The organism is Thalassotalea sp. 273M-4, assembly GCF_041410465.1.
GTDB classification, from domain to species: domain Bacteria; phylum Pseudomonadota; class Gammaproteobacteria; order Enterobacterales; family Alteromonadaceae; genus Thalassotalea_A; species Thalassotalea_A aquiviva.
The window spans coordinates 2,825,904-2,881,024 of the sequence record NZ_CP166961.1 but is presented as its reverse complement, the minus strand read 5'-3'; the positions used below and the strand labels follow the sequence as shown (position 1 = coordinate 2,881,024).

Sequence of the window (55,121 nt, the reverse complement as noted above, 5' to 3'; positions counted from 1 at the left end):
AGCTCGTGCTGCTGGTACATATGCACAACTAGTTGCTAAAGACGGCGCTTACGTAACTGTACGTCTTCGTTCAGGCGAAATGCGTAAAATCGAAGCGGATTGTCGTGCAACTTTAGGTGAAATCGGCAATGCTGAACACATGCTTCGCTCTTTGGGTAAAGCAGGTGCTACACGCTGGCGTGGTGTTCGTCCGACAGTTCGTGGTGTTGCCATGAACCCGGTAGATCACCCACACGGTGGTGGTGAAGGTAAAACTTCAGGCGGTCGTCACCCGGTATCACCTTGGGGTGTACCAACTAAGGGTTATAAGACTCGTAAAAACAAGCGCACTGACAAGTTTATTGTCCGTCGTCGTACTAAGTAATTATTAAGAGGAATCACCATGCCACGTTCTCTCAAGAAAGGTCCATTTATCGACCTACACTTGTTGACGAAGGTAGAGAAAGCTTTGGAAAGCGGGAACAAGAAACCAATCAAAACTTGGTCTCGTCGCTCAATGATCATCCCTAACATGATCGGATTGACCATCGCTGTCCATAATGGCCGTCAACACGTTCCAGTATTTGTTACCGATGAAATGATCGGTCACAAACTGGGTGAATTTGCACCTACTCGTACTTATCGCGGTCACGCTGCTGATAAGAAAGCGAAGAAAAGATAAGGGGAAATTAAATGGAAGCTATCGCTAAACATAAATTTGCCCGTGGTTCAGCTCAAAAAGCTCGTTTGGTTGTTGACCAAATCCGCGGTTTGCAAGTTGAGAAAGCACTTGAAATCTTAACTTACAGCAACAAATCAGCTGCTGTTTTAGTTAAGAAAGTTCTTAACTCAGCAATTGCTAACGCTGAACATAATGAAGGTGCAGACATTGATGAATTATTCGTTAAAACCATTATGGTTGACGATGGTCCAACAATGAAACGTATTAAACCTCGTGCGAAAGGTCGCGCGGATCGTATCCTTAAGCGCACTAGTCACATTACTGTGATTGTAGCTGATTCCTAGGAGATATTAGTATGGGTCAGAAAGTACATCCTATCGGTATTCGTCTAGGTATCACTAAGCCTTTTGCGTCTACTTGGTATGCAAGCAGCAAAGAGTATGCAGCTAACATCAAAGGTGATCACGAAGTTCGTGCTTACCTAACTGAAGAGTTAAAGCGTGCTTCTTTATCTAAAATCGTTATCGAACGTCCAGCGAAGTCAATTCGCGTGACTATCCACACTGCACGTCCTGGTGTTGTGATTGGTAAGAAAGGCGAAGACGTTGAGAAATTACGTAAGAAAGTTTCTCAAATCGCAGGTGTTCCAGCGCAAATTAACATTGCAGAAGTTCGTAAGCCAGAGATGGATGCGCAACTTGTTGCTGACGGTATCGCGAGCCAATTAGAGCGTCGTGTTATGTTCCGTCGCGCTATGAAGCGTGCAGTACAAAACGCAATGCGTTTAGGTGCTAAGGGTATCAAAGTTGAAGTAAGTGGTCGTTTAGGCGGCGCTGACATCGCACGTTCTGAGTGGTACCGTGAAGGTCGTGTACCTCTTCACACTCTTCGTGCTGACATTGATTACGCAACAGCTCGTGCTGACACTACTTACGGTGTTATTGGTGTTAAAGTCTGGATCTTTAAAGGTGAAGTAATTGGTAACATGCCTCTACAGGCAGAAGCACCAGCTCCTAAGCCTAAAAGAAAAGGCAAAGGCAAGAGCTCTAAGTAAGGAAATAAGTAATGTTACAACCAAAACGTACTAAATTCCGTAAGCAATTTAAACTGCGTAACCGTGGCCTAGCGCACACTGGTAGCACAGTTAGCTTCGGTACTTATGGCTTAAAAGCTGTGGCACGTGGCCGTATGACTGCTCGTCAAATCGAAGCAGCTCGTCGTGCAATGACACGTCACATTAAGCGTCAAGGTAAAATCTGGATTCGTGTATTCCCAGACAAGCCAATTACCAAGAAACCTCTTGAGGTTCGTATGGGTAAAGGTAAAGGTTCTGTAGAATACTGGGTATGCCAAATTCAACCAGGACGTATCTTGTATGAAATGGAAGGTGTTAACGAAGCATTAGCTCGTGAAGCATTTGAACTAGCAGCTGCTAAACTTCCATTTAAGACAACTTTCGTAACTCGGACGGTAATGTAATGAAAGCTAGCGAACTTAAAGACAAAAGCATTGAAGAGCTTAATGCTGAATTACTAAGCTTATTGCGCGAACAGTTTAACTATCGCATGCAAGCAAGCACTGGTCAGCTAGCTCAAACTCATTTGCTACGTAACGTACGTCGCGATATCGCACGTGTTAAGACTATCCTAACTGAGAAGGCAGCATCATAATGACTGAGACTATTCGTACTCTACAAGGTCGCGTTGTTAGTAACAAGATGGATAAATCTATCACTGTTCTTATCGAGCGTCGTGTAAAGCACCCTATCTACGGTAAATTCATGATCCGTTCAACTAAGTTGAAAGCGCATGATGAAGCTAACGTATGTAACGAAGGTGATGTAGTAACAATTCGTGAATGTGCACCAATTTCTAAGACTAAGTCTTGGACTTTAGTGGACGTAGTAACTAAAGCTTAATATAAGCTGATTGTTCTCTAAGAAGGCTCCAAGCTGTATGGCTTGGGGCCTTTTTTTATGGTTAAACTTTATAAGTCCTGGCTTTATATAAAGCATTCAGCGATGGTCTGCTTAAAAGTGCACATTCACGAATGTGACCATACCAATTCGGTTTCTAAGCCTTAGTCTTGCACTTTAGTAGACCTAGTAACTAAAGCTTAGCTAAAGCTTAGCTAAAACTAAGTATAAGCTGATTGTTCTCTAAGAAGGCTCCAAGCTGTATCGCTTGGGGCCTTTTTTTATGGTTAAACTTTATAAGTCCTGGCTTTATATACAGCATTCAGCGATGGGCTACTTAGAAATGCACATTCAAGAATGTGACCATACCTAATCGGTTTCTAAGACTAAGTCTTGCACTTTAGTGGACCTAAGTAGACCTAGTAACTAAAGCTTAGCTAAAACTAAGTATAAGCTGATTGTTCTTTAAGAAGGCTCCAAGCTGTATGGCTTGGGGCCTTTTTTTATCGCTGAATTTTATAAGTCCTGGCTTTATATAAAGCATTCAGCGATGGGCTACTTAGAAATGCACATTAAAGAATGTGACCATACCAAATCGGTTTCTAAGCCTTAGTCTTGCACTTTAGTTGACCTAAGTAGGCCTAAGTAGACCTAGTAACTAAAGCTTAGCTAAAACTAACTATAAGCTGATTGTTCTTTAAGAAGGCTCCAAGCTGTATGGCTTGGGGCCTTTTTTTATGGTTAAACTTTATAAGTCTAGGCTTTATATACAGCATTCAGCGATGGGCTACTTAGAAATGCACATTCACGAATGTGACCATACCAATTCTGTTTCTAAGACTAAGTCTTGGAATTTTTAGTGGACCTAAGTAGACCTAGTAACTAAAGCTTAGCTAAAACTAAGTATAAGCTGATTGTTCTTTAAGAAGGCTCCAAGCTGTATGGCTTGGGGCTTTTTTATCGCTGAATTTTATAAGTCTAGGCTTTATATACAGCATTCAGCGATGGGCTGCTTAAAAATGCACATTCACGAATGTGACTATACCAATTCTGTTTCTAAGACTAAGTCTTGCACTTTAGTGGACCTAAGTAGACCTAGTAACTAAAGCTTAGCTAAAACTAAGTATAAGCTGATTGTTCTCTAAGAAGGCTCCAAGCTGTATGTTTTGGGGCCTTTTTTTATCGCTGAATTTTATAAGTCTTGGCTTTATATACAGCATTCAGCGATGGTCTGCTTAAAAGTGCACATTCAAGAATGTGACCATACCAATTCGGTTTCTAAGCCTAAGTCTTGGACTTTAGTGGTCCTAAGTAGAGCTAGTAACTAAAGCCGATTGCGGTTGGCAAATATTTACACCTGTTGCGAGCTTAAAACTAAAATAAAGATTCTTTCTATTTTGAGCTAACTTATTGATTAATAGTACACATTATTATCGGGTTAATTAGCTGATAAACAGTTGTTAAATAATTGCTACAATTTATTACGACTTTTCGTCGAATGTTGTTTTATTATACTCAGGCAAACAAGATAAAGCCTTGTAACGGCGATTGAGTCTGTCCTGCGAGATAGAGACGTTGTTTTGCGACCAATCATCAAATACTTAAATATTTTTTGTTTGGCGTTTATTTTAAACAGAAATTCTATATTTCAAGCACTTGTAACCGGTATTTCCGAGGTTATTAAGCAGGAAATAAGAAGATTTATATTTTCTGCTTAAATAAAGTACCACTTTTTTTTAAGTGGTGTTATAATCTCGCGCCCACCGACTGTAGAGGTTGGTGGATAAAGGCAGTGACGGGTCAAATTTTTGGCCTTGAATTTAATAACAGCGGAGCACATAAACATGATCCAAATGCAATCACAGCTAGACGTTGCTGACAACAGCGGCGCTCGACGCGTGCAATGTATAAAGGTTCTAGGTGGCTCGCACCGTCGCTATGCAGGTATTGGCGACATCATCAAAGTTTCTGTTAAAGAAGCAATTCCTCGCGGTAAAGTGAAGAAAGGTGATGTTCTTAATGCGGTAGTGGTGCGCACTAGAAAAGGCGTTCGTCGTCCGGATGGCTCAGCCATTCGTTTTGATGGAAACGCGGCAGTAATGCTAAATGCAAACTTACAGCCAATTGGTACACGTATTTTCGGGCCAGTGACACGTGAATTAAGAACTGAAAAGTTCATGAAGATCGTTTCTCTAGCTCCTGAAGTACTATAAGGAGTCTGATATGGCCTCTAAAATTCGTCAAAATGACGAAGTAGTAATCTTAGCTGGTAAAGATAAGGGCAAAAGTGGCAAAGTCACTAAAGTTCTTACAGCTGAAGGTAAAGTTTTCGTTGAAGGCATCAACTTAGTCAAGAAACACCAAAAGCCTGTACCTCAGTTACAGCAAGCTGGTGGCATTGTTGAGAAAGAAGCTGCAATCGACGTATCAAACGTTGCGATCAAAAACCCTGCTACTGGCAAGGCTGATCGTGTAGGTTTTAGAATTGAAGACGGCAAAAAAGTTCGTTTCTTCAAGTCTAATAACGAATTAGTTTAATTTGGAGTAAAAACGATGGCGAAACTGCATGATTTTTACAAAGATACAGTTGTTGCTGAACTGGCCAAAGAGTTCGGGTACAAAAGTGTCATGCAAGTCCCTCGGATTGAAAAGATCACCCTTAACATGGGTGTTGGTGAAGCGATTGCTGATAAGAAAGTATTAGACAACGCAACCAATGATCTTACTGCAATCTCTGGTCAAAAGCCTATGATCACTAAAGCACGCAAGTCTGTTGCTGGCTTTAAGATTCGTGAAGGCTACCCTATTGGTGCAAAAGTAACTTTACGCGGTGAGCGCATGTGGGACTTTTTAGAGCGTTTAATCGCGATCTCAGTTCCTCGTATCCGTGATTTTCGTGGCTTGAACCCTAAGTCGTTCGATGGCCGTGGTAATTACAGCATGGGCGTGCGTGAGCAAATTATTTTCCCTGAAATCGATTACGATAAAATCGATAAAATTCGTGGTATGGATATTACTATCACTACTACTGCGAACACAGATGCGGAAGGTCGTGCTTTGCTGACTGCCTTTAACTTCCCATTTAAGAAATAAGGTGTAGAGTTATGGCTAAATCATCAATGAAAGCACGTGAAGCAAAACGTGCAAAATTAGTAGCTCAATACGCTGAAAAGCGTGCAGCACTAAAAGAGATCATCTCTAGCGTTAATTCTTCTGAAGAAGAGCGTTGGGATGCAGTACTAAAACTACAATCTTTACCACGTGATTCAAGCAGCAGCCGCCAACGTAACCGTTGTGTTGTTACTGGTCGTCCACACGGTTACTTACGTAAGTTCGGTTTAAGCCGAATCAAATTACGTGAAGCTACCATGCGTGGTGAAGTACCTGGTCTTAAGAAAGCAAGTTGGTAAGGGAGTAAGCGATTATGATGACTGATCCTATCGCGGATATGTTTACACGCATCCGTAACGGTCAAGCTGCTAAAAAAGTTGCAGTGACTATGCCATCTTCCAAGCTAAAAGTAGCAATTGCTAACTTGCTTAAAGAAGAAGGTTACATTAACGGTTTTGAAGTAACTACTGATGCCAAGCCTCAGTTAGAAGTAACTTTAAAATATTTTGAAGGTAAAGAAGTAATCGATACGATCCAACGTGTTTCACGTCCAGGTCTTCGCGTGTACAAGGGTGCTACTGAGCTTCCTCAAGTACTAGCTGGTCTAGGTATCGTTATTGTTTCAACTTCTAAAGGTCTTATGACTGACCGCGCTGCACGTAATGCAGGTTTAGGCGGTGAGATCATCGGTACCGTAGCTTAAGGAGCAGAATTATGTCTCGTGTTGCAAAAGCACCTGTCGCGATCCCTGCTGGCGTTGAAGTTACGTTATCTGGTCAAGACATTAAAGTAAAAGGTCCTAAGGGCGAATTAACTCGTACGATCCACAGTGACGTAGTTGTATCTCAAGAAGACAACAACATCATCACTAACATCGTAGCTGACGTTAAAGGCGCTTGGGCACAAGCTGGTACAGCTCGCGCATTAATCAATAACATGATTGTTGGTGTGAGCCAAGGCTTTGAAAAACGCTTAATTTTAAACGGTGTTGGTTACCGTGCTAAAGCTGCTGGTCAGAGCTTAAACCTTGCATTAGGTTTCTCTCACCCAGTTGACCACGAAATTCCAGCTGGTGTTAAAGTTGAAACTCCTAGTCAAACTGAAATCGTACTTACGGGTGCTGATAAGCAGGTGATTGGTCAAGTAGCTGCGAACATTCGTGCGTACCGTAAGCCAGAGCCTTACAAAGGTAAAGGTATTCGTTACTCAGACGAAAACGTTCGTCGTAAAGAAGCTAAGAAGAAGTAGGGTAATACTATGGATAAGAAAACATCTCGTTTACGCCGTGCAAAACGCACGCGCGCTAAAATCAGCGAGTTGGGTGCGAATCGCCTAGTCGTTCACCGTACTCCTCGTCACATTTACGCACAGCTTATCAATGCTAACTCTGAAGTGCTTGCATCAGCATCTACTTTAGACAAGGAATTGCGTGAGCAAGTTAAAGCTACTGGCAACAAAGAAGCCGCTGCTGCTGTAGGTAAAGCTATTGCAGAACGCGCAGCTGCCAAAGGCGTAGAATCAGTTGCTTTCGATCGTTCAGGTTTCTTATACCACGGTCGTATTCAAGCTCTTGCTGAAGCAGCTCGTGAAGCTGGCCTTAAATTCTAGGAGTAGATAATGGCTAATGTAGAAAACACACAACAAAGTGAATTCGCTGAAAAGTTAATCGCCGTTAACCGCGTATCAAAAGTGGTTAAAGGTGGTCGTATCTTCAGCTTCACTGCACTAACTGTAGTTGGTGACGGCAACGGTCGTGTTGGTTTTGGTTACGGTAAGGCACGTGAAGTTCCTGCTGCAATTCAAAAAGCAATGGAAAAGGCTCGCCGTAATATCGTAAACGTTGACCTTAAAGGTACTACTTTACAGCACGCTGTTAAAGGTAAGCATTCAGGTTCTAAAGTTTACATGCAACCTGCTTCTGAAGGTACAGGTATCATCGCCGGTGGTGCGATGCGTGCAGTACTTGAAGTTGCTGGCGTACAGAACGTATTGTCAAAAGCATACGGTTCTACTAACCCAATTAACGTAGTACGCGCTACTATCGGCGCTCTAGCGAACATGAAATCGCCTGAGTCTGTTGCAGCTAAGCGTGGCCTAAACGTTACTGACATCATGGGGTAATGAACAATGGCAAAGACAGTTAAAGTAACACAAGTTAAAAGTTCTATCGGTCGTTTACCGGCTCATAGAGCAACTTTGAAAGGACTGGGTTTACGTCGCATCAATCATACTGTAGAGTTAGAAGATACTCCATCAGTACGTGGTATGATTAACGCAGTTAATTACATGGTTAAGGTGGAGGACTAAACAATGCATTTAAACACATTATCCCCTGCACCTGGCTCAAAATCAGCCAAGAAGCGTGTTGGTCGTGGTATTGGTTCTGGCCTAGGTAAAACTGGTGGTCGTGGTCATAAAGGTCAGAAGTCTCGTTCTGGCGGTGGCGTACGTCCTGGTTTCGAAGGCGGTCAGATGCCACTTAAGCAACGTTTGCCTAAGTTTGGTTTCACTTCTCGCAAAGCGTTATCGCATGCAGAAGTTCGTTTACACGAATTAAACCAAATTACTGCAGATGTTGTTGATATCCATGCGCTTAAAGACGCGGGCATCGTCACTCGTAACATCGTATCTGCAAAGATCATGTTATCTGGCGAAATCAGCCGTAAGATTACGGTTCGTGGCCTAGCAGTAACAAAAGGTGCGCGTGCAGCAATTGAAGCTGCCGGTGGTACAGTAGAGGAATAGTACACAATGGCTACACCAGGAATGGAAAATAAGACTCAAGGCGGGTTGTCTGAGTTGAAACAAAGATTATTGTTCGTATTCGGCGCACTTATCGTGTTCCGTTTAGGTTCTTTTGTACCAATCCCTGGTATTGACGCCGCTGTACTAGCTCAGTTGATTGAACAACAAAAGGGCACCATCATTGAAATGTTTAACATGTTCTCTGGTGGTTCTCTTGAGCGAGCCTCTGTATTGGCACTTGGTATTATGCCGTACATTTCAGCTTCGATTATCATGCAAATTAGTACACACATTGTACCGAGTATGCAGGAATTGAAAAAAGAAGGTGAAGCTGGACGTCGTAAGATCAGCCAATACACACGCTACGGCACTTTAGCTCTGGCAACAGTACAATCATTTGCGATTGCAAATGGCTTACCGGGAATGATGCCTGGTCTGGTAATTAACCCAGGTCCTGGTTTTATTTTCACTGCAATGGTTTCTCTAGTAACCGGTACCATGTTCTTAATGTGGTTAGGTGAACAAATTACTGAGCGCGGTATCGGTAACGGTATTTCAATCATTATTTTTGCAGGTATTGTTGCTGGCATGCCTTCAGCTGTAGGAGCTACAGCTGAAATGGCGCGTCAAGGCGAATTGCACTTATTAGCATTACTTCTTATTGGTGTGTTGGTATTTGCCGTAACTTATTTTGTAGTATTTGTAGAGCGCGGCCAACGTCGCATTGTGGTAAACTATGCTAAACGTCAACAAGGACGTAAAGTATTTGCCGCTCAAAGCACTCACTTACCACTTAAAGTGAATATGGCAGGTGTTATTCCACCAATTTTTGCATCAAGTATCATCTTGTTCCCAGGTACCATCGCAAGTTGGTTTGGTCAAGGTGACGGTGTTGTAGCCGATACATTGCAAGAGGTTTCTCTAGCTCTGTCTCCGGGTCAACCGTTGTATGTAATGCTGTATGCAGCAGCAATAATCTTTTTCTGCTTTTTCTACACGGCGCTTGTATTCAACCCGCGTGAAACAGCAGATAATTTGAAGAAATCTGGTGCGTTTATTCCAGGCATTCGCCCGGGTGAGCAAACATCCAGATATATCGACAAAGTAATGACACGCCTCACATTAGCTGGCGCGTTATACATTACTTTTATTTGTTTGGTTCCTGAATTCATGATGGTATTTTGGAATGTACAGTTTTATTTTGGCGGTACTTCCCTACTAATTATGGTAGTTGTTATCATGGACTTCATGGCACAAGTACAGACTCATTTGATGTCTCATCAATATGACAATGTGCTGAAAAAAGCCAATCTTAAAGGCTACGGCCGATAGGCTAAGGCTACGGAGTATAAAATGAAAGTTCGTGCATCCGTGAAAAAGATTTGTCGTAACTGTAAAGTAGTAAAGCGCGCTGGCGTTGTACGCGTAATTTGCAGTGAGCCAAAGCACAAGCAAAGGCAAGGCTAATCTTTACTAAAGCGTCATTTTATGAAAAAATGGCGCTTTAGTTTGCAAAAACATCGCTGGTTGAGTATCCTAACGGGCTTTTCAACCGGTTTCTTTTAACCTAAGTATAGGAGATGTGTTAGTGGCCCGTATCGCTGGCATTAACATCCCTGATCGTAAGCATGCTGTAATTGCCATTACAGCTATCTACGGTATCGGCGCAACGCGTGCAAAAGAAATTTGTGCGAACGCCGGTATTGCTGAAGATATCAAGATCAGTGAATTAGACGAAGCTCAAATCGATTTGCTTCGTGCAGAAGTGGCGAAATTTTCCGTAGAAGGTGATTTACGTCGTGAAGTATCAATGAACATCAAGCGTCTGATGGACCTTGGCTGTTATCGTGGTTTACGCCATCGTCGCAGTCTTCCTCTACGTGGTCAACGCACTAAGACTAATGCGCGCACCCGTAAAGGTCCTCGTAAGCCGATTAAAAAGTAGATCGAGGTAATTAGACATGGCTAAAACACCAACTCGCGCAAAGCGTCGCGTAAAAAAACAAGTTGCTGATGGTATGGCGCACATCCATGCGTCTTTCAACAACACAATCGTAACTCTTACAGATCGTCAAGGTAACGCTTTATCTTGGGCAACTGCAGGTGGTTCTGGTTTCCGTGGTTCACGTAAATCAACTCCATTCGCTGCACAGGTTGCTGCTGATCGTGCTGGTAAAGTAGCACAAGAGTTTGGCTTGAAGAATATTGAAGTGTTCGTTAAAGGTCCAGGTCCAGGTCGTGAATCTGCTATCCGTGCCTTAAATGCTGCTGGTTTCAAAATCACCAACATTACTGACGTTACACCTATTCCTCATAATGGTTGTCGTCCACCTAAGAAACGTCGCGTTTAATAGGTTTGTTGGAGAAATAACATGGCAAGATATTTAGGTCCTAAGCTAAAACTTAGCCGCCGCGAAGGAACAGACTTGTTCCTTAAAAGTGGTGTTAGGGCAATTGACACTAAATGTAAGATCGAAACTATCCCGGGTCAGCACGGCGCTCGTCGCGGTCGTTTATCTGACTACGGTGTACAACTTCGTGAGAAGCAAAAAGTACGTCGTATTTACGGTGTTCTAGAAAAACAATTCCGTAACTACTACAAAGAAGCCGCTCGTCTTAAAGGCAACACTGGTGAAAACTTGTTGCAACTTTTAGAAAAGCGTCTAGACAACGTTGTTTACCGTATGGGTTATGCATCTACTCGTGCAGAAGCTCGTCAGCTAGTTAGCCACAAAGCTATCGTAGTAAACGGTAAAGTTGTTAACATTCCATCTTTCGCTGTTAAAGCAGACGATGTGGTATCAATTCGTGAGAAAGCTAAAACTCAAGCGCGTATCATCGCTGCTTTAGAACTAGCTGAACAACGTGAGAAGCCAGTCTGGGTTGAAGTTGATAATAAGAAAATGGAAGGTACGTTCAAGCGTATTCCAGATCGTTCTGACCTATCAGCCGAAATCAACGAACAGTTGATTGTCGAGCTTTACTCGAAATAAAGCTGAACTTTAAGAGAGGACAATAATGCAGGGTTCTGTAACCGAATTCCTTAAGCCAAAACTTGTTGGGATCGAAAACGTTTCTAACACTCGTGCTAAGGTAACTTTAGAACCACTTGAACGTGGTTTTGGTCATACTTTAGGTAATGCGCTACGTCGTATTCTTCTTTCATCAATGCCAGGTTGTGCAGTGACTGAAGTTGAAATTGATGGTGTATTGCATGAATACAGTTCTAAAGAAGGTGTTCAAGAAGACATCATCGAAATTCTGTTAAACCTAAAAGGACTGGCAGTTGGTTTAGAAGGCAAAACTGAAGCAGTTTTAACTTTAACTAAGTCAGGAGAAGGCCCTGTAACGGCCGCTGATATCCAGCATGATGGTGATGTAACAATCGCTAATCCTGCACACGTTATCTGTAATTTAACAGGTGATGGCTCTATCAGCATGCGCATTAAAGTAGAAATGGGTCGTGGTTACGTTCCTGCTTCTGCTCGTCGTAACGCCGAAGAGGAAGATCGTGCAATTGGTCGTTTACTAGTTGACGCGTCTTTCAGTCCTGTTGAAAGAATTGCTTATGATGTTGACTCTGCTCGTGTTGAGCAGCGTACTGATTTAGACAAGCTTGTTATCGACATGGAAACTAACGGTACGTTAGATCCAGAAGAAGCTATCCGTCGTGCTTCAACCATCTTAGCTGAACAGCTAGATGCGTTTGTTGACTTACGCGACGTGAAAGAAGTTGAGCCGGAAGAAGTTAAACCTGCTTTCGACCCAATCCTTCTTCGCCCTGTTGATGACCTAGAGCTTACAGTTCGTTCAGCCAACTGTTTAAAAGCAGAAGCGATTCAATATATTGGTGACTTAGTACAGCGTGCAGAAGTTGAGCTTCTTAAAACACCTAACTTAGGTAAGAAGTCTTTAACTGAAATCAAAGACGTTTTAGCGTCTCGTGGTCTTTCTCTGGGTATGCGCCTAGAAAACTGGCCGCCTGAAAGCATTGCTGATAACGACTAAGTCGACATCGTTTTAATAGTTTAAGAGATAAGGATTAACTTATGCGCCATCGTAAAAGCGGTCGCCAGTTAAACCGTAATAGCAGTCATCGCCAGGCGATGTTCCGCAATATGGCAAGTTCTCTAGTTAAGCACGGCGTTATCAAAACTACCGTTGCTAAAGCTAAAGAATTACGTCGCGTTGTTGAGCCACTAATCACATTGGCTAAAACAGATAGCGTTGCTAACCGTCGTTTAGCTTTCGCTCGTACTCGCGATCAAGAAGTAGTAGGTATTTTATTCAACGAACTTGGTCCTCGTTACCAAGAACGTCCAGGTGGTTACACTCGCATCTTAAAATGCGGTTACCGTACTGGTGATAAAGCACCAATGGCTTACATTGAATTAGTAGACCGTCCAGCAGTTGAAGAAACTGTTGAACAAACGGAAGAAGTTTCAACTGAAGCATAATCAGTTTAAATATTGATTTATAAAAGGAGCCTTTAGGGCTCCTTTTTTTTTGACTTTTACTTACCTCAATTGACGCCCCTTTGTTGGGTTAATACTCGTTCTAACTTCCTCTAGATTCAACCTCATTAATCGTACTCAGGTCTTAATGGTTTTAAATTTCAACTGCTTAAGTTACTGTTTAATTTGGTTTTCCTTTGTTCATTAACCCATCAGCTAACTTGACCTCACTCGCACAAACCCGTATAAAAGTAATAGTCTATTTATTCAAAGTGATCTTATGACAGCAAAAAATCCAATAATCGCCGTAACGGGCTCTTCCGGTGCAGGAACATCAACAACCTCTGAGGCTTTCGCTCATATGTTCCGCTCACTAGGTATTAGTCCCGCGTTGGTTGAAGGCGATAGCTTTCATCGCTTTACTCGCCCTGAAATGGATTTAGAACGGCGTAAAGCACAAGCTGAAGGTGGCCAAGTAAGCTACTTTGGTGATGTTGCTAACGATTTTGATGCTTTAGAAAAGCTGTTTAAAGATTTTGGTGAAACTGGTCAAGGTGTTATGCGCCGATATTTGCATACTTTTGATGAAGCTGTGCCGTATAATCAAATGCCAGGTACTTTTACCCCCTGGGAGCCCCTACCAAGTAACTCAGACCTTTTATTCTATGAAGGCCTTCATGGTGGGGTAGTGACTGAAAAAAATGACGTAGCGCAGCATGTAGACTTGCTCATTGGAATGGTGCCCATTGTTAATCTTGAATGGATTCAAAAAATTGTTCGCGACACCAATCAACGAGGTCATTCTCGTGAAGCCGTAAATGAAGGAATCGTGCGAAGTATGGATGATTATTTCCATTACATTACCCCTCAATTTTCACGGACACACATCAACTTTCAACGGGTCCCTACGGTAGACACTTCAAACCCTTTTAGCGCCAAAACTATTCCTAGTCAGGATGAAAGTTTTGTTGTTATCCGTTTTCGTGAAATTACCAACGTAGATTTTCCTTATTATCTTCGGATGATCGATGGATCGTTTATGTCACGGGTGAATACCTTGGTTGTTCCGGGCGGTAAAATGGGCTTTGCCATGGAATTAATCCTGCGACCATTAGTTGTCGAGTTAATGGCGCGCAAAAAAGAAGCCCAATTAAAGATGAGCTGGATGAAAAAAGACAGCTTAAAACGAAGCTAAATTTATATATTCTATACCGGCAGGGTTTCTTAACGCCTTGTTCCGTTAATATTCCTATAAAAAAAAGCGGCTTATGCCGCTTTTCTGCTCTCAAAATCTGAGTTTAATCTGCTTCAACTATTTCAAAATCGTGGCTGATTTTGACGCTTTTATTGAGCATAAGAGCAACGGAACAGTATTTGTCTGCCGACAATTGAACAGCGCGCTCAACGTGTTTTTCACTCACTTTGTTGCCAGTGATAACAAAATGCAAATGAATATCAGAAAATACTCGAGGGACACTATCAACTCGATTGCCTGAAAGTTCCACTTTACAGCCACTAACTTGTTGTCTGGCTTTGTCTAATATACTCACGACATCAACTGATGAACAGCCACCTAATGAAATTAGTACGTTTTCCATTGGACTTGGTGCTAGCGCACCAGCATTAGCATCCATAACCACACAATGGCCTGTTTCTGATGTTCCCATGAATAATTGGTTTTCAACCCATGTCACTGTTGCTTTCATTTTTTTAATCCATTTTAATCTTCAACATAATGTCGTTAGTGTAATGTTTTTATCTATAAAGTTCATTAGTTATCACAACTAGAACCCATTGCGGTTGTTATTAACCGTTTGGTTACAAGCGCCATTACCATAAGGTAAGCACTATAGATTTTGCTATAGCGCTATTAACAACGTTTACCTGTTTTGATTAACGATTGGTACTTTCGAAAATTTTATCGGCCGAAGCTGCAACAAAGCCGGTATACAGTTTTCCGTTTGCTAGTGGGTAGCGTTTGGCAAATTCATAGAAACAGCTAGGAATGGTTAATTTGATATCGCTAAACTCTACTTCTGCATGGTCAGCCATAGTTGAAGATTGTTCCAGTTTAACGTGTTCATTGCCCTTAATTTCACCGCCCGAGGTGTTAAGCTCAAAGCCACCTTGTTTAATGGTTTCATTTACTTGTTCTATGCTGTCATAGTCATTTAAATGATTAATGCTGACCGTAAAATGGTTCGCTCGATAACCCCAAGCTGCTAGCCAAGCTGCATACTCACTTTCATTTAATAATGTCTGATATTCATCACTGCTGATTTGCCAGTGTGTACCAGAATATAAAAAAGCTTCCTCGCTGACTTTGTCGGCATCAACTTGCTCTACGATGCGATGAATGATCTTTTGTACGGGGTCTGAGAATTCTTCAACTAATAACTCACTAATGAATACTTTAGGTTGGCTTTCATCTGGGTGTTCAAAATGTTTAGCATTAAGCTTTTTCGCGACAAATGTATATTGCCCACATTCTTTGTAGCCCAACTTTATCAAGCTTTGAGCTAATGTATCTAAATTTACTTTGGCTAAATTAAAGGTGCGATAAGCGACGTGATCATTTATTAAATCATCGCCGTTACCAAGTAACTGATGCACCTTTTTAGCCGATGGCGTCACGGTTAAATATTGTGCCCAAATTTTATCGAATAAGGCTTTTACTTTTTTTGACATAACTAACATCCTTTATAATTGTTATTTACGGAGGCTAGCCAACAATGTGGAAGGCACAGGTGTTAGATAGCCAAAATGACCTGCACTTTGGTGCAGGTCATGGACTGAATACCTGGGTTATAGGTTATCGATACAGCTAAAAAACGGTGGTGTTAAACCACAACATTTTGTGATGCTCGACATGGCGTTCATCTTAAATACTCAAGCCTGGGCTTAGTTGTTCTGGTAACTGTACTTTTTCAGCTTCAACAGAAGCCACAGGATAAGCACAGTAGTCAGCAGCGTAGTAAGCGCTTGCTCGATGGTTTCCTGAATCACCAATGCCACCAAAAGGTGCCGCACCACTCGCCCCAGTAATGGGTTTGTTCCAGTTTACAATACCCGCACGAATACGTGTAAAGAAGTGATTGTATAGCTCTTCGCTGTCACTTAATAAACCGGCGGATAAACCAAAGCTGGTATTATTTGCCATGGTAATAGCGACATCAAAATCGTCGTAACGTTGAATCTTTAACAATGGCCCAAAATGCTCTTCATCGGGTAAATCGTCAATGTCAGTAACATCGACAATCCCAGGTGTAACAAAACCTGTTTCGGGATCTTTTTGAGTTAATTCAACAAGTGATTTCCCGCCCATTGATAATAGACTTTGATAAGCATTAACCAAAGATGAGGCAGCTTTAGCAGAAATCATTGAGCCGATAAAGGGTTGCTCTTGATCGTCATAATAACCAATTTTTATGGCTTTAGTGACCGCGATAAGTTTTTCAATAATGGCATCACCTTGCTCACCTTTTTCAATGAACAAGCGGCGTGAACAAGTACAACGTTGCCCTGTGGTGATAAAAGCCGACTGCACGATATCATGAACAACGGCATTGATATCACTTACGTCTTTTACGATTAATGGGTTATTTCCACCCATTTCTAACGCTAAAATCTTGCCAGGCTGTCCAGCAAACTGTTGATGCAATAACTTACCCGTGGTTGAGCTACCAGTGAAGAATAATCCATCAATGCCTGGGTGATTTGCTAATGCTTTGCCAGTTTCAATCTCACCTTGAATTAGGTTAATAACGCCAGCAGGTAAACCAGCCTTTTGCCATAATTGCAAAGTGAACTCTGCTACTTTTGGGGTTAGCTCAGACGGTTTGAAAACCACTGTATTCCCTGCAATAAGGGCCGGAACAATGTGACCATTAGGTAAATGGCCTGGGAAGTTATATGGCCCAAACACGGCAACCACGCCATGTGGTTTATGGCGAATGAAAGCTTTGGCACCCGGCATTGGATTTTCCGTTACCCCCGTGCGCTCATTATAGGCTTTTATGGATAGGTTGATTTTTCCAATCATTGCACCCGCTTCAGTACGAGCTTCCCATAACGGTTTACCCGTTTCTTGTGCAATGGTTATGGCCATTTGCTCTTTATTGTCATTAAGCTCAGCACCATAGGCCTCAATGACCTTGATTCGCTCATCAACCGATAACAAAGCCCAATCGTAAAAGGCGATTCTCGCACTGTTTATGGCTTCGTTAACTTGGGGGGCACTCGCGCTGTTACCGGACCAAATAACTTCGTTTCTGGCTGGGTTTAACGATTCGAAGTTGTGCCCTAAACCCGGCACCCACTGGCCATTAATAAAATGTACTGAATTTGTCATTTATTTCCTCTCATTATTTTTTTAATTGGCACTAACCGATGCGAACCAAGTCACCCGAATTAACCTGTAAGGCCTTAGCTGTAGCTTGGTCTAATATCGCCAAATTATGTTCTTCGTCTACTTCGATAGCAACTTGAGCTGCTCTAAAATCGGCTAATTTGGTATTACATACCATGTGTTTAACGGGTGTGTGAATATCATCAATACGAACTTGTAATTTACGCGAATGACGGACAGTTTTTATCGATTTAAGTTGTGCTTCAACGGTTGGCCCCGCGTCAAAAATATCGACGTAGTTACGATACACAAAGCCTTCGTTTTCCAACAAACGTAAAGCGGGTACCGTATTTTGGTGAACTTTGCCGATAACCGCTTGGGCTTCAGGGCTTAACAGGTTGGCATAAATAGGATATTTAGGCATTAACTCTGCAATAAATTCTTTCTTGCCGATACCAGATAGGTAATCTGCGGTAGGAAAATCCATTGAAAAGAAATGCTCCTCTAACCATTGCCAAAATGGTGAGTTGCCATTTTCATCTGACACACCACGCATTTCTGCGATGACAGTATCATTAAAGCGCTCTGGATGTTCGGCCATAAAAAGAAAGCGAACTTTAGATAAGAATCTTCCGTTGTTATTTTTACGGTACTGATCTTTTAAAAATAAGGTACATAACTCGCTAGCACCGGTATAGTCATTACATAAGCTTAAAATGTCGATATTGTTGTAAATTTTGAGCTCTCTTGAAGAGTGAACAACTTTACCTACATGGTAATGGTAAAAGGCATCGCTTAAACCAACGGCCGCTTCAATGGCCGTGGTACCAACAACTTCACCTGTCTCGGAGTCTTCCATGACAAACAAGTAACCTTCATCACCGTCTACTTGTTGCTTGTGAAATGAGTAACCAGCGCGATTGATCCGACTTACTAATAAGTCTTCATTAACGGGTAAAGACGTGAATCCATGACCAGATTCAATCGCAATTTGATGCAGGCTTTCATAATCGCTACTGCGAATTGGGCGTATGATAATCATAAGATAATCTCTGTAATACTGGGTTATCTATTCTTGTACCAGCTTGAAACTGGTACAAGAACATCAACGCCGATAGTTACTTAGCCGCAACCATTTTGGCAACAGCGCGTTCAAATCGAGCTAGACCTTCAATGATCTCTTGCTCAGGGATGATAAGTGATGGGGCAAAGCGAATGATACTAGCACCCGCGACTAGGGTCATTAAACCTTCATCCATCGCTGCATTTAAAAATGCTTTGGCTTGACCTTGATATTCGTCAGTTAGTACCGAGCCAATTAATAAACCCTTACCTCGAATTTCTTTAAACACACCGTATTTTTCGTTGATCGTATTTAAGCCATCCTTGAACATTTGCTCTTTAACTTTGACTTGTTCTAATAACTCTTTGTTATTTACTGTATCAAATGCCGCTTCTGCTACAGCACAAGCAAGAGGGTTACCACCATAGGTACTGCCGTGGGTACCTATTTTAAGGTGTTTAGCGATGTTGTCTGTGGTGATCATTGCACCGATTGGGAATCCACCACCTAAAGCTTTTGCTGTTGTTAGAATGTCAGGGGTAACGTTTAAACCCATGTAAGCGTATAACTCACCGGTTCGGCCAACGCCTGTTTGTACTTCATCGAAGATTAATAATGCATTGTGTTGGTTACATAATTCACGAACGCCTTCAACAAACTCTTGAGTTGGCGATACAATGCCACCTTCCCCTTGCAGGGGCTCCATCACAACGGCACACGTTTTATCTGAAATTAATGCTTTTAGCGATTCTAAGTTGTTGTATTCAGCATGAACAACATCACCTGGCTTTGGACCAAAACCATCTGAGTATGCTGCTTGACCACCTACAGTTACAGTAAAGAAAGTACGGCCATGGAAGCCTTGCTTAAACGCGATGATTTGAGTTTTATCTTCTCCGTGAACATCTAAGGCCCAACGACGCGCGAGCTTAAGAGCCGCTTCGTTTGATTCAGCCCCAGAGTTGGCAAAGTAAACTTTATCGGCAAAGGTGGCATCAACCATCTTTTTCGCTAAGCGTAATGCCGGCTCGTTGGTCATTACATTGGAAAGGTGCCAAATTTTTTCACCTTGCTCTTTTAATGCTGCAACCAAGGCAGGGTGGCAATGGCCAAGACAGTTCACTGCAATACCACCGGCAAAGTCGATATATTCTTTTTCGTTTTGATCCCATACTTTAGAACCAAGTCCTCTAACCGGGATCACAGCAGAAGGTGAATAGTTAGGCACCATTACTTGATCAAAAAGTTCACGGTTTATGGGGAATTGTACAGTCATTTCTAAAATCCTTATAAATCTATGGGGATGAACAAGCGCCTATTTGTAAAAAAATCTTTGTAATTGTCGGGCCTTGTTCGATTTTGTTGCAACATTATGTCAGAAATGTTGCAACTTGTCTTCATTGAGAATGGCTATAAGCCAATAAAAATAAGGGGTTAGCGCATTTATTCAAAAATAATGCATAACTATTTTTGTCAAATAAACTCTGTTTTTATTGCCATTTAAGCCAATAAAATACACTGTTTACAGCCACTTATAGGGCATTTTTATTGAAATTGTTATTCTGATGTAAACGGGGTTGTTAACAGCATAAAATGAGCTCTCTTGATAGATCCTAAGGTGTTGGTATTACCTTAAAGAACACACATTGGCTTATTAGCTTGGTGTAAGGCGGAAGATAAAATCAAATCTAATGAAGAGGTAGAATAGGCTATTTGAATAGAGCCACGAAGAAATCGGGCAATGTGAAAAATAAGTAGGGTACTTTTATTGCGTTTATTTGAGCTCGTCGTTCATCAACGAGTGACCATATTGGCCGTTAAAGATAAAAAGTTTGCCAATAACTCATGTCCCTGTTCGGTGAGAACAGATTCTGGGTGAAATTGAACGCCCATAATCGGCAGTTGTGTATGCTCAATCGCCATTATTTCTTTTTCGCCTAATTCGTTTTCAATCCACGCTGTGACCTTTAGGCATGAGGGTAAGGTATTAGGCTCAATGAGCAGGGAATGGTATCGAGTTACTTGCAGTGGGTTGTTAAGATCTTGAAATAGGCCCGTCTGATTGTGATTAATGAGGCTGGTTTTGCCATGCATGACTTTGCTTGCCCTAACCACTTTGCCACCAAAATGTTGCGCAATACATTGATGTCCCAGACAAACGCCTAAAATAGGAAAGCGATCAGACAATTTCGCTAATACTTCAAGCGATATACCGGCGCGATTAGGATCGCAAGGACCTGGAGAAATCACGATATGGGATGGTGATAATTGAATAATTTGCTCAATGGTTAATTCATCGTTTCGAATCACTTTAACCTCATGTTCCAAATGCATAAAATAATGCACTAGGTTAAAAGTAAACGAGTCATAATTATCAATCATCAATATCATAGGAAGAATACCATTACATTTTGGCCATGGATTATTCCACTAAAAGCCACAGAAATAAAGGCTTTGTGGTGGTTAGGGGCTATTAAAATAAGTTGTTAGTATTGGTTTATCCATTTAATTTGAGCGGTTTCTGATTTGAAAGAATTCTAACTTCATCGCCAACATTCAGTTCTCCCTTGGTCAATGGGATCATATTTTGACCAAAATAAATCTGACCGTCTTCTGCTTGGCGATATTTCATTAGTGTAGTTAACGGTTCTCGCAAAGGATTACGCTCGCCTGTTAAAGCATCTACGGTAGTAAAAATGCATCGACTACAAGGTTTCGCGACTAAGAACTGACATTCCCCGATGGCAATTTGGAGCCAACCATCTTCAGCAAATGGTAAGGTACCTGAAAATATTAAATTAGGGCGAAATTGCGCCATTGTCACAGGCTCGGCTAACTTTTGGTTTAAATCATCTAATGAGGCTTTAGAAATCCCAAGTAACGGGAAACCATCGGCAAAACTGAGTTGGTGTTCACTATTAACCACCTGACGTGCACTTTTATGACCGTAGTAAAATAAACGACATGGCGTATTTAGGTATTGGCTAAACCAGTCGTCAGCTTCTTTATTGCATGTTTGACCGTCAATCTTGTCTTGCCAAACTTGCACTTGTTGGTATTCATTTGCAAAGTTTAGCGGGTTTAATTCAAGATCAGGCATGCCTGGAGCACGGACAGATAAAGCTTGCCCCTGCATTTTGGTTTTTACATGAACCAACTGGGCTTTGGTTCTGCCAGTAATAAATTTCCCATTAAGATCGGTAATAACAAAATGACGATCTAAAGGCAAACCAGTGTCACCAATATGTGCCTTGTTTAGGGCGATTCCCGCAGTCGATTTTATTGGGTAGATCATAATATCCGTTAACGTGATCATCAAAATATCCAGTGTGTGTAAGTGGCAAGTTATTTATTTGTCTAATATAGCAATTTATGACTTGGTTAAGGTAGTAAATGATCTGCTTTAGGGGGATGGGATGTTTGTTCAAGTCATCGTTGTTCACCAATTAAAAACCTCAGTTAAAGACAAACAAAGATAAATTTTTAGCAAGAAAAAAGCCCTTCAAATGAAGGGCAAACGTTCTGGAAAAAATTGCGAGCATTTAATGTAGTTTGGACTTCAAACTAGTAGCAGTACTTAAAGAGCAAAAAAGGAGCCAACTTGCAAAGAAACAATAAAGCCCTTTAAATTCAACGACATCAAAAGTGCATCTCCGATTGCCTGGCTAAAAAGCAAACTAAATGTAAAATTTGCCGACATCTATTAAGCACTCAAACAGGCTAAACTTTTTTGCGTACAGCCCCCAGACCAATCAAACCTAAAGCCAAAATGAAAAGTGTTGCAGGCTCAGGTAGGCTTCTATCATCAGGGCGTCTGGTGCTCACTAAGGCAAATTCTTTGGCACTGCCATCACCATCTACTGCTTGTCCCCTTAGGCCGACTATTCCCCAACTTGCAAGTGTAAAGCCATTTTTATTAATCGCAAACTGACCACTGGTATCAGGAGGTGTTAAATCATTCGTTTTCCAAGCTAAACCGACATCGAATAAGAAGCCCTGATAATCCACCCCATTAATCCAAAAATCACCGATATTAAAAGTAGAACTACAACCACCAGAACTCACACTATTTACATCGCCAAAGGCTTTGGCACAAACTAAAGAATTACTGGGATTTGATTCATTACTTAACCCGAGTGCGGTTTCATCAGCGTATGGATCGCTAGTATCTGGATCCCAAACAGGGCTATTAGCAGGAGTTCGATCTTCAGTTATCGGACCAAAATCAAAGAAGAACCCAGTAAGCTTTCCAACAACATTAGAGGTCACTTCATAAGTAACTAAAAATTTTCCTGAAATAGCGACGTCGTCCACGGTTACTTTATAATTTACGTGTTCCGTGCCAGCATGAAAAAAGCTTGAATAGGTAATGACGGCACTGTTTGCCATGAAAGATAAGGTTAAAAGCAAAAATAAGATAAAAATTTTAATACCATGCATTGTTTTTGTCCCCTATGCGTGATTATACAAGGGTTTCATGCATATTTTATTCCGCGAAAAAGAACCTAAAAGTTATCAGTTGCTTACTTTGGCATGTCAAGGACTGCGTTGATTAAAAAATTAAATATGTAAAAAAAGCTGACAATTTTTAGTCGTATTCGTGTTAGCTCAGAGGGGCAGGTGGAGTCGTTGGCGGGTGAAAGGGCAAAGCAAGACGTTAATCTTGCTCTTGCTGTTCTTTTAATTTACTTTGTTCAATGCGCCATTGTTGTAGTTCAGCATAATAACTGTCCCATACGCATGGGTTACATGAACCACTTTCACAACATTCACCATCTGCTGGCGGGACAGGCTTTTCAAGTTGCTCTATTTTGTCAGACATTTCGTTCTCAATTATTGTCACATTCTAATCTTTTTATACTATCTAAGTTTAAGCCAATAAAAAACCCTGCCAAAGCAGGGTTTTTAGCTGTCAAAGATAAGAAAACTTATTTATGCTCGGCTAATTTTTTTTCAAGATAATGAATGTTGGCACCACCTTTAGCAAAGCCAGGATCGTTCATAATGTCTTCTTGTAAAGCTATGTTGGTTTTAATACCGTCAATCACTAATTCATCAAGAGCATTTTTCATTCTTGCAATTGCCACATCTCGGGTTTCACCGTAAGTGATCAACTTTCCGATCATGGAATCGTAATGCGGCGGTACCGAGTAGTCGGTGTAAATATGCGAATCCCAACGCACACCCATACCACCTGGTGGGTGAAAGCGAGAAATTTTACCCGGTGAAGGAATAAACGTGCGTGGATCTTCTGCGTTAATACGACACTCAATAGCATGACCGTTTACTTTGATATCATCTTGGGTCACGGTTAAGCCTAAACCTGCTGCCACACGAAGTTGCTCTTTAATTAAGTCAACACCGGTGATCATCTCGGTAACGGGGTGCTCTACTTGAATACGGGTGTTCATTTCAATGAAATAAAACTCGCCATTTTCATATAAGAATTCAAAAGTACCCGCTCCACGATAGTTAATTTCGATACAGGCATTACAACATTGGGCACCGATTTTAGCGCGAAGCTCAGGGCTAATACCTGGAGCTGGTGCTTCTTCAACAACCTTTTGGTGGCGACGCTGCATTGAACAGTCACGTTCAGCCAAGTGAATTGCATTGCCTTTGCCGTCCGCTAAAACCTGAATTTCAACGTGACGTGGGTTCTCAAGGAATTTCTCCATGTAAACCATATCGTTATTAAACGCGCTTCGAGCTTCTGACTTGGTAAGTTGAATGGCTTCAAGTAATTCATCTGCGCTTCGTACCACTCGCATACCACGACCGCCACCACCACCAGATGCTTTGATAATAACAGGGTAGCCAATGCGCTCACCATGGGCTAGGTTCGCCGCATCGTCATCTGTTAATGGACCATCAGAGCCTGGTACACAAGGTACACCCGCCTTTTTCATGGCAGCAATAGCAGACACCTTGTCACCCATCAATCTGATGCTATCGGCTAGAGGGCCGATAAAGGCAAAACCTGAGTCTTCAACTTGCTCGGCAAAGTCGGCATTTTCGGCAAGAAAGCCGTAGCCAGGGTGAATCGCATCGGCATTGGTAACTTCCGCTGCTGTGATCAAGCGAGGGATATTTAGATAACTATCTAGTGCCGATGCCTTACCAATACAAATGGTTTCATCCGCTAATAGCACGTGCTTTAAATTTTTATCGGCTGTGGAATGAACGGCAACCGTTTTAATTCCAAGCTCTTTACATGCACGTAAAATACGTAATGCAATTTCGCCTCTGTTGGCGATAACTACTTTATTTAACATGAAACTAACCTTAAATTGGGTTTATTCAATTACGAATAGAGGTTGGTCAAATTCGATTGTGTCTTCATTTTGTGCAAGGATTTGCTTGATAACACCTGATTTGTCGGCTTCGATTTGGTTCATCATTTTCATCGCTTCGATGATACATAATGTGTCACCCGCATTAACGTGTTGACCAACTTCAACAAACGCTGGCGAACCAGGTGCGGCCGCTGAGTAAAAGGTACCAACCATAGGTGAACGTACAATGTGACCTGTTAATTCAACAGGGGCATCGGTAGCAGGTGCTGGCGTTGCTGCAGGCGCTGGTGCTGGAGCCGCAGCTTGTTGAAATACAGGAGCTGGCGCACTCGATACAATTTGTCCGCCTCGGCTGATGCGTACAGATTCTTCGCCTTCTGAAATTTCTAACTCATTAATACCTGATTCTTCAACAAGTTCGATTAATTTTTTAATTTTACGAATATCCATTAGTTTACCTTGTAATGATTATATTAATTATTTTTTTTCAATGTGTTATAGGCATAGTCCAAAGCATAGTTGTAACCTTGGGCCCCCAAACCACACACCACCCCTTCGGCGATATCCGAAAGGTATGAATGATGTCGAAAAGATTCACGTTTGTGTACGTTAGACAAATGTACCTCGACAAATGGAATATTAACCGTTAATAGAGCATCCCTAAGCGCTACGCTAGTATGAGTAAATGCTGCTGGGTTAACGATAATAAAATCTGTATTTTGATACGCATCATGAATCTTATTGATTAGTTCAGATTCGGCATTACTTTGCAGATGGTCGAGCGATATCCCCAGTTCATTTGCGCGTTCTGTTAACGCAGAAATGATCTGTTCTAATGTCTGTGCGCCATACACATCAGGCTCTCTTACGCCCAACATGTTCAAGTTAGGGCCGTTTAACACTAAAATTTTAAACTTTGTTGCCATCTGCTGCTAAATCCATTGAATTTGTTTTTATTTTACCATTCCCTACATATTTGCATAAATATCATGTAAATGACCAGTGAAAATATGTAAAAATTAGGATGCGGGCACATTATAGTGATTTTCGCAGACATTAGCACCAAATTACTGGTCTAATCAGCGCAGATGCAAAAAAGGCAAAAGCGTTTTCATGCTTTTGCCTTTTTTACATTTTGATTGCCAAGAGGTCTATCTATGCAGGTTAACTGAACAGCTTTTCAATATGAGCAGCGAATTCGGGGGCCGACATAAAGCCGGTGATACGTTGTGAGTCGAGTTCGTTTCCTTGCTGATCAAAAAACAAAATAGACGGCAATCCAAATACATTGAAGTGTGACATGATTTCAACATTAGCGTCGGTGCCAGTATCGGTTAAGTCAATTTGCACCAGTAAGGTGTTTTCTAATGCTTTTTGTACTTCGGGTTTTGGAAAGGTGTATTTTTCAAATTCTTTGCAAGCGGCGCACCAATCAGCGTATAAATCTAGCATCACACTCTGGCCATTGGCATTAGCGTTTGCAACTTGTTGGTATAACTCATCTAACGACGATACTTTCACAAACTCTTTGTGTGCAGGTGCATTTATATGGCTAGTGCTGGGAAAAAGTGTTTGATAGCCAAAGTTGGCAGAGAAAAACAACATCATAAATATTATCAACGAACGCAGACCAAACCAAAAACTTCCGGTGTTTGTTTTGCTATTGACCACATAAAAGTAGGTGGCTGCAGAAAGGCCGAGTAATGCCCATAACAAATTGGCCACAGACTCATCGATAAAGCGTTCTAATAAGAAGATGGGAACGGCAAGTAATAATAAGCCAAAGATGTTTTTGATCACATTCATCCATTGGCCCGCTTTAGGTAATAGTTTGCCACCAGAACTTCCTAATACCAGAAGCGGTAACCCCATTCCTAAGCTCAGCGCATATAATGCTGAACCACCAATCACCACATCACCCGTTTGAGCTATGTAAATTAATGCGCCAGTAAGGGGGGCCGTAGTGCAAGGTGAAGCCACTAATCCAGAAATTGCGCCCATTACAAAAACAGACAAGCTTGAGCCACCTTTTTGTTTATTGCTTAAATGAGTCAGCTTGTTTTGCCAGCTGGCCGGTAGGCTCAAATTAAAGACCCCAAACATAGATAGGGCTAAAAATACAAACAAAATGCTTAATATAATCAGTACCGCAGGGTGTTGAAATGCGGCTTGAAATTGGGCGCCAGCAAGGGCTACCACAACCCCTAATAGGGTGTAGGTTATTGCCATCCCTTGAACATAAGAAAATGACAACGCAATGGCTTTTTTGGTGGTTAATTGATTGCCTTGACCAACAATGATCCCAGTTAAAATTGGGTACATAGGAAATACGCATGGCGTAAATGATAATAACACTCCCAAGCCAAAGAATGACAGTAGGGTAAGTAACAGGCTGTTACCGGCAAGCATTGAAGCAAGCTCATGCTGTTGGCTAACCGAATTGTCGGCTAAAGAGATAGCCTCTGGTGCATTGTTCGATACATTTTCTAAAGGATTCGCAGTCGAAGAAATGGCCGATAAAACATTCAGCGGTGAAGCCGCGCTTGCATCGCTTGCTGGCAATATGAGCTTGTTTATTGGTAATGTTTTTTTAGTTGGAGGGTAACATAAACCTTTACTTGCACAGCCTTGATAGGTGACGGTCAGTTCGGCATTATCAACTGCCTGACTAATTATCACGCCTATTTTTGCTTGTTCATAATAGACGGGTTGAATACCAAAGTACTCATCCTCATGATCGACCGCAGGTGGTAAAATGGTGTCGCTAATGTCACCATTTTTTATGCTGAATTTTAATTTGTTTTGATACAGGTAGTAGCCATCAGCAATATTAAAAAATAACTCTAACTCTTCACCTTGCTGGTAAAAATCAAGTTGGAAAGCTTGATCAACATGTAAAAACTCTTGTTGATTACTGAACAATGAGTTTAGGCTCGTGTCAAAAATAGAATCTTGAGCGTGGGCCGAATAAGAAAAAGTACTTAAAACGAGTAAAAATATGCTGAATATCGAGCGCATTACGTATCTACTACCGTGTCGTTGATCCAGTTTAAATATGCTTTACTGCCCTGCTGGATATTCAGAGCAATAACTTCTGGCACATCATATGGATGGTTATCCATTATGTATTGTTCAATGCGTAAATAAAGGCTCGCTTTTGACTTTATTAGTAACTGCACTTCATTATCGCAATGTATCTCGCCCTGCCATTGATAAACAGATTGAATTTTAGGCACTATATTAACACAGGCGGCCAGTTGCTTTGCAACTAAACCATTGGCTATTTTGTGTGCACTCTGTTGGTCTGGGCAGTTCGTTAAGACCAGATGATACATTTACTTACACCCTTTTTAAAATATCTTAATGGGATTGGTATTATTTAAACTGTTTATGATTTAATCTTAGGCCAATTGCAAGCTTTACTTACCTATGCGCTTGAAATAGACCCTTTTAACCCCATATAAGTTTCATGTAACAAGTTAAATTTATCCGACCTAGCCAGATATTTATGACGGGCAAAAACGGGTTAATTGGCTTAAACGTTTTATCGTCACTTGCGGATCCAATATGTTTCGAATTTTATTTTTACTATTTGTTTTTATGCCCATCCTAGAAATCCTTGTATTAATTAATGTAGGGGCATTAATTGGGGCATGGCAAACCATTGCGATAGTTATTATTACCGCATGGTTAGGTGCTTATCGGGTGAAACAGCAAGGGATGGCGACTTATCAATCAGTACAGCATAAGCTTCACACTGGCGAAATGCCATCGGATGAAATTATTGGCGCATTGTTGTTGTTAGTATCTGGTGTGTTGCTAATTACCCCAGGTTTTATTACCGATATATTTGGCTTTTTAATTTTGTGGCCAGTTACCCGTCAAATGATGATAAACCTCGTGAAAAAGAAACTGATTGTGCACTCAAGTGTATCGCAACAAGGCTTTTCGCAATCTTTTCACCATCAAAGCTTTGACTCATTTGAGCAAGGGCAACCACCTTCGGTAGATAAGGTTAAAGATAACACCACCATAGAAGGTGAATTTGAGCGAAAAAATTAATTGAAAACGTTCACTTAAGATTAAGGCCAAATGAAGATCAAATTTTGGCCTTTTTTTTAAATTTTTTTCGATTTCACTCTTGAGATCAGAATATTGCACCCCATTTCTTCATTAACAAAAAATTGTAATTCATTATCTATCAGTATCAGGAGATATAAATGAGCATTCGTCCTTTACACGATCGTGTAATCATTAAACGTAAAGAAGTAGAAGCTAAATCTGCTGGCGGAATTGTATTAACAGGCAGTGCAGCAGAAAAGTCGACTCGCGGTGAAGTAATCGCTGTTGGCAACGGTCGCATCCTCGAAAACGGTGAAGTTCGCGCCTTGGATGTAAAAGTTGGCGATCACGTTATCTTTAATGAAGGTTACGGTGTTAAAACCGAGAAAATTGACGGTGAAGAAGTGCTTATCCTAAGTGAAAGCGATATTTTAGCAATTGTTGAATAATTGCTCGTTCCCATACTCCAATTGAACAGACAATGAACGACAAACGTCGTTGTCGATAAAGAATAAAGGAAAACATCATGTCAGCAAAAGACGTATTATTTGGTAATGACGCACGTGTAAAAATGCTTAAAGGCGTCAACATTCTTGCCGATGCAGTAAAAGTAACATTAGGCCCAAAAGGTCGTAACGTTGTATTAGACAAAAGCTTTGGTGGTCCAACAATCACTAAAGACGGGGTCAGTGTAGCGAAAGAGATTGAACTTGCCGATAAATTTGAAAACATGGGCGCACAAATGGTGAAAGAAGTTGCTTCTAAAGCCAATGATGAGGCCGGTGACGGTACAACAACTGCGACTGTATTAGCACAAGCTATTGTTAAAGAAGGTTTAAAATCAATTGCTGCGGGTATGAACCCAATGGATCTTAAACGCGGTATCGACCAAGCTGTTACGGCAGCCGTTATCGAGCTTAAAAACATCTCTCAAGTATGTGCCGACAACAAAGCGATTGAACAAGTAGGTACCATTTCGGCTAACTCTGACAACACCGTAGGTAAAATCATTGCTACAGCAATGGAAAAAGTGGGTACTGAAGGTGTTATCACCGTAGAAGAAGGTCAAGCACTAACTGACGAACTTGATGTGGTTGAAGGTATGCAATTTGATCGTGGCTACTTATCTCCGTACTTTATCAACAACCAAGAAAATGGCACCGTTGAACTTGAGAACCCATTCATCTTATTAGTTGATAAAAAAATCTCTAATATCCGTGAGCTTTTAACAACCTTAGAAGGTGTGGCAAAAGCGGGTAAGCCATTATTAATTATTGCCGAAGATGTTGAAGGTGAAGCGCTAGCGACTCTTGTCGTTAACAACATGCGTGGTATCGTGAAAGTAGCAGCGGTTAAAGCCCCTGGTTTTGGCGACCGTCGTAAAGCTATGCTTCAAGACATCGCAACCTTAACGGCTGGTACCGTTATCTCTGAAGAGATTGGTATGGAGCTTGAAAAAGCGACATTAGAAGACCTAGGTCAAGCTAAACGTGTGGTTATTTCAAAAGATAACACCACCATCATTGATGGTATCGGTGAAGAGGCTGAAATTAATGCTCGTGTTGCTCAAATCCGTGGTCAAATCGAAGAGTCTTCTTCAGATTACGACAAAGAAAAACTGCAAGAACGCTTAGCTAAGCTGGCTGGCGGTGTTGCTGTCATCAAAGTTGGTGCGGCTACTGAAGTTGAAATGAAAGAGAAGAAAGCTCGCGTCGAAGATGCATTGCATGCAACTCGTGCCGCAGTTGAAGAAGGTGTTGTTGCCGGTGGTGGTACCGCACTTGTTCGTGTTGCTGACAAGATCAAAGCACTTGAAGGTGCAAACGAAGATCAAACGCACGGTATTAACGTAGCGCTTCGTGCAATGGAAGCGCCACTTCGTCAAATCGTTACCAACTGTGGTGATGAAGCATCGGTTGTATTGAACGAAGTGCGAAACGGCGAAGGTAACTTTGGTTACAATGCCGGTAACTCAACGTACGGTGATATGTTGGAAATGGGTATTCTAGACCCAACAAAAGTAACTCGTAGCGCATTACAATTTGCAGCGTCTGTAGCCGGCTTAATGCTTACAACCGAAGCTATGATAACGGATGCACCGCAAGATGACGCTTCACCAGCAATGCCTGATATGGGCGGTATGGGTGGCATGGGCGGCGGTATGCCGGGCATGATGTAACCCCAGTTCGTTAAATAACGTCACTTTTACAAAACCAGAAACAGCACGCTGTTTCTGGTTTTTTTATGGATTAATTTCATTTATAAGTGTGTTTTTAGATCGTTGCTTTAACCAAAATTAAATAATCTTGATATAAATGCAATTAATTTGATCTAATCGGTAAAAGTCTCTGAATTTTCGATACAATAACAAAATAATAAAAAGCAGTGAATCTCATTGCTCACATATAATGATTAACCTATCTGGTCGAGTTTATGTCAAATTTAAAGAACGATACTTATTTACGAGCATTGCTTGGTAAACCTGTAGAATATACACCTGTGTGGATGATGCGTCAGGCAGGGCGTTACCTCCCTGAATATCAAGAAACCCGTAAAGATGCTGGTGACTTTATGTCATTATGTCGTAATACCGAACTGGCAACCGAAGTGACTTTACAACCACTGCGTCGCTACCCATTAGATGCGGCGATTCTATTTAGTGATATTCTAACCATCCCTGATGCGATGGGGCTAGGGCTTTACTTTGAAACCGGTGAAGGGCCTAAGTTTGAACGTCCAATTACCTGTGCCGCTGATGTAAAAAAAATTGGCTTACCCGATCCAGAAGGTGAACTTAAATACGTCATGGATGCGGTCCGCTCTATTCGAAAAGCGCTTGATGGCAGTGTTCCTTTAATTGGTTTTTCTGGAAGTCCTTGGACACTAGCGACCTACATGGTTGAAGGTGGCAGTTCAAAAGGCTTTACAAAAATTAAGAAAATGATGTTTGCAGAGCCGCAAACGCTTCATTTGTTGTTAGATAAATTAGCCGATTCAGTTATTGAGTACCTAAATGCACAAATTGCCGCTGGTGCGCAGTCGGTTATGGTGTTTGATACCTGGGGAGGCGTACTTTCTCCAGCTATGTATAAAGAATTCTCTCTGCAGTATATGGCGAAAATCGTTGACGGTTTAAATCGTCAAAATGAAGGTCGTAAAGTCCCGGTCACTTTGTTTACTAAAAATGGTGGCATGTGGTTAGAAGATATAGCGGCAACAGGTTGTGATGCGGTGGGGCTAGACTGGACCATTAATATTGAAGATGCGGTTAAACGCGTCGGCGATAAAGTTGCATTACAAGGTAATATGGACCCATCGATGCTCTACGCACCGAAAGAGCGCATTGAGTCAGAAGTACAACGAATTTTGACCGGTTTTGGTGATAAAGGCACAGGCCATGTATTTAATTTAGGCCATGGCATTCACCCAGACGTCGATCCGAAGCATGCTGGTTACTTTATTGATGCGGTGCATAAATTTAGTAAACCATTTCATCAAAAGTAAGAGCATATACTATATGAAAGGCAGTCACTGACTGCCTTTTTTATTGCCCAAGAGTACGCCTTATCTCGCCAGTTTGAATTGCCCATCTTCTCTCTTTTTCTGTGTGTTATAAAACTAGCCAGCCTTTTGATCTATAACAAGAAAGCTGCCTTAATTTGTCTCCCAACAAGGGTTCTATGTTAGTTTAACAGGCAAGGCCTTTAGAGGCTCATTGATGCAACTAGGTTGGTCGTTATACGCACCCGTTTGCTGGCTTTGGCGTGGCAGCAGTCACAGTTTTTGTAGCTTAAAATATGTTAAAGATTTTCTTTATTCACCTTGTTTTTTTGGGACTTGTATTGCCATTGCAGGCTCAAGAACTGAACAATCACATTCAGCCACAGGCATCCGCTGAGGATAACTTTTTGTTGACTGAATTTAACCTTGGGGCTCACGCTCTAGGGTTTAAAGCCGAAAACCAAGAAGCCGAGCAACCCATACAATCCACCGATTTTAGTTCAGGTTACGGTTTCGACTTTAGTACCACCTTAGACTACGACGTTGACTTGCGTTTAAGCCACAGAAACATTGAGTATAATGACTTTAGACATGTTGATGTTATACATCAAGAGATGATGACATCAGTTGAGCTACTCAATCACTTTACCATTATTCCGGTTTATGCGGTTGCGGGCGTTAACCACTTCGAATTTGAAGACAGTCAGTTTTCATTAAATCTTGGGGTCGGGTATCGTTTTGCGATGACAGAACATTTGTCATCCTATGCTGAGAGTAAACTGTATTTTAATGTTGCCGATAACCATTCCTTTTTCATCGCCAACATTGGCTTAACGTACACGTTTTCTCCGCGTAAGCCACAACCAATTTTTTTACCCAAAGAGCGCAACAATAGTGCTTTATTAGTCAGCCAAACTGCGCAGGCAAAAAAAAGCCAAGGCGATGACCAAGTCGTGGCTAAATATCCCCTCGTTGAGCGGTTTGACAATTGCATCACGACAGAGAACGCTCTTAAGAAGAACGTGGTAGAACTTTATTTTTTAGATGCTGACGACACGTTATCACAAGTAAGCAGCAAGAAATTGTCTTGTATTGGCCGATTATTGAAGCAACAGCAAAATACTAAGTTGCTACTTGAAGGGCATTTTCACCACGATGACACCCCAACATTAAATTTATATATGCCAAGGCAAAGAGCTCTGGTTGCGAAAAAATATTTAATGCAAGAATTTGATATTGCGAGTGAGCGTTTGTTGATAAAACGCCAGGGTGAAAAACGACCAGAGCATGAATTGGATAATAATCTACAACCGCCACGCGTAACTTTGACCATAGAAGTATTTTATTAAAGGCTAAATTATTTTAACAATTGTGACCAAGATTTAATCTAGTTCAAATATTTAACCTCATTTATTTGGCATTATATAAAAAATAATAATGCCAAATAAATCGTCAGTAAGTAGTTAACGCATATGAATGTCGTCGCTTTCGTTAAGTTTTTTTTCGGAATTTTACTATTCACCATTACCGCCTGTTCAAACTTATACCTGGTAAAAGATGATCTAGTGCTGCAAGTTGTTGAGCCTTATTTAGACTTGCGTCTAGCACCTAGCAGTGACAGCGACGTGTTTTATAGCATTGAGCAGCAACAACCTTTTCAGGTTTTTGATGCAAGCAAAGGTTTTTTTAAAATTAGGACGCTTAATGGTCATGTTGGTTGGATAAGCGCTACCGAGTTACTGAAGGCTCGTGGCTTGGAAAATCAAACGATAACGATAGATAAATTTGGTCATCTGCAAGTTATTAGTGACTAATCAAGAAGCATGTTGAAATGGTTTCAGGCTTAGGGCGTCATTAAGAAGTATTAGGGGAATTAGGGTGAACTTTGTATACAGGCGAGCAATAATCGTAGGCCTGACGTTATTTTTATGTATGCAGCCCCCACTTTTGCCATTAGCGCATGGGGCTAATGCCTCTTTGCCATTAACCACCCTTAAATCGGATATGCTCACCTTGGGGCGCAAGCTTATTGAGGTGGAACAAGACCTTCTGTATCCACAGTCTTCTCGTTTGGTTTTATATTTGTCTAATCAAGCTCCTGCTCAAATCGACTTGTATCATATAAAAGTGGTTATCGACGGTATACCGGTGTTTGAAAAAAGCTTTTATGATCAAGAAGTGGTCGCACTCGATAATGGTGGTGCGCAACGCTTCTTTATCGGGAATGTGGCCTCTGGAGAGCATCTAATTACGGTGTTTTTTAGCGGTACCCAAAACGAACGAACGATTAAAAGAGGTTTAAAAGCGCAGTTTAAAAAAACAAAATACGAAAAATTACTGCATCTACAAGCATTCGAAAATGACTCCGATTTACTTGAATTCGTCATCAGGGAAGTATAGTCATTATGTGGCAAGGAAGAGGGCTAAAGGGCCATTTCAGCAAATTGTCGGCTTTATTAACTACCTCAGTACTTCTGATGACCTCTCTTTTTGCTGATGCTGTTACAAAAGAGAATGAGCCTTTAGCCACTTATCAAGCGACCGTTATGGATGCAGTCGCTAAAAATGAATATTTGCAGGGCAACTATTTTTCCGCATTGGTTGAATTTGAGATTGCTAAGCGCTACAGGCAAGTGCCAACAACCAACGAGTACGCTCAACTAGAGCTTGAATTACTGGCTTATTTCGGTATGCATGAACAAGCCTATCAAGTCTTATTAGAGCAAAACTTAATACCATCGCTTGCTCAAGAAAACAGCTCGACATTACAGCAATTGGTTGTTGAGCTATTTGCTCAGGGGCATGATCAATTGACTTTTCAATTATTGGATAGGTTGCGTAAAAATGTTCCTCAGCTGTTTAACAGTCAGCTACAGTATATTGCTGTTCAATTGAATTTACGGGCGAATGAACTAAGCCAAGCTAAACAACAGTTATCGCTTTTTAAGGAACACGATACTTACTTTTTTGCTTCACATTTTTCCTTAGCACAGCATTTATTATCTCGTAACAAACAAGCGGCTATTGAACACTTATCGTATATAAGCGCTAGGCTCAACGCCAATGATCCTAAACTGTTAGCTGCGCTAGCCGATAAAGCGAATGTATTACTGGCTTTTACTTACTTACAAAGCGAAGAATATGCATTGGCTAAATCGGCCTTTTCTCGGGTAGGACTAGACGGTCGGGAAAGTCAACTGGCCTTATTAGGGCTAGGCTGGTTACACTTTCAGCAGCAAGACTTAGCAACAGCCATTACCATTTGGCAGACGCTGTTAAATCAACCAGACGACTCAGCTTATAAACGAGAGGCCTATGTTGCTATTGCTTATGCCTTTGAGCAATTGAACATGCCCGAGCAGTCCATTCATGCCTATCAATCTAGTTTAGATTATTTTAGTCAGCAGCAAAGATTTATTGATGAAACCTTGATTAAAGTAACAGAGCCTTCCTTTTTGCCAACAATGTATGACTTTCATCCCATTATTGCCGCCAAAGTAGCGTCTTATCAGCCCATAAAAGGTTTAGGGTTTGACATCATATTAAGTCCTCATTTAGGGATTGCTGAACCGGTTAGGGCACCAGAATTTAGCAAGCACTTAGCGCAAATAAATGAACTTAAAAACATGCTTAGGTATTTGCAAAGCCTTCAACACCAACTGGCTCAACTTGCGGTGCGGATTTATCAGCATGGGGGGTTACCAAGCCCTAGTTTAGAACGCTCGTTTCGCCACGATTATTTACAAGCACTCAGACAAAGTGCACTGCAAATGAGTCAAGAAAAAACCGTCGATAAAACCAGTTTAAATAACATTAAAGGTTTGATCGCTGAAATAAGGCAACAATCAAAAACCCCGTTAAATGACATTGCAATGCAAATTAATGCCAAGACACAACAGTTGCAACAGCGACTTGTTGAGCAACAACTAGCGGCAACCGGCTTATTAACCAACTCGCTAAACCAGCAAAAGAAAGAGCTAAATTACTACCAACAGTACGCCAGTATGGCGCTACTACAGTTACAGCAAGCACAGCTTATTGGTGACCATCAAGCTCCCGGTAGTTTAGGGCAAAAAAACACCGTGGTGAGTGAATAACATGAGCCATAAACCTTATACCGCTATCTTCTTATTTTATCTCGGGTTGGTTTTATCTGGTTGCGCCAACAACAAAACCATAAACGAGTTAGAACTTAAGCCAAAGATCCAATTGGCTAGAGCTAAAAGCAGTAGTGAACCTGTCTATTTTCAACAGCTTGTTGAAAACTATCGTACGCTTTTTGATAACGTTGAAAGCCAAGAACAGCGTGTTCGATTGATTAACGGATTTACTAAATTGCTGGTTTCCCAGCTTCAAATGCTCCAACAAAAGTCAGCGCTTAGCCCTAAACAAAAGCAGCAGTTAGTGAAGACTGCAACACAACTTGAGTCGTTCCTATCTACCTCTGATGACTTTAACGAACAGGATCAAGTGTTGTATCAGTTGGCTCGAGTGTATGATGGTATTGATGAAGTCGAATTAAGTTTTAATACCCTTGCACGCTTAATTGAGCAATACCCCAATAGTCCTTACCTTATTGAAGCCAAATATCGACGCGCTGAAATTTTATTTTTTGATGGTGATTATCAACAAGCCGTCGATATATTCAAGCAAGTGTTACTGGCAAAGCCGAATCAACAATATCACTTGATGACAACCTACATGTTGGCTTGGAGTCATTTCAAGTTAGCCGAGTATCAACAGTCATTAACCCTTTTTACGGATGTGTTAGATTTTACGACGCTTAATCAATTATCTGAGCCGGTGAAAGATATTCCCAGTTTAGTTGCTCAAATGGCCACAAGAAATAAGGCCTTTACCGAAGAATCTTTTACCATGATGTCCTATATGTTTGCATTACTTGATGGTGTGGACTCGATAAATCATTTTTTTCAGCAAAATAAAGCACCATATAGCGACCTCAGTTATCAAGCATTAGCGACCTATTATTTACAGGAAAGAAGATACAGCGACAGCGTTTTAGTGTATCAAAACCTAATCGAAAATAACCGTCTAAACCCTGAAAATATTGTTTATGAACTTGCCATTTTAGATCTTTTGGAACAAGCGGGGTATTCAGAGCAACTGTATAATCAACGGGCTTATTTTGTTGAGCATTATGCAATGGGACAACCCTATTGGCAGGCGTCGGCATCAAGCTATAAAACTCAGGCTTTTAATAAAATAAAAGACATCGTTTTTACCTTAGCGACAGAGCAGTTTGAGCAAGCTCAGGCGATGGCCAATCAGCTCGGAGATAAAGCCTCAATGCAACAACTCAATGCGTTGTTTGCAAAGGCCATTTATTGGAATAAACAATACACTCAACGCTACGAAAATGATCGGCACTATGAGCAAAGCTTGTTGCGTCTTGGGCACAGCTACGCGGCATCTGGCGACTTTAAGTTAGCTGAAAAAGCGTATCAACGCTTAGCCTATTCTGACATCACTGCAGACACCAATATAGACCACAAAAATGGCACACGGGTTCGCTCACAAGCGTCTAGCGATGCTGCGTATGCTTTAATCACGTTGTATCAAAGGTGGCAAGAGGCAGCGTTGAATAACACTAAGGTGATTGCTCAACAGATTGATGCCAAAAAGCGCTTTATTCAGCGGTATTTCTTTGATGTCAGAGCATTAGCGGTGCAAATCAGTCTAGCCCAGCAATACTTTCAGCTCAGTCGTTATCCTGAGGTCATTGTCAGTGTCGATAATATTTTTCAACCACCATATGGCCAACCTGCTCCGTTAACCAAAAGACAGCAATTAACCTTATGGTTAATTCTCGCAGACAGTCATTTTGCTTTAAACCAGTATGCCCAAGCCGAGCAAAAATATGCAAAAGCACTGACTCTAGTTAATCAAGATTCAGACCAATATAAACCTTTAAGGGCCGCTTTTTTACGGGCTATTTATAAACAAGGTGAGCAAAGTTTGGCGCAAGTCGACTCTTCGAGTGGTAAGCTAAAAACCCGCTTCAGGCAACAAAGTATTGCGCATTTCAAGCGTTTCTTAACCATGAGTTACGAAGGCTCTCTTACACTTACTGCGCGTTATGAGTTGGCCATGTTGTATATTCAGCAACAAGCTTGGACACACGCTATTCCTTATTTACAGCAACTGGTCAAAACTCCCAATAGCCCATGGCAGCAAACCGATGCACAAATTAAGCTCGCTTATGCGTTTGAACAAAATAACCAGCTAGAGCAAGCGGCCACCTTATATGCAACTATTTGGCAAACGCACCCTAGAAGTGAGCAGACTCAAACCATGTTATGGCAAGCGGCCACTTTGTTTGAGAAGCTTAATAACATTGAAGAGGCTCGAATAGCGTATCGAAGTTACGCCAATAATTACCCTATGCCACTGGCAAAAACGATGGCGGCTCAGTTTAAATTAAGTCAAATATATCAGCGTAATGGTGAATTGGGTAAACAAAAGTTTTGGCTGCAAAAGCTTGTCGAATCGAATAAACAAGCTGGCAATCAAAGCACCGAACGTTCACGTTATTTAGCCTCGATGGCGCTAAAAGTCTTTGCCGATGAGAGTATGGCAAGATTTAATTCCATTAAACTGATCCAGCCCTTTGAACAAAAGTTACAACAAAAACAGCAATCAATGGCATCAGCCTTGCAGGGCTACAGTGATATTTTGGCCTTAGCCGTGGATGAGTACGCAACGGATGCCAATTTTAATATGGCCGAAATCTATCGAACTTTTGCCAAAGATTTACTCAATTCAGAACGACCTAATGGATTATCAGAGCTGGAGCTTCAAGAATACGAATTTATGCTAGAAGAGCAAGCTTACCCCTTTGAAGAAAAGGCGATTGAGTTGCACGAATTAAATGTGAAGCGCATTTCAACAGGCCTAGATCCAAATATCGAACAGTCGCTTTCAATATTGGCGCAGTTGTTACCCGTTAGATACTTTAAAAAAGAGCAATTAGAACAAGATTATGCAGACATTCATTAATAGAATATCGGATACCAAACGATGGTGCTTGTCCTTTAGTATCGCCGCGTTGCTTAGTGCGTGTGTTAGCACAGGCAATCAGAGTTCGGTGCCAAATGATAGCAAGCGCTCTGATCCGATAGAGCAAGCAAGCGCTAAAACACAAACCAATACCTTGTTAACAGAACCATCTTCTAGAAACAGTGCGCAAGCGCTTGAACAAAACAAAGAAATCAACCGTTACAAGGCCCAAAAAGTATGGGTTTTGCCAGCAGTGCGCGCTCAAATACATTTGGCGATTAGACATAAGCAACAAGGCAAGCTTGAACAAGCCGAGCAGTTGTTTACTCGATTGATAGCGCAAAATCCAAACTTATCTGGGTTATATGTCCACTTGGGGGACATTAAAAAGAGGCAAGATAAACGTAATGATGCGCTGGGTTTTTATCAACAGGCCGTAAGAGTCAATGGCTTGAATTATGTGGCGCAAAACCGATTGGCGACATTATATCGACAAACGGGAGACTTTTCATTGGCCAAACAGCACTATTTATTGGCATTAAAAAGTTGGCCAGACTATGCCTTAGCCCATCGTAATTTGGGCATTTTATATGATCTCTATTTACAACAAAAAACGCAGGCACTGGCGCATTACAAGCGGTATTTGGACCTCAGCGTAGAACAAGACAAGAGCGTGCAATATTGGATTAAAGATTTATCACGCCAACTTAAACAACAAGAGAGTAAGTCGTAATGATGCTCAGCAAAAGTTTAGTGCTTGTCTTATTTTTGTCGGTATTTATCCGGCCTGTTTTTGCCCAGGAAAAACAAGAAGGTGGCCCTGCAACCGACAATAACGCTAAAAAAATGACCGTGTTAGCGGAAATTGAGAGCGAATATGTTGCTATTCATCATGAGCCACAAATTCGTGCGGCTTTGAGCTGGCAACAATTAAAGCCAATGCCGTTAACCACCGAGTTAAAGTCACTGCAGTTGGATAAAGCCAAAAAACCAGTTTCTATAGAACACCTTGAGCGCGAAGCATATTTTGAGCGCGCAAATACGTTAAAATCAGCGAGAGAAGAGAAGTAAAATGTTAGACAATATTGTTCGTTTTTTTCAAGAAGGCGGCGCCTTCATGTTACCCATTGCCGTTGTTTTATTCACCGGTGTTGCTATCGCTATTGAACGGGCAATTTTCTTGTTTCAGGAAAAGCGTAAGGTTAATGCCTCATTAGATATCATTGAACCTATCTTATCTAAAAGAGATTTTCATGCTTTAGCCAATCTTGAACACCCATCACTTATGTCAAAAGTATTGGTAAGTGGGGCAAAAAGTTGGCAACAACAACAAGATAAAGATCATATTGAATCGGTGATGCACGAAGCATTAATTGAAAGTATGCCAAGGTTAGAAAAACGAACGCCTTATTTATCTATCCTCGCTAATATTTCCACTTTGCTTGGATTACTTGGGACCATTTTAGGTCTAATCGCGGCCTTCTCTGCCATTGCCAGTGCGAATCCTGCCGAGAAGGCGTCGCTATTGTCACAGTCCATTTCAGTGGCAATGAACACTACCGCGTTTGGCTTAATATCGGCTATTCCTTTACTGATGCTGCATTCCATGTTGCAAACCAAAACCGCCGAGTTGGTCAGTCACCTGCATGTAGCCAGTGTTAAAGTTTTTAATACGCTAACAAAAAAATAGTGCCGTTGAAATAATCAGAACATAGAGATGAAAAAACCTAAAGTAAGTCAGTTTGAAGCCGAGCTCGATATCACCTCATTTTTGAACTTGATGGTGGTATTGGTGCCTGTACTTTTAGTCATGATGGTGTCTTCGCACCTAAGCGTGTTTAATATTCAATTACCAACATCTGAGTGGTCTTTACCCCCACTGTCAATAGAGCAACAGCAGCAGCCGATTGATTTGGTGGTGCGAGAACAGTCGATTTATGTTTTTTATCCACAAGATAATTTACTTGTCGAGATAGAAAAAAAACAACACAAGTACGATTATCAAACCTTAATCACGACCTTAAAGTCGCTAAAAGTCATGCTGTTAGAACAAGGCGTTGATAAAAAAGACATTGTGTTATCACTCGAGCCTGACATTGACTATCAAACCATTATTACCTTAATGGAAAAAACACGTTCATACCCAGCCGTGGTCGCGGCATCTTTGGTAGACGCCGAGCTATTTCCCAATGTGGTATTAAAAGACGCGCCTTTATTACGTTCAGTGGCCGGCCCGAAAATTACAGCGCCATTAGGAATTGTTCATGAGTAAGTTAATAAAGTTTGAGCAAGGGTATTTTAGCAAAACCTCGCAACCCACACGTTTGTCACTGGTCTCTTTAATGGATATTTTTACTATTTTAGTCTTTTTCTTACTGGTGAATTCGTCTCAAGTGCAGGTTTTACAAAAGCATGACGCCATAGAGCTACCAAGCTCACATATTAATGCCGTGGCAAAAGATAACCTTAATATTACCCTCACCAAGAATGAGCTGTTACTGCAAGGCAAAAAACTTATCAGTATTAAAGATATTGTTCCTGAAGCTGAATTTATCGAGTCACTAACTAAGGCGCTTAATGAACATAAACAACAACTTGATTTGGTATCAAAAAACAATGATGAGGCTCTAGCCATTAATATTTTAGCCGATAAAAACACCCCATATAACCTGCTAAAGCGGGTAATGAATACATCGGCTGACAGTGGTTTTGCGGATATTTCTCTGGCCGTAGAAAAATTATACCCAGCGGATGTAAGTAGCCCTCAATACAGGGCAGGGGACAGCCGTGATTGAAGATAACGACATTTCATTGCGCATAAAGCAAGATGAAAACAAGCGCCTTAAGTGGATAGTGTTATTATTGCTTTGTTTTACTTTGCCGTTTTTTGGCTATGTTTGCTTTGTTGATTTGCCTAAGCAGCTACAGCCCATAAAGACAAAGCCGGTGACGCAGTTTGTACGCATACAGAAAACCGAACAGCCTGATCCTAAGCCTAAACGCCCTTCATCAAACATAGAGCAAGGGGGGACGAGCGAAGCAGAAACACCTCAACTGAAATCGGCTAATGCTTTGGCTATGGCGCGTAAAAGGGCGAAAAATTCGGGGCTGTTAGCTCTTAGTAATCAATTATCGGGATTAAAAGATGCCGTTGAACTTAACAAACTAACGCCAAATGTCGCCCTAAATGCACCATCGACAACCGCCAATCCAATGCCTTTTGAACAACCAGACTCTGATGTAAATCAGCACCAACAAATACTGAGCCAAGTAGCGACTCAGCGGATGCACAAACCATTAACTAACAGCACTGTTAACACCCAAGGCAAAAGACTCAGTGATGAGCTTAATATTGTCGATGTTGAACACGATTTAACTCTCAAAAAGCAGTATCCACTGGTGTCACAAACTGATCGTGTAGGGAGTGACTTAAGTGCGCCATCAACGCCAATTGAGAGCAAGAACACGGCGCCAGTTGAGAGTCGAAGCGTGGATTCTATTAGACTTATTTTGGATAAAAACAAAGGCGCTCTGTATAGCATTTATCGCCGAGCTTTACGTAAAAAGCCCGATATTGAAGGCAAGTTTACTGTCAACCTTGAAATTTCGGCGCAAGGCCAAGTGAGCTTGGCCAACATGTTGGTCAGTGAATTAAATTTTGCAGAGTTAGAAAATAAATTGATCCGACGAATAAAGTTAATCCAATTTGGGCAAAAAGGCACCGAGTCGGTTCGAATAAATTATACCTTTAACTTTATGACCATCAGCTAGTCGATGGAAATAAGTTAACCATAGATTAAATATTGATAAGTTATTTTAACTCATTGATTTATCGCATTTTATTGTTTTTTGGTGATGGCGCTGGTTGATTTCAATCAAGGGCTAAAAATCCAAGTGAGGCTATAATTTGACCTCACTTGAATGGGGGGGCCATGAAAAATACAATTATATATTCTTGCACCAGTATTAACGCTTGTGCTTGGAAGTGCCGACACGGTCAAATCGGTCAAAGTATTGCAAAATCAATGGATAAAGATAATTTTGGTCAACTGCTAAAAATTGATAACGTGTCGATTCAGCAAGCCCACATTGATGGTAATCCGGTAGTTGCTATTGATGGTTGTACCCAAGGCTGTGCCCTAAGTGCGATCAACGCGCATCAATTTCAACCTAAATTTTATATTAATCTAAGTAATTTTGATGCTGAGATCGTCGATAACTGGGGCACATCATTATTGGATAATTTTGTTTTGTTAAAGACCATTTATCAGTCTTTAGATGAGCAAGGCTTTTCATTTCAATAACATAAAATCGTAAGTCAGGCTAAACGTGTGGGTTCAGCCTGATGTGCAATCTACAGTATGGATCATTGTTTTATCTTATTTTGTTTGCTCGCGTGTGTGTTGAATAAATTGGGCTAAATTGTCAATGAGCACATGCACATACGTTGGTAAGTCATCTAATTCGACTGCATCGATTAAATTTTTTAGCTCTAAACCAAGTTCGGTGTCCCCTTCAATTAAAAGTCTGCGCTGAAAAAACATAGAATCAGGATCTTCTTTACGCCCTGCAATTAGAAGAAGGTCATCACCGGTCGCCCGAAATACCACTTCGGGCTGTATTGTGCCATCTGCTGGCGCCATTTCTAATTGACGGTGGTTAAAGCTTAGCAGCCAGTGCAAATTTAAATCAAAAATCGATATTTTTACCCAACGATGCTCAAGAAAGTCAAAATCGCCGTCTTCAATAGCGTCTTTAAAAATGGCGGACAACAGTTTCAAAACAATCAGTTTTTGTACCTTAAAAGGTACTAAATTCAGCGCCGGACGAATGACCGTCGGTAAGTGATTTACGATATTGGTTCTAAAGGGCAAAGGCAATCTTAGCAGCGGGTTATGGATCGTCACGACACACATCCTAAATAGGTTATAAAAGCTCATATCATAACTAGGTTGGCAAATTAAACTTCTAATTAGATCAAGTTCGCATCGATTGCTTCGTTTAATTCCTAGGCAATTTAATTTAAATCAATGTGTCGATGTTTTGACTTATTAGAATGCTGGTCAAAATATTATTATTAATCAGAAAAGAATAAAAAGTATCATGGAATTGCTTTGTCCTGCGGGGAACCTGCCTGCGTTAAAAACGGCCATAGATAATGGCGCTGATGCTGTCTACATCGGCATGAAGGATGACACCAATGCGCGTCATTTCGCGGGCTTGAATTTTAATGGCAAAAAGCTACAAAAAGCGGCGGATTATGTCCATCTGCATGGGAAAAAGTTACACGTTGCAATCAATACTTTTGCCCATCCTAATGGCACCTTGCGCTGGCGCCAAGCGGTTGATGATGCCGTAGCCATTGGCGCGGATGCTTTGATTGTGGCCGATATTGGGGTGCTTGATTATGCGGCCAACAAATACCCAGATATTGAACTGCATGTATCGGTGCAAGCGTCCACCACCAACATTGAAGCCATTAACTTTTATAAACAGAACTTTGAGGTAAAACGAGTGGTTCTACCTAGAGTTTTGTCGGTTCAGCAAGTTCGACAGCTTGCGAAAAACTCTCCAGTGGCATTGGAGGTTTTCGCTTTTGGTAGTTTGTGTATTATGGCTGAAGGGCGGTGTTATTTGTCGTCTTATTTAACAGGCGAATCGCCCAATACCGTGGGTGCTTGTTCACCGGCGAAATTTGTTCGCTGGCAAGAAACCCAAGACGGTTTGGAAAGTCGTCTAAACGATGTGTTAATCGATCGCTATCAAGCCGATGAAAATGCTGGTTATCCGACTTTATGTAAAGGCCGTTTTGATGTTGGTGGGCACACGTATCATGCACTTGAAGAACCGGTGAGCTTAAATACCCTTGAGCTTTTACCTGACTTAGCCAAAATGGGCATCGCATCGGTCAAAATTGAAGGTCGCCAGCGCAGTCCAGCTTATGTTGAACAAATCGCTCGTATCTGGCGAGCAGCTATCGACAGGTATCATCAGGATCCTAAATCGTATCAAGTCAGTGACCATTGGATGCAGGGGCTGTCTGGCTTATCAGAAGGTACTCAAACCACATTGGGTGCATATCATCGAAAATGGCAATAATGCGCTAATCTCAAACGGGTAACAATCATGAAATTATCATTAGGTGCTGGTCAGTTTTTTTGGCCAGCGAAGCAGGTTGAACATTTTTATCAACAGGCGATGGAAAGCGAAGCCGATATTATTTATCTCGGCGAAACGGTTTGTTCAAAACGTCGTGAACTTAAAGCCGGACAATGGTTAGCGTTAGCAAAAGAAGTGGCCAAAAGTGGTAAACAGGTGGTCGTTTCTACAATGGCGTTACTGGAATCGTCAGCCGAAGTAAAGATCATGCGCAGTCTTTGCGATAACGGCGAATTACTGGTTGAGGCGAACGACTTAAGCGGGGTGCAAATAATGGCCGAATTAAAGCGCCCTTTTGTCCTTGGACCGGCCATTAATTGCTATAACCTAGAAACCCTTAAAGTGTTTTTAAAGCAAGGTATGAAGCGATGGGTTATGCCCGTGGAACTGTCTGGCGATTGGCTGCAACAGGTCTTGCAACAAGCTGAAGATGAAGGCATACGCGATCTCTTTGAAAGTGAAGTATTTGCCTACGGTCATCTTCCTTTGGCTTATTCTGCTCGTTGTTTTACCGCACGCTCTGAAAACCGAGAGAAAGACGATTGCCAATACTGTTGTATTAATTATCCTCAAGGACGCTCGTTAAAAAGTCGCGAGGGCCAACAGGTATTTGTGCTTAATGGCATCCAAACCATGTCAGGTTATCAATATAATTTAATTAATGATTTAACCAGTATGGCCAATGTTGGCGTTGATATTGTTCGAATCAGCCCTGACAACGACAATGCACTGTGGCAGTTATCGCAATTTAAACAACAGTTACAAAATCCCGAAAATCTAACTCTCGCAGACAACCAGTGTAATGGTTATTGGCATAAAATATCGGGTATGCATTCGGTTTAAGCATCGGCTAAACACTGAGCTGAGATCAACCCTTATCTGGGACGTAACGTTTTGTTGCAAATGTTGAATAATTGTCAAAATAAGTAAATAGATCTAGATCAACCAAGTTCCAACCAAGATAAGATAGCATTGTATCTAGAATTTAACAGATAACATCAGCATAGGGCTGATGTTGCAAATTTTAGAAGCGCAAAATATTGTCACAGCCTAATACGCCATTAATCGAAGTTTCTGATCTTACCTGTATTAGGGAAGATCGGATCCTGTTTGAGCACTTGAATTTTGCCATCAGCTCTGGCGATATCGTTCAAATCGAAGGTCCAAACGGGGCTGGTAAAACAAGTTTGTTGCGTATCCTTTCGGGATTGGCGTCACCATTTGATGGCAAAGTGCTGTTTAATAATGAAGTCATTAACGATTGTCGCGAATATTTTCATCAAAATTTGGTTTATTTAGGGCATCTTCCTGGGGTCAAAGGCGAAATGTCTGCCCAGGAAAACTTAGAGTTTAATCTTGCCTTACACGGTATTGATGCAGAACAAGCTGAGCAAAGATTATCAGACGTCAACCTTTACGGCTTTGAAGACAGTTTAGCGTCGCATTTAAGTGCGGGTCAGCATCGACGAATTGCATTGGCAAGATTGTTTTCAGCAACGGCACCCGTATGGATTTTAGATGAACCTTTTACTGCCATTGATAAAGCCGGAGTTCAGCGTCTAGAACAACTTTTTGTCGAGCATGCAAAACGTGGTGGATGCGTTATTTTAACAACCCATCAAGATTTATCTATTAGTGCTGAAAAAATTAAAAAAATCAGTCTTGAATATCGCTTGTTTTAGGAAGTCGAGATCTTATGTTAGAAAAAAACTTATCATATCGCGCCGTTTTCAAGCTGATATTAATGCGAGATCTTACCATTGCCTTGCGCCATCGTGATGACATCGTGAATCCCTTATTGTTTTTCATCATTGTGGTGTCACTGTTTCCGCTTGGTATCGGCCCTGAAACCAATACATTAACCCGAATTGCACCAGGCATTATTTGGGTTGCGGCGCTATTAGCGAATTTATTGTCATTGGATCGCTTGTTTAAGTCCGATCACCTTGATGGGTCTTTGGAGCAAATGTTATTAAGTCCGCACCCGGTGTTTGTGGTGGTGCTGGCAAAAGTATTTGCGCATTGGTTGATCACCGGTTTACCGTTAATTTTGGTTGCTCCTTTGCTGGCGGTTATGTTGCATTTACACGAATTAAGTTATGGGGCGTTAATCTTGACCTTGTTGTTAGGTACCCCGGTACTAAGTTTGCTTGGCGCTATTGGCGTGGCGTTAACCGTAGGTATTAAAAAAGGCGGTGTGTTACTGAGTTTGCTTATTCTGCCGTTATATATTCCGGTGTTAATTTTTGCTACCAGTGCCATAGACACCGCAGCAATGAACATGCCTTATAACGGTCAATTAGCGATCATTGCGGCCCTGTTTTTTGGTTCATTAACATTAGCCCCATTTGCTGTCGGGGCGGCTTTAAGAGTGAGTACTAACTAATGTGGAAATGGTTACACCCATATGCAAATCCAGAAGTGTCATATCACTTCTCAAATAAACTAACCCCATGGTTCACCCTCTTGGCAGCTACTCTGTTGAGTATCGGGATAGTCTGGGCACTAGCTTTTGTCCCAGCCGATTATCAACAAGGTGACAGTTTTAGGATCTTTTACTTGCATGTCCCTGCCGCCATGTTATCGATGGGGATTTATGTCAGTATTGCGATTTTGGCTTTTACCAGCTTGGTTTGGCAGTTTAAGTTAGCCAACGCTTCTGCTGCAGCGTTAGCACCAATTGGCGCGATATTTACCGCGATTGCCTTATTTACTGGCGCCGCATGGGGAAAACCTATGTGGGGGACATGGTGGATTTGGGATGCTCGCTTAACCTCTGAATTGATTTTACTGTTTTTATATTTGGGCATTATTGCTTTAGACAATGCCTTTGAAGATAAAATCTTAGCTGGTAAGGCTGCCAGTATTTTAGCCATTGTTGGGGTTATCAACATTCCAATTATTCATTACTCGGTTGAATGGTGGAATACCCTACATCAAGGTGCCACGGTCAGTAAATTCGACAAACCATCAATGTCAGCAGAAATGCTCTGGCCGTTCTTAGTGTGTTTACTTGGGTTTTCATTCTTGGTTGGTGCGATTGCCTGCAAACGTTTTTGTAATGAAGTGTTAACGCGCAATAGTATGCGTCCATGGGTACGCGCTCTTGCCACAGAACAGGAGTCAAAATAATGCAATTTGAAACGTTCACTGACTTTATCAATATGGGTGGTTACGGGTTTTACGTCTGGTTATCGTATGGAGTATCCGCGACCTTGCTTATTTTGTTAATTCTAAATGGCAAGTCAAAACACCAAGCAATCATCGATAAAATAGCCAAACAACAAACCCGAGAAAATAAATTGCGTAAACGTTCACAACAGCAAACCCAAGGTTTGCAAGAACAACTTGGAGAATAGCTTGATGAATCCTCGTAGAAAAAAAAGGTTGACTATAGTCAGTTCAATATTAGTCGGATTGAGTGCCATCGCTGGGTTAACTTTATATGCCTTAAGCCAAAATATTGATTTGTTTTTTACTCCTACCGAAATTGTTGAAGGTAAGGCGGATACCGGTATTAAACCTCAAATTGGTCAAAGAATTCGGGTTGGTGGGTTAGTTGTACCAGGCAGTGTCGAACGTGACGAAAATAGTCTTAAGGTTAGCTTTAAGCTGATGGATAAAGGCCCTATGGTTAAAGTCCAATACGATGGCATTTTACCGGATTTATTCCGTGAAGGTCAGGGCATCGTCGCAAATGGTACCTTAATTGGTAACAGTCTACTTGAAGCGTCCGAAGTGCTAGCAAAACATGATGAAAACTATATGCCTAAAGAAGTTGCTGAGGCGGTAGGGGAACACCATCAAAAGATAGAGTATACCCAAGAACAATTAAGCAACTAATTTGACTGGTGCGAATAAACCGTGAACGGCGTTATGTGGGCTGTCGATTCGCACTTTAGAACAACAGAGAATATGAAATGACTAAACAAACCCTAAGAATCGCGACTCGAAAAAGTGCCCTAGCGATGTGGCAGGCAGAATATGTAAAGGCTCGCTTAGAATTTTTTCACCCAGATTTAACGGTCGAACTATTGCCCATGGTGACCAAAGGGGACATTATTTTGGACTCGCCATTATCCAAAGTTGGTGGTAAGGGGTTGTTTGTTAAAGAGTTGGAAGTGGCCATGCTCGAAGGCCGTGCCGACATTGCCGTACATTCAATGAAAGATGTGCCGGTCGAGTTTCCAGATGGTTTAGGTCTTGAAGTGATCTGTGAGCGCGAAGATCCGCGTGATGCCTTTGTATCAAATACCATCAAAAGCTTTGCCGAACTCCCCCAAGGTGCCGTTGTAGGTACCTCAAGTTTGCGCCGTCAATGTCAAATTAAAGCTCTGCGTCCCGACCTTGACATCCGTGATCTGCGAGGCAATGTTAATACTCGTTTAGCGAAGTTAGATGATGGGCAATATGACGCCATTATTTTAGCCGCTGCCGGTTTAATTCGTTTGCAAATGGTCGACCGAATTCGTGAGTATATTGCGCCAGAAGTGATGTTACCGGCTAATGGTCAAGGTGCTGTTGGCATCGAGTGTCGAACAGATGATCAGCGAGTGAAAGCTTTATTAGCACCACTAGAACATAAAACAACGCGCTTACGAGTCCTCGCAGAGCGGGCAATGAACTGCGCTCTTGAAGGCGGATGTCAGGTGCCCATTGGCAGTTATGCAGTGATAGATGGAGAAGACATCGAACTTCGTGGTTTAGTGGGGGCTCCAGATGGAAGCGTTATTTTGCAGCAACAAATTACAGGTAAGGCCCTGCAGGGGGAAGAGCTTGGTAATGCATTGGCGCAACAACTGCTAAAAGACGGTGCGGATCAAATTTTAAAGCAAGTGTATCAAAACGAATTGGGGTCTATTTAGTCTGATCTAAACTGGCTTAGTACATACTTTAAGCCAGTGAACAAAACTAAAAATCGCGCTACAACGGCGGGTTTTAGTATCTTTAAAAAGCTTTTTAAGCATTTTATTAATCAACAAGAGAAGTAAACTATGAAAAAAATATTCATTGCATTAGCGCTAACAGGCGCCATGACCGGCACAGCTATGGCAGCGGACGTTGAAGCAGGTAAAGCAGCAGCTGCGAGCTGTGTTGCTTGTCACGGTGCAGAAGGTGTTTCAGCGATTCCAAATTACCCAAATCTTGCTGGTCAAAAAGAAGCGTACATTGCTAAGCAATTATCTGACTTTAAATCTGGTGCTCGTAAAGACCCAGTAATGTCGGGTATGGCGATGCCTCTTTCTGATGCCGATGTTGCTAACCTAGCCGCATACTACGCAAGCCTTAAGTAAGGTTATTGCTGGACAAAAAGGGAGTGATGGCAAGGCCATAATGACTCTCTTTTACCGAACATACATTTAAAATGCTATGCTTTGTCATGGCATTTTTTATGCCTTTCTTTTGATTGGTATGAATTAAATCTGCCTTACGCCTATGATGTCATCCCCATCCCATGACGTTTATTCACTAAGCTAAGAGCTCAAGCTTTTAGGTAAGGTATTGTTTGGCGGCCATAAAAAAGCCACCAACAATAGTTAGTGGCTCTGCGGTTATGAGCTGTTCTTGGTTTTAAGGTTTAGCTTTTTGAAATTTTGTCGACAAAGATAATTTGCTCAAAGGTTTTATCTAATGAGCTACTTTTAAAGTTTTTCATTACGGCGCCATCTTGCCAGCTAATCGTATCACCTGATTGTACACTGGTTTGTGGTGCCGCTAACCACACGTTGCCGGTGCTCATTGCAACTTCAATATAACTGTAACCTGCCGAGGCAATTACTTGCGCTACTTGGCCTGAGGTACTAGCGGTCGCTTGGTTTGGAGTGCCTTTAATGAAACCACCAACGAAATAAATTTCGTCAAAGGTGCGGTTTAATGAGCTACTGGTAAAGTTACTCATTTTTGAACCACCTTGCCATGAAATCGCATCACCGACTTTAGCACTGACCATAGGACCTGCAGCCCAAACATCATTACCTTGGATGTTCACTTTTACATAGGTGTAACCGCCACCAGCTAAAACTTCACTGATCACACCGCCAGTACTATTGCTTGCTGACGGTGCTGAAGTGCGTCGTTGAGTCGATGTCGTCATTTGCGTACTTGGATTGACAAACTGACTAACAAAAGAAATTTCTGGAAACGTTTGGTTAAGAGTTTTGCTGGTAAAGTTTCTCATCACAGTGCCATTATGCCAGCCAACTAAGTTACCTACTTCTAACGACGTTTCAGGGCCCGCTGCCCAAAATTCTTGCCCAGCTCGTGCAACCAGAACATAAGTATAACCACCGCCTGTTTTGATATCTTTGATAACACCACCTTGTAAGGCGCCAAGTTGTTGTTCTGTTGATTGAGTTGGCATTGGTGGGTGGTTTTCTGGCAGGGTAGATACTGCAGCTTGTTGAGTATTTTGCTCGGTTTGTTGCTCAGGAGCTTTTTCACAAGCCGTTAGCGCACCGATAAGTAAGGCTGGCGCAAGCAAATGTAATTTCTTAGGCATATTCGTTTCCAATAATTTTATTATGTTAAAAAGTTATGCAACGACTCATTGAATAAAATCTACGAGAAAAAGCATTAATAATATTTAGTATACTCATGCATCTAAGCTGATTTCATCAACGGCATATGACTATGTAGGGTTTGTTTGATCTAGGTCGTATTTTAAGCAAAACAAAGCACTAAGTAGAGCGAGTTGGTCAGCACTTAAGAGCGATAACACGGTAAAAGGTTTAATGGAAATAGGTGGGTAATTACAATTTTCCACGTTATAATGTCGCGATAAATTTCATCTAAAATCCTAGCAGTAAAGGTCGATAAGCATCATATGCAAGCAGTTTTTGAAAACAACAAAGCAATTTTGTCGGCTGTTTTAAAATTGGCTTTAATGTCACTACTGTTAGCGAACCTATTGGCTGTGTTTTTAGTTCTGTTGAAAATACCTGGCTTTACCCCTTCTTATGCGCAACAAATATTTAAGCCGTTTTTGGTTTATCACGTTAATTTGGCGATGTTATTCTGGGTTCCAATAATCAGTTGCTGGTTTGCCGGTTATTTATTTTCACTTAATCAATCGCGAATCAAACTAAGCATTGGCTTGAGCTTGTTGTCTTTCTTGTTGCTGTTTATCTCACTCTTTGACTTAAACAATCAGGTCAATCTGAATAACTATTTTCCAACAATTTCTAGCCCTTGGTTTCTTGGGGCTTTGGTTGTTCAATTAGTAGCTATCAGTGTTTTTTACAGTGCTATTCACTGGCAATGTAAGCAAAACCAAAGTGCTAAATATTTATTTCGTTGGGCGGTTTGGGCTTGGTGGTTATTTGTCGCTAGCTTGCTTGTTAATCTTATTCAACTTGATATCACAACAGCTAGTGCCGTTTATTTTGAGCAATTAATATGGGGGCCAGGTCATGTTCAGCAAGTGATGAACGCCTTATTAATTGCTGCATGTTGGTCTTGCTATTTAAAGGATAGCCGTTGTACTCAAGCGCTAAAAGCCACAGCGATTTTGGCCATCTTTACAACCGTGTTGACCCTTGGTATTGCACAGATAACAGATGATTTGTATCTAAAGCGGCAAGTGTTTACTTGGCAAATGAGCTATTTTAGCTGGTTGCCGATGTTGGTCGTTGCTTACTTACTTATAAAGCAAAGAGTGAAAAACCTATACTTACATTGCTCTTTAGTCTTGGCTGGCTGTGGGGTGATTGTTGGCGCCCTAATTACCCCAGGGATGTTAACAGTACCCGGTCATTATCACGGAATGACTGGCGCCTTTAATGTTGCCTTCTTTGCCCTAATCCTTCTAGCCTATCAATTTAACCCCAAAGGCAAAGCCGTTTGGCTGACCACGATTTACAGTCTCGCATTACTGATTTTGGTTTTCGGTTTGAGTTTGGCGGGGATGTTAGGCATAGGGCGTAAACTCGTCGCTCAACAACAAGGCGTGCTTGAACCTATGCAAATGGTCGCTATCGCTTTCGTTGTTATTGGCGCTTTTATTGCAATTATAGCCTCATTGTTACTTACCCAAAGACTGCTGAGGAATAAGGCTTTAGATTGAATTTGTTATTAAAAAGCCTAGGTTTTTGATTTAGCTCTAATTATTTTTGCCAGCAGTGGTTGAACCACCTCCTTAGGTATAGGTACCATTGAGTCATTTTATTACTTAAATCAATGGCACGAGTCAGGTCCTATGAAATCACCCATATTACAGCTTTTTGTTTTAACAACTTGTCTGTATACCCCTACCGTTTTCGCCAAACAAATTTGCGATGATAAGGTTAAGCCTACCATGCCTGATGAGCGTTACGTCCTGTTTGGCGACGAGAACTATGTCCGTGACCGAGTCACTGGACTCGAGTGGACGCGTTGTGCCGTTGGTCAAATATGGCATCCTGAATTGAAAAGTTGTATCGATGCGAGAAAAAAGCAGGTCACTTCTTGGTTTCAATTTGATGCAGCTAAAGACGTTGCCATACGCTTTGTCGATAATAATAACCAAAATGATTGGCGCCTACCTTCTCGCAATGAATTAATGACTTTGGTTGAGCATAGTTGTAAAAACCCCGCCATTAATAGACGCATTTTTCCCAATGCGCCAAGTTGGCGCTTCTGGACATCCACCCAGATGAACACTAACGATGAATACGCCTGGGTTGTTAATTTTCAAAATGGCGAAACGGCGACCATGCTCAAGTCATCGCCTTCGTTTTATGTGCGTTTGGTACGAGGCAATCCTCTACAACTCAGTAAGCCGGAACAAACCCCCTTGTCTGAAACCGCCTTACTTGAGCCTTGGGATGATGGCATTCATGATTTAACAAACCCAGAGCTGACTCTTTTACAGCCCTATCAAGATGCCATAGAAGCATTACCGAGCGACAGCGCAGGTCACCCCGATTGGGCACAAGCGTTAAGGAGAAAACTCGTTCAACCTAGAATGAAAATAGATCCTAATAAAGCGCCACTGTTTGAATGGACAAATAACATTGTCTACAAAAATACCGCCAATATGCCTTGGGTTATTTTCCCGCATAAGACGCATAGCCAATGGTTGGCATGTGAAAATTGTCATGAGCAAATATTCGCCAGTGACGGCTCGAAAGCCGATATCACGATGGCCTCCATTTATACCGGTAATCATTGTGGTGCCTGCCATGGACGTGTTGCATTTAATATCAATACATGTGAACGCTGCCATTCGGTGCCTTATGAAGATATGTCTGAAAATGCGCAAAAAATGCTAACCGAGATTACGCAAGACTAACGAGCAAAAACTTAGTGAGATTGGTATTAAATAGCAAACTTAAAACAAAAAAGCTCCAACGTTGGAGCTTTTTTTATAGGGCAGTAACAAGAGTTTATTGGTTCGTTTTACTCGATTTCTTATTGGCAATATCGGCTTTAATTTGCAGGTATTTTTCTTCAGTAAGATTTTCGATTTGCGCTAAGTTACCGTCTGTTTTCTTTAACGCCGCAGGACGGAAGATATCGACTTTGCGATGATATTGGTCGGCAACTAACACCCGACCATCTTCATCAACCGTAATACCTGAATTAAGCATGTAAACACCGGGTTCAAGTTGATTGCCACGCTGGCCAACGAACATCAATAATCGCCCTTCAGGGTTAAATATTTGATAATTGCCAAAGGCCGCATCTGACACATAGACATTTTTGTCTTTATCAATACTGATCCCCTTTGGTCGACTAAACTGACCAAGTTGACGACCAATCGAGCCAAATTTTCGCACCAAAGTTTGGTTCTTAACATCAATCACTTGTACC

The 55,121-nt window shown here is 41.5% G+C and carries 69 protein-coding genes (2 of these 69 cut by a window edge); 52 read left to right on the top strand and 17 right to left on the bottom strand.

The genetic code is table 11. The features are described 5' to 3' along the window. The 25 genes from rplB to ACAY00_RS12830 all read left to right on the top strand — a co-directional run. Positions 1–364 carry the 3' portion of a 50S ribosomal protein L2 gene (rplB, locus tag ACAY00_RS12950; protein WP_371374476.1) on the top strand. The gene continues 461 nt to the left of window position 1, outside the view, so only the last 364 of its 825 coding nucleotides appear in the window; its start codon lies beyond the left edge, outside the window; it ends in the stop codon at positions 362–364. 18 nt (positions 365–382) lie between these two features. Then, complete coding sequence (rpsS, locus tag ACAY00_RS12945; protein ID WP_135438210.1) at positions 383–661, top strand: 30S ribosomal protein S19; 279 nt, start codon at positions 383–385, stop codon at positions 659–661. A gap of 11 nt (positions 662–672) precedes the next feature. Then, positions 673–1,005, top strand: coding sequence for a 50S ribosomal protein L22 (gene rplV, locus ACAY00_RS12940; RefSeq protein WP_371374473.1), 333 nt, complete (start codon positions 673–675; stop codon positions 1,003–1,005). A gap of 11 nt (positions 1,006–1,016) precedes the next feature. After that, positions 1,017–1,715 carry a 30S ribosomal protein S3 gene (gene rpsC, locus ACAY00_RS12935; RefSeq protein ID WP_371374470.1) on the top strand — a complete coding sequence of 233 codons (699 nt, stop codon included), beginning with the start codon at positions 1,017–1,019 and terminating at the stop codon, positions 1,713–1,715. A gap of 11 nt (positions 1,716–1,726) precedes the next feature. Then, the gene (gene rplP / locus ACAY00_RS12930; RefSeq protein ID WP_371374467.1) at positions 1,727–2,140 is read left to right on the top strand and encodes a 50S ribosomal protein L16; all 414 of its coding nucleotides are present in this window, start codon (positions 1,727–1,729) and stop codon (positions 2,138–2,140) included. Beyond that, entirely contained in the window at positions 2,140–2,331 is a 192-nt protein-coding gene (gene rpmC, locus ACAY00_RS12925) for a 50S ribosomal protein L29 (protein ID WP_371374465.1), read from the top strand. Before rplP ends, rpmC begins: the two co-directional genes overlap by 1 nt. Then, on the top strand, positions 2,331–2,579 hold the full coding sequence (gene rpsQ / locus ACAY00_RS12920; RefSeq protein WP_371374462.1) for a 30S ribosomal protein S17: 249 nt from the start codon (positions 2,331–2,333) through the stop codon (positions 2,577–2,579). Before rpmC ends, rpsQ begins: the two co-directional genes overlap by 1 nt. A gap of 1,841 nt (positions 2,580–4,420) precedes the next feature. Continuing rightward, positions 4,421–4,789 (top strand): 50S ribosomal protein L14, encoded by a 369-nt coding sequence (rplN, locus tag ACAY00_RS12915; protein ID WP_371374460.1) that lies wholly within the window; start codon positions 4,421–4,423, stop codon positions 4,787–4,789. Positions 4,790–4,799: 10 nt separating this feature from the next. After that, positions 4,800–5,114, top strand: a complete 315-nt coding sequence (rplX, locus tag ACAY00_RS12910) for a 50S ribosomal protein L24 (protein ID WP_371374457.1) — start codon at positions 4,800–4,802, stop codon at positions 5,112–5,114. A 15-nt stretch (positions 5,115–5,129) separates the two neighbouring features. Further along, positions 5,130–5,669 (top strand): 50S ribosomal protein L5, encoded by a 540-nt coding sequence (gene rplE / locus ACAY00_RS12905; protein WP_371374454.1) that lies wholly within the window; start codon positions 5,130–5,132, stop codon positions 5,667–5,669. Positions 5,670–5,680: 11 nt separating this feature from the next. After that, positions 5,681–5,986 carry a 30S ribosomal protein S14 gene (gene rpsN / locus ACAY00_RS12900; RefSeq protein WP_371374452.1) on the top strand — a complete coding sequence of 102 codons (306 nt, stop codon included), beginning with the start codon at positions 5,681–5,683 and terminating at the stop codon, positions 5,984–5,986. Positions 5,987–5,997: 11 nt separating this feature from the next. Beyond that, a complete protein-coding gene (gene rpsH / locus ACAY00_RS12895; protein WP_371379732.1) occupies positions 5,998–6,390 on the top strand; it encodes a 30S ribosomal protein S8 in 393 nt (130 codons plus the stop codon). 11 nt (positions 6,391–6,401) lie between these two features. Then, positions 6,402–6,935, top strand: coding sequence for a 50S ribosomal protein L6 (rplF, locus tag ACAY00_RS12890; protein ID WP_371374449.1), 534 nt, complete (start codon positions 6,402–6,404; stop codon positions 6,933–6,935). A 9-nt stretch (positions 6,936–6,944) separates the two neighbouring features. Then, positions 6,945–7,295 (top strand): 50S ribosomal protein L18, encoded by a 351-nt coding sequence (gene rplR, locus ACAY00_RS12885; protein ID WP_371374445.1) that lies wholly within the window; start codon positions 6,945–6,947, stop codon positions 7,293–7,295. A gap of 9 nt (positions 7,296–7,304) precedes the next feature. After that, on the top strand, positions 7,305–7,808 hold the full coding sequence (gene rpsE / locus ACAY00_RS12880) for a 30S ribosomal protein S5 (RefSeq protein WP_371374442.1): 504 nt from the start codon (positions 7,305–7,307) through the stop codon (positions 7,806–7,808). A 6-nt stretch (positions 7,809–7,814) separates the two neighbouring features. Next, entirely contained in the window at positions 7,815–7,994 is a 180-nt protein-coding gene (gene rpmD, locus ACAY00_RS12875; RefSeq protein WP_371374440.1) for a 50S ribosomal protein L30, read from the top strand. A 3-nt stretch (positions 7,995–7,997) separates the two neighbouring features. Continuing rightward, on the top strand, positions 7,998–8,432 hold the full coding sequence (gene rplO / locus ACAY00_RS12870; RefSeq protein ID WP_371374437.1) for a 50S ribosomal protein L15: 435 nt from the start codon (positions 7,998–8,000) through the stop codon (positions 8,430–8,432). A 6-nt stretch (positions 8,433–8,438) separates the two neighbouring features. Beyond that, positions 8,439–9,764 carry a preprotein translocase subunit SecY gene (gene secY, locus ACAY00_RS12865; RefSeq protein ID WP_371374435.1) on the top strand — a complete coding sequence of 442 codons (1,326 nt, stop codon included), beginning with the start codon at positions 8,439–8,441 and terminating at the stop codon, positions 9,762–9,764. A gap of 21 nt (positions 9,765–9,785) precedes the next feature. Next, positions 9,786–9,899 (top strand): 50S ribosomal protein L36, encoded by a 114-nt coding sequence (gene rpmJ / locus ACAY00_RS12860; RefSeq protein ID WP_009839384.1) that lies wholly within the window; start codon positions 9,786–9,788, stop codon positions 9,897–9,899. Positions 9,900–10,020: 121 nt separating this feature from the next. Beyond that, positions 10,021–10,377 (top strand): 30S ribosomal protein S13, encoded by a 357-nt coding sequence (gene rpsM, locus ACAY00_RS12855; RefSeq protein ID WP_371374433.1) that lies wholly within the window; start codon positions 10,021–10,023, stop codon positions 10,375–10,377. A gap of 16 nt (positions 10,378–10,393) precedes the next feature. Continuing rightward, positions 10,394–10,783 (top strand): 30S ribosomal protein S11, encoded by a 390-nt coding sequence (gene rpsK / locus ACAY00_RS12850; protein WP_371374430.1) that lies wholly within the window; start codon positions 10,394–10,396, stop codon positions 10,781–10,783. Between the two features lie 21 nt (positions 10,784–10,804). Further along, a complete protein-coding gene (gene rpsD / locus ACAY00_RS12845; protein ID WP_371374427.1) occupies positions 10,805–11,425 on the top strand; it encodes a 30S ribosomal protein S4 in 621 nt (206 codons plus the stop codon). Between the two features lie 25 nt (positions 11,426–11,450). After that, complete coding sequence (locus ACAY00_RS12840) at positions 11,451–12,440, top strand: DNA-directed RNA polymerase subunit alpha (RefSeq protein WP_371374424.1); 990 nt, start codon at positions 11,451–11,453, stop codon at positions 12,438–12,440. A 41-nt stretch (positions 12,441–12,481) separates the two neighbouring features. Next, on the top strand, positions 12,482–12,889 hold the full coding sequence (rplQ, locus tag ACAY00_RS12835; RefSeq protein WP_371374421.1) for a 50S ribosomal protein L17: 408 nt from the start codon (positions 12,482–12,484) through the stop codon (positions 12,887–12,889). Between the two features lie 277 nt (positions 12,890–13,166). Beyond that, positions 13,167–14,081: a phosphoribulokinase gene (locus ACAY00_RS12830; RefSeq protein WP_371374418.1), complete on the top strand. Its 915-nt coding sequence runs from the start codon at positions 13,167–13,169 to the stop codon at positions 14,079–14,081. Between the two features lie 103 nt (positions 14,082–14,184). Here the strand turns inward: ACAY00_RS12830 and ACAY00_RS12825 are convergent, their stop codons facing one another. The 14 genes from ACAY00_RS12825 to cutA all read right to left on the bottom strand — a co-directional run bounded on the left by ACAY00_RS12825 (position 14,185) and on the right by cutA (position 27,928). Beyond that, positions 14,185–14,592, bottom strand: a complete 408-nt coding sequence (locus ACAY00_RS12825; protein ID WP_371374415.1) for an OsmC family protein — start codon at positions 14,590–14,592, stop codon at positions 14,185–14,187. Between the two features lie 187 nt (positions 14,593–14,779). Continuing rightward, complete coding sequence (locus tag ACAY00_RS12820) at positions 14,780–15,574, bottom strand: DUF1338 domain-containing protein (RefSeq protein ID WP_371374412.1); 795 nt, start codon at positions 15,572–15,574, stop codon at positions 14,780–14,782. A 193-nt stretch (positions 15,575–15,767) separates the two neighbouring features. Then, positions 15,768–17,237, bottom strand: coding sequence for a succinylglutamate-semialdehyde dehydrogenase (astD, locus tag ACAY00_RS12815; RefSeq protein ID WP_371374408.1), 1,470 nt, complete (start codon positions 17,235–17,237; stop codon positions 15,768–15,770). A 31-nt stretch (positions 17,238–17,268) separates the two neighbouring features. Next, positions 17,269–18,276 carry an arginine N-succinyltransferase gene (astA, locus tag ACAY00_RS12810; RefSeq protein ID WP_371374405.1) on the bottom strand — a complete coding sequence of 336 codons (1,008 nt, stop codon included), beginning with the start codon at positions 18,274–18,276 and terminating at the stop codon, positions 17,269–17,271. 76 nt (positions 18,277–18,352) lie between these two features. Next, positions 18,353–19,573 carry an aspartate aminotransferase family protein gene (locus ACAY00_RS12805; RefSeq protein WP_371374402.1) on the bottom strand — a complete coding sequence of 407 codons (1,221 nt, stop codon included), beginning with the start codon at positions 19,571–19,573 and terminating at the stop codon, positions 18,353–18,355. Between the two features lie 518 nt (positions 19,574–20,091). Further along, entirely contained in the window at positions 20,092–20,688 is a 597-nt protein-coding gene (locus ACAY00_RS12800; protein ID WP_371374399.1) for an aminodeoxychorismate/anthranilate synthase component II, read from the bottom strand. A 106-nt stretch (positions 20,689–20,794) separates the two neighbouring features. Further along, entirely contained in the window at positions 20,795–21,613 is an 819-nt protein-coding gene (locus ACAY00_RS12795; protein ID WP_371374395.1) for an MOSC domain-containing protein, read from the bottom strand. Between the two features lie 404 nt (positions 21,614–22,017). Continuing rightward, positions 22,018–22,737 (bottom strand): PEP-CTERM sorting domain-containing protein, encoded by a 720-nt coding sequence (locus ACAY00_RS12790; RefSeq protein WP_371374392.1) that lies wholly within the window; start codon positions 22,735–22,737, stop codon positions 22,018–22,020. A 217-nt stretch (positions 22,738–22,954) separates the two neighbouring features. Beyond that, positions 22,955–23,119 carry an oxidoreductase-like domain-containing protein gene (locus ACAY00_RS12785; RefSeq protein WP_371374390.1) on the bottom strand — a complete coding sequence of 55 codons (165 nt, stop codon included), beginning with the start codon at positions 23,117–23,119 and terminating at the stop codon, positions 22,955–22,957. A gap of 106 nt (positions 23,120–23,225) precedes the next feature. Continuing rightward, complete coding sequence (accC, locus tag ACAY00_RS12780; RefSeq protein ID WP_371374387.1) at positions 23,226–24,572, bottom strand: acetyl-CoA carboxylase biotin carboxylase subunit; 1,347 nt, start codon at positions 24,570–24,572, stop codon at positions 23,226–23,228. Positions 24,573–24,593: 21 nt separating this feature from the next. After that, entirely contained in the window at positions 24,594–25,043 is a 450-nt protein-coding gene (gene accB, locus ACAY00_RS12775; protein ID WP_371374384.1) for an acetyl-CoA carboxylase biotin carboxyl carrier protein, read from the bottom strand. Positions 25,044–25,066: 23 nt separating this feature from the next. After that, complete coding sequence (aroQ, locus tag ACAY00_RS12770) at positions 25,067–25,519, bottom strand: type II 3-dehydroquinate dehydratase (RefSeq protein ID WP_371374381.1); 453 nt, start codon at positions 25,517–25,519, stop codon at positions 25,067–25,069. A 238-nt stretch (positions 25,520–25,757) separates the two neighbouring features. Continuing rightward, positions 25,758–27,611: a protein-disulfide reductase DsbD gene (locus tag ACAY00_RS12765; RefSeq protein WP_371374379.1), complete on the bottom strand. Its 1,854-nt coding sequence runs from the start codon at positions 27,609–27,611 to the stop codon at positions 25,758–25,760. Beyond that, positions 27,611–27,928 (bottom strand): divalent-cation tolerance protein CutA, encoded by a 318-nt coding sequence (cutA, locus tag ACAY00_RS12760; RefSeq protein ID WP_371374376.1) that lies wholly within the window; start codon positions 27,926–27,928, stop codon positions 27,611–27,613. The genes ACAY00_RS12765 and cutA overlap by 1 nt, the downstream gene beginning before the upstream one ends. Before the next feature lie 232 nt (positions 27,929–28,160). Between cutA and ACAY00_RS12755 the strand changes: the two genes are divergently transcribed. The 16 genes from ACAY00_RS12755 (at position 28,161) to ACAY00_RS12680 (ending at position 43,477) form a co-directional block, all read left to right on the top strand. Continuing rightward, positions 28,161–28,655: an FxsA family protein gene (locus ACAY00_RS12755; RefSeq protein ID WP_371374372.1), complete on the top strand. Its 495-nt coding sequence runs from the start codon at positions 28,161–28,163 to the stop codon at positions 28,653–28,655. Positions 28,656–28,813: 158 nt separating this feature from the next. Beyond that, complete coding sequence (locus tag ACAY00_RS12750; RefSeq protein WP_371374369.1) at positions 28,814–29,104, top strand: co-chaperone GroES; 291 nt, start codon at positions 28,814–28,816, stop codon at positions 29,102–29,104. A gap of 77 nt (positions 29,105–29,181) precedes the next feature. Then, a complete protein-coding gene (groL, locus tag ACAY00_RS12745) occupies positions 29,182–30,834 on the top strand; it encodes a chaperonin GroEL (RefSeq protein WP_371374366.1) in 1,653 nt (550 codons plus the stop codon). 254 nt (positions 30,835–31,088) lie between these two features. Beyond that, a complete protein-coding gene (hemE, locus tag ACAY00_RS12740) occupies positions 31,089–32,159 on the top strand; it encodes a uroporphyrinogen decarboxylase (protein ID WP_371374363.1) in 1,071 nt (356 codons plus the stop codon). Positions 32,160–32,452: 293 nt separating this feature from the next. Beyond that, the gene (locus tag ACAY00_RS12735; RefSeq protein ID WP_371374360.1) at positions 32,453–33,505 is read left to right on the top strand and encodes an OmpA family protein; all 1,053 of its coding nucleotides are present in this window, start codon (positions 32,453–32,455) and stop codon (positions 33,503–33,505) included. Positions 33,506–33,628: 123 nt separating this feature from the next. Beyond that, positions 33,629–33,970 carry an SH3 domain-containing protein gene (locus ACAY00_RS12730; RefSeq protein ID WP_371374357.1) on the top strand — a complete coding sequence of 114 codons (342 nt, stop codon included), beginning with the start codon at positions 33,629–33,631 and terminating at the stop codon, positions 33,968–33,970. A gap of 118 nt (positions 33,971–34,088) precedes the next feature. Beyond that, the gene (locus ACAY00_RS12725) at positions 34,089–34,556 is read left to right on the top strand and encodes a hypothetical protein (protein WP_371374355.1); all 468 of its coding nucleotides are present in this window, start codon (positions 34,089–34,091) and stop codon (positions 34,554–34,556) included. Between the two features lie 77 nt (positions 34,557–34,633). Next, complete coding sequence (locus ACAY00_RS12720; protein WP_371374353.1) at positions 34,634–36,253, top strand: hypothetical protein; 1,620 nt, start codon at positions 34,634–34,636, stop codon at positions 36,251–36,253. A gap of 1 nt (position 36,254) precedes the next feature. After that, entirely contained in the window at positions 36,255–39,173 is a 2,919-nt protein-coding gene (locus ACAY00_RS12715; protein WP_371374350.1) for a tetratricopeptide repeat protein, read from the top strand. Continuing rightward, entirely contained in the window at positions 39,157–39,906 is a 750-nt protein-coding gene (locus ACAY00_RS12710) for a tetratricopeptide repeat protein (RefSeq protein ID WP_371374348.1), read from the top strand. The genes ACAY00_RS12715 and ACAY00_RS12710 overlap by 17 nt, the downstream gene beginning before the upstream one ends. After that, positions 39,906–40,244: a hypothetical protein gene (locus tag ACAY00_RS12705; protein WP_371374345.1), complete on the top strand. Its 339-nt coding sequence runs from the start codon at positions 39,906–39,908 to the stop codon at positions 40,242–40,244. Before ACAY00_RS12710 ends, ACAY00_RS12705 begins: the two co-directional genes overlap by 1 nt. Position 40,245: 1 nt before the next feature. After that, positions 40,246–40,863: a MotA/TolQ/ExbB proton channel family protein gene (locus tag ACAY00_RS12700; RefSeq protein WP_371374343.1), complete on the top strand. Its 618-nt coding sequence runs from the start codon at positions 40,246–40,248 to the stop codon at positions 40,861–40,863. 27 nt (positions 40,864–40,890) lie between these two features. Next, positions 40,891–41,445, top strand: coding sequence for a biopolymer transporter ExbD (locus ACAY00_RS12695; RefSeq protein WP_371374340.1), 555 nt, complete (start codon positions 40,891–40,893; stop codon positions 41,443–41,445). Next, entirely contained in the window at positions 41,438–41,968 is a 531-nt protein-coding gene (locus ACAY00_RS12690; protein WP_371374336.1) for an ExbD/TolR family protein, read from the top strand. The genes ACAY00_RS12695 and ACAY00_RS12690 overlap by 8 nt, the downstream gene beginning before the upstream one ends. Beyond that, positions 41,961–42,944 carry an AgmX/PglI C-terminal domain-containing protein gene (locus ACAY00_RS12685; protein WP_371374333.1) on the top strand — a complete coding sequence of 328 codons (984 nt, stop codon included), beginning with the start codon at positions 41,961–41,963 and terminating at the stop codon, positions 42,942–42,944. The genes ACAY00_RS12690 and ACAY00_RS12685 overlap by 8 nt, the downstream gene beginning before the upstream one ends. Positions 42,945–43,105: 161 nt before the next feature. After that, positions 43,106–43,477 carry a putative zinc-binding protein gene (locus ACAY00_RS12680; protein WP_371374330.1) on the top strand — a complete coding sequence of 124 codons (372 nt, stop codon included), beginning with the start codon at positions 43,106–43,108 and terminating at the stop codon, positions 43,475–43,477. Between the two features lie 75 nt (positions 43,478–43,552). Here the strand turns inward: ACAY00_RS12680 and ACAY00_RS12675 are convergent, their stop codons facing one another. Continuing rightward, the gene (locus ACAY00_RS12675; RefSeq protein WP_371374328.1) at positions 43,553–44,080 is read right to left on the bottom strand and encodes an SCP2 domain-containing protein; all 528 of its coding nucleotides are present in this window, start codon (positions 44,078–44,080) and stop codon (positions 43,553–43,555) included. 196 nt (positions 44,081–44,276) lie between these two features. On the opposite strand from ACAY00_RS12675, the gene ACAY00_RS12670 reads away from it, so the two are divergent. The 9 genes from ACAY00_RS12670 to ACAY00_RS12630 all read left to right on the top strand — a co-directional run bounded on the left by ACAY00_RS12670 (position 44,277) and on the right by ACAY00_RS12630 (position 50,626). Next, complete coding sequence (locus tag ACAY00_RS12670) at positions 44,277–45,272, top strand: peptidase U32 family protein (protein ID WP_371374326.1); 996 nt, start codon at positions 44,277–44,279, stop codon at positions 45,270–45,272. 27 nt (positions 45,273–45,299) lie between these two features. Continuing rightward, a complete protein-coding gene (locus ACAY00_RS12665; RefSeq protein WP_371374323.1) occupies positions 45,300–46,175 on the top strand; it encodes a U32 family peptidase in 876 nt (291 codons plus the stop codon). 197 nt (positions 46,176–46,372) lie between these two features. Further along, positions 46,373–47,014, top strand: a complete 642-nt coding sequence (gene ccmA, locus ACAY00_RS12660; protein ID WP_371374320.1) for a cytochrome c biogenesis heme-transporting ATPase CcmA — start codon at positions 46,373–46,375, stop codon at positions 47,012–47,014. Positions 47,015–47,028: 14 nt separating this feature from the next. Then, the gene (ccmB, locus tag ACAY00_RS12655; protein WP_371374318.1) at positions 47,029–47,718 is read left to right on the top strand and encodes a heme exporter protein CcmB; all 690 of its coding nucleotides are present in this window, start codon (positions 47,029–47,031) and stop codon (positions 47,716–47,718) included. Next, positions 47,718–48,464: a heme ABC transporter permease gene (locus ACAY00_RS12650; RefSeq protein ID WP_371374315.1), complete on the top strand. Its 747-nt coding sequence runs from the start codon at positions 47,718–47,720 to the stop codon at positions 48,462–48,464. The genes ccmB and ACAY00_RS12650 overlap by 1 nt, the downstream gene beginning before the upstream one ends. Beyond that, positions 48,464–48,691 (top strand): heme exporter protein CcmD, encoded by a 228-nt coding sequence (gene ccmD / locus ACAY00_RS12645; protein ID WP_371374313.1) that lies wholly within the window; start codon positions 48,464–48,466, stop codon positions 48,689–48,691. Before ACAY00_RS12650 ends, ccmD begins: the two co-directional genes overlap by 1 nt. Before the next feature lie 4 nt (positions 48,692–48,695). Further along, entirely contained in the window at positions 48,696–49,175 is a 480-nt protein-coding gene (gene ccmE, locus ACAY00_RS12640) for a cytochrome c maturation protein CcmE (RefSeq protein WP_371374309.1), read from the top strand. A 77-nt stretch (positions 49,176–49,252) separates the two neighbouring features. After that, positions 49,253–50,197 carry a hydroxymethylbilane synthase gene (gene hemC / locus ACAY00_RS12635; protein ID WP_371374306.1) on the top strand — a complete coding sequence of 315 codons (945 nt, stop codon included), beginning with the start codon at positions 49,253–49,255 and terminating at the stop codon, positions 50,195–50,197. 129 nt (positions 50,198–50,326) lie between these two features. Next, positions 50,327–50,626 (top strand): c-type cytochrome, encoded by a 300-nt coding sequence (locus ACAY00_RS12630; RefSeq protein WP_371374303.1) that lies wholly within the window; start codon positions 50,327–50,329, stop codon positions 50,624–50,626. A gap of 284 nt (positions 50,627–50,910) precedes the next feature. On the opposite strand, the gene ACAY00_RS12625 is transcribed toward ACAY00_RS12630, so the two are convergent. Continuing rightward, positions 50,911–51,831 carry a hypothetical protein gene (locus ACAY00_RS12625; protein ID WP_371374300.1) on the bottom strand — a complete coding sequence of 307 codons (921 nt, stop codon included), beginning with the start codon at positions 51,829–51,831 and terminating at the stop codon, positions 50,911–50,913. 324 nt (positions 51,832–52,155) lie between these two features. Between ACAY00_RS12625 and ACAY00_RS12620 the strand changes: the two genes are divergently transcribed. Both ACAY00_RS12620 and ACAY00_RS12615 read left to right on the top strand, forming a co-directional pair. Next, positions 52,156–53,394: a hypothetical protein gene (locus tag ACAY00_RS12620; protein ID WP_371374297.1), complete on the top strand. Its 1,239-nt coding sequence runs from the start codon at positions 52,156–52,158 to the stop codon at positions 53,392–53,394. A gap of 132 nt (positions 53,395–53,526) precedes the next feature. After that, complete coding sequence (locus ACAY00_RS12615) at positions 53,527–54,600, top strand: DUF1566 domain-containing protein (protein WP_371374294.1); 1,074 nt, start codon at positions 53,527–53,529, stop codon at positions 54,598–54,600. Positions 54,601–54,694: 94 nt separating this feature from the next. On the opposite strand, the gene ACAY00_RS12610 is transcribed toward ACAY00_RS12615, so the two are convergent. Further along, on the bottom strand, positions 54,695–55,121 hold the end of the coding sequence (locus tag ACAY00_RS12610) for a hypothetical protein (protein ID WP_371374291.1). Its footprint extends 743 nt past the window's final position; 427 of the gene's 1,170 nt are visible here — the last part of the coding sequence; its start codon lies beyond the right edge, outside the window; the stop codon is at positions 54,695–54,697.

Excerpts from the sequence above, each read along its gene's own strand:
- ACAY00_RS12735 (WP_371374360.1), top strand. The coding sequence starts at position 32,453 with ATGTTAAAGATTTTCTTTATTCACCTTGTTTTTTTGGGACTTGTATTG.
- ccmB (WP_371374318.1), top strand. The coding sequence starts at position 47,029 with ATGTTAGAAAAAAACTTATCATATCGCGCCGTTTTCAAGCTGATATTA.
- rplX (WP_371374457.1), top strand. The coding sequence starts at position 4,800 with ATGGCCTCTAAAATTCGTCAAAATGACGAAGTAGTAATCTTAGCTGGT.
- ACAY00_RS12700 (WP_371374343.1), top strand. The coding sequence starts at position 40,246 with ATGTTAGACAATATTGTTCGTTTTTTTCAAGAAGGCGGCGCCTTCATG.
- rplO (WP_371374437.1), top strand. The coding sequence starts at position 7,998 with ATGCATTTAAACACATTATCCCCTGCACCTGGCTCAAAATCAGCCAAG.
- rpmJ (WP_009839384.1), top strand. The coding sequence starts at position 9,786 with ATGAAAGTTCGTGCATCCGTGAAAAAGATTTGTCGTAACTGTAAAGTA.
- ACAY00_RS12715 (WP_371374350.1), top strand. The coding sequence starts at position 36,255 with ATGAGCCATAAACCTTATACCGCTATCTTCTTATTTTATCTCGGGTTG.
- ACAY00_RS12710 (WP_371374348.1), top strand. The coding sequence starts at position 39,157 with ATGCAGACATTCATTAATAGAATATCGGATACCAAACGATGGTGCTTG.
- ACAY00_RS12730 (WP_371374357.1), top strand. The coding sequence starts at position 33,629 with ATGAATGTCGTCGCTTTCGTTAAGTTTTTTTTCGGAATTTTACTATTC.
- ccmD (WP_371374313.1), top strand. The coding sequence starts at position 48,464 with ATGCAATTTGAAACGTTCACTGACTTTATCAATATGGGTGGTTACGGG.
- ACAY00_RS12695 (WP_371374340.1), top strand. The coding sequence starts at position 40,891 with ATGAAAAAACCTAAAGTAAGTCAGTTTGAAGCCGAGCTCGATATCACC.
- rpsC (WP_371374470.1), top strand. The coding sequence starts at position 1,017 with ATGGGTCAGAAAGTACATCCTATCGGTATTCGTCTAGGTATCACTAAG.
- ACAY00_RS12720 (WP_371374353.1), top strand. The coding sequence starts at position 34,634 with ATGACCTCTCTTTTTGCTGATGCTGTTACAAAAGAGAATGAGCCTTTA.
- ACAY00_RS12630 (WP_371374303.1), top strand. The coding sequence starts at position 50,327 with ATGAAAAAAATATTCATTGCATTAGCGCTAACAGGCGCCATGACCGGC.
- ACAY00_RS12800 (WP_371374399.1), bottom strand. The coding sequence starts at position 20,688 with ATGATATTGATGATTGATAATTATGACTCGTTTACTTTTAACCTAGTG.
- ACAY00_RS12750 (WP_371374369.1), top strand. The coding sequence starts at position 28,814 with ATGAGCATTCGTCCTTTACACGATCGTGTAATCATTAAACGTAAAGAA.
- ACAY00_RS12620 (WP_371374297.1), top strand. The coding sequence starts at position 52,156 with ATGCAAGCAGTTTTTGAAAACAACAAAGCAATTTTGTCGGCTGTTTTA.
- rplQ (WP_371374421.1), top strand. The coding sequence starts at position 12,482 with ATGCGCCATCGTAAAAGCGGTCGCCAGTTAAACCGTAATAGCAGTCAT.
- rpsN (WP_371374452.1), top strand. The coding sequence starts at position 5,681 with ATGGCTAAATCATCAATGAAAGCACGTGAAGCAAAACGTGCAAAATTA.
- ACAY00_RS12765 (WP_371374379.1), bottom strand. The coding sequence starts at position 27,611 with ATGCGCTCGATATTCAGCATATTTTTACTCGTTTTAAGTACTTTTTCT.
- ACAY00_RS12725 (WP_371374355.1), top strand. The coding sequence starts at position 34,089 with ATGCAGCCCCCACTTTTGCCATTAGCGCATGGGGCTAATGCCTCTTTG.
- ACAY00_RS12795 (WP_371374395.1), bottom strand. The coding sequence starts at position 21,613 with ATGATCACGTTAACGGATATTATGATCTACCCAATAAAATCGACTGCG.
- rplF (WP_371374449.1), top strand. The coding sequence starts at position 6,402 with ATGTCTCGTGTTGCAAAAGCACCTGTCGCGATCCCTGCTGGCGTTGAA.
- ACAY00_RS12790 (WP_371374392.1), bottom strand. The coding sequence starts at position 22,737 with ATGCATGGTATTAAAATTTTTATCTTATTTTTGCTTTTAACCTTATCT.
- astA (WP_371374405.1), bottom strand. The coding sequence starts at position 18,276 with ATGATTATCATACGCCCAATTCGCAGTAGCGATTATGAAAGCCTGCAT.
- rpsK (WP_371374430.1), top strand. The coding sequence starts at position 10,394 with ATGGCTAAAACACCAACTCGCGCAAAGCGTCGCGTAAAAAAACAAGTT.
- groL (WP_371374366.1), top strand. The coding sequence starts at position 29,182 with ATGTCAGCAAAAGACGTATTATTTGGTAATGACGCACGTGTAAAAATG.
- aroQ (WP_371374381.1), bottom strand. The coding sequence starts at position 25,519 with ATGGCAACAAAGTTTAAAATTTTAGTGTTAAACGGCCCTAACTTGAAC.
- rplR (WP_371374445.1), top strand. The coding sequence starts at position 6,945 with ATGGATAAGAAAACATCTCGTTTACGCCGTGCAAAACGCACGCGCGCT.
- hemE (WP_371374363.1), top strand. The coding sequence starts at position 31,089 with ATGTCAAATTTAAAGAACGATACTTATTTACGAGCATTGCTTGGTAAA.
- accB (WP_371374384.1), bottom strand. The coding sequence starts at position 25,043 with ATGGATATTCGTAAAATTAAAAAATTAATCGAACTTGTTGAAGAATCA.
- hemC (WP_371374306.1), top strand. The coding sequence starts at position 49,253 with ATGACTAAACAAACCCTAAGAATCGCGACTCGAAAAAGTGCCCTAGCG.
- astD (WP_371374408.1), bottom strand. The coding sequence starts at position 17,237 with ATGACAAATTCAGTACATTTTATTAATGGCCAGTGGGTGCCGGGTTTA.
- ccmE (WP_371374309.1), top strand. The coding sequence starts at position 48,696 with ATGAATCCTCGTAGAAAAAAAAGGTTGACTATAGTCAGTTCAATATTA.
- ACAY00_RS12755 (WP_371374372.1), top strand. The coding sequence starts at position 28,161 with ATGTTTCGAATTTTATTTTTACTATTTGTTTTTATGCCCATCCTAGAA.
- rplN (WP_371374460.1), top strand. The coding sequence starts at position 4,421 with ATGATCCAAATGCAATCACAGCTAGACGTTGCTGACAACAGCGGCGCT.
- rplV (WP_371374473.1), top strand. The coding sequence starts at position 673 with ATGGAAGCTATCGCTAAACATAAATTTGCCCGTGGTTCAGCTCAAAAA.
- rpsS (WP_135438210.1), top strand. The coding sequence starts at position 383 with ATGCCACGTTCTCTCAAGAAAGGTCCATTTATCGACCTACACTTGTTG.
- ACAY00_RS12650 (WP_371374315.1), top strand. The coding sequence starts at position 47,718 with ATGTGGAAATGGTTACACCCATATGCAAATCCAGAAGTGTCATATCAC.
- ACAY00_RS12825 (WP_371374415.1), bottom strand. The coding sequence starts at position 14,592 with ATGAAAGCAACAGTGACATGGGTTGAAAACCAATTATTCATGGGAACA.
- ACAY00_RS12625 (WP_371374300.1), bottom strand. The coding sequence starts at position 51,831 with ATGCCTAAGAAATTACATTTGCTTGCGCCAGCCTTACTTATCGGTGCG.
- rpmC (WP_371374465.1), top strand. The coding sequence starts at position 2,140 with ATGAAAGCTAGCGAACTTAAAGACAAAAGCATTGAAGAGCTTAATGCT.
- rpsE (WP_371374442.1), top strand. The coding sequence starts at position 7,305 with ATGGCTAATGTAGAAAACACACAACAAAGTGAATTCGCTGAAAAGTTA.
- ACAY00_RS12820 (WP_371374412.1), bottom strand. The coding sequence starts at position 15,574 with ATGTCAAAAAAAGTAAAAGCCTTATTCGATAAAATTTGGGCACAATAT.
- accC (WP_371374387.1), bottom strand. The coding sequence starts at position 24,572 with ATGTTAAATAAAGTAGTTATCGCCAACAGAGGCGAAATTGCATTACGT.
- rpmD (WP_371374440.1), top strand. The coding sequence starts at position 7,815 with ATGGCAAAGACAGTTAAAGTAACACAAGTTAAAAGTTCTATCGGTCGT.
- ACAY00_RS12670 (WP_371374326.1), top strand. The coding sequence starts at position 44,277 with ATGGAATTGCTTTGTCCTGCGGGGAACCTGCCTGCGTTAAAAACGGCC.
- ACAY00_RS12690 (WP_371374336.1), top strand. The coding sequence starts at position 41,438 with ATGAGTAAGTTAATAAAGTTTGAGCAAGGGTATTTTAGCAAAACCTCG.
- ACAY00_RS12805 (WP_371374402.1), bottom strand. The coding sequence starts at position 19,573 with ATGACTGTACAATTCCCCATAAACCGTGAACTTTTTGATCAAGTAATG.
- ACAY00_RS12680 (WP_371374330.1), top strand. The coding sequence starts at position 43,106 with ATGAAAAATACAATTATATATTCTTGCACCAGTATTAACGCTTGTGCT.
- ACAY00_RS12840 (WP_371374424.1), top strand. The coding sequence starts at position 11,451 with ATGCAGGGTTCTGTAACCGAATTCCTTAAGCCAAAACTTGTTGGGATC.
- secY (WP_371374435.1), top strand. The coding sequence starts at position 8,439 with ATGGCTACACCAGGAATGGAAAATAAGACTCAAGGCGGGTTGTCTGAG.
- rpsQ (WP_371374462.1), top strand. The coding sequence starts at position 2,331 with ATGACTGAGACTATTCGTACTCTACAAGGTCGCGTTGTTAGTAACAAG.
- ACAY00_RS12705 (WP_371374345.1), top strand. The coding sequence starts at position 39,906 with ATGATGCTCAGCAAAAGTTTAGTGCTTGTCTTATTTTTGTCGGTATTT.
- ACAY00_RS12665 (WP_371374323.1), top strand. The coding sequence starts at position 45,300 with ATGAAATTATCATTAGGTGCTGGTCAGTTTTTTTGGCCAGCGAAGCAG.
- cutA (WP_371374376.1), bottom strand. The coding sequence starts at position 27,928 with ATGTATCATCTGGTCTTAACGAACTGCCCAGACCAACAGAGTGCACAC.
- rplP (WP_371374467.1), top strand. The coding sequence starts at position 1,727 with ATGTTACAACCAAAACGTACTAAATTCCGTAAGCAATTTAAACTGCGT.
- ACAY00_RS12830 (WP_371374418.1), top strand. The coding sequence starts at position 13,167 with ATGACAGCAAAAAATCCAATAATCGCCGTAACGGGCTCTTCCGGTGCA.
- ACAY00_RS12785 (WP_371374390.1), bottom strand. The coding sequence starts at position 23,119 with ATGTCTGACAAAATAGAGCAACTTGAAAAGCCTGTCCCGCCAGCAGAT.
- ACAY00_RS12615 (WP_371374294.1), top strand. The coding sequence starts at position 53,527 with ATGAAATCACCCATATTACAGCTTTTTGTTTTAACAACTTGTCTGTAT.
- rpsD (WP_371374427.1), top strand. The coding sequence starts at position 10,805 with ATGGCAAGATATTTAGGTCCTAAGCTAAAACTTAGCCGCCGCGAAGGA.
- rplE (WP_371374454.1), top strand. The coding sequence starts at position 5,130 with ATGGCGAAACTGCATGATTTTTACAAAGATACAGTTGTTGCTGAACTG.